Origin of the sequence: Actinocorallia populi, from assembly GCF_002995495.1 — a bacterium.
GTDB classification, from domain to species: Bacteria; Actinomycetota; Actinomycetes; order Streptosporangiales; family Streptosporangiaceae; genus Actinocorallia; species Actinocorallia populi.
In genome coordinates, this window is record NZ_PVZV01000002.1 from 450984 (window position 1) to 508234 (window position 57251).

The 57251-nt window shown below is 72.3% G+C and carries 52 protein-coding genes (2 of these 52 cut by a window edge); 24 read left to right on the plus strand and 28 right to left on the minus strand.

Annotated features, from left to right (window positions below):
- The 8 genes from C2865_RS09040 to C2865_RS09075 form a co-directional block, all read left to right on the plus strand.
- Window positions 1–154, plus strand: the 3' portion of a protein-coding gene (locus C2865_RS09040; protein ID WP_106397904.1) for a carboxyl transferase domain-containing protein. 1631 nt of this gene lie to the left of the window's left edge; 154 of the gene's 1785 nt are visible here — the last part of the coding sequence; its start codon lies off the left edge, out of view; the stop codon is at window positions 152–154.
- A 24-nt stretch (window positions 155–178) separates the two neighbouring features.
- Window positions 179–361, plus strand: coding sequence for a hypothetical protein (locus C2865_RS09045; RefSeq protein WP_106397905.1), 183 nt, complete (start codon window positions 179–181; stop codon window positions 359–361).
- Window positions 362–371: 10 nt separating this feature from the next.
- Window positions 372–827, plus strand: a complete 456-nt coding sequence (locus C2865_RS09050) for a MarR family winged helix-turn-helix transcriptional regulator (protein WP_106397906.1) — start codon at window positions 372–374, stop codon at window positions 825–827.
- Window positions 828–868: 41 nt separating this feature from the next.
- Window positions 869–1441, plus strand: a complete 573-nt coding sequence (locus C2865_RS09055; RefSeq protein WP_232835471.1) for a GNAT family N-acetyltransferase — start codon at window positions 869–871, stop codon at window positions 1439–1441.
- 73 nt (window positions 1442–1514) lie between these two features.
- Window positions 1515–1874 (plus strand): ArsR/SmtB family transcription factor, encoded by a 360-nt coding sequence (locus C2865_RS09060; RefSeq protein WP_198653116.1) that lies wholly within the window; start codon window positions 1515–1517, stop codon window positions 1872–1874.
- Window positions 1871–2356, plus strand: coding sequence for an SRPBCC family protein (locus tag C2865_RS09065; protein ID WP_106397909.1), 486 nt, complete (start codon window positions 1871–1873; stop codon window positions 2354–2356). The genes C2865_RS09060 and C2865_RS09065 overlap by 4 nt, the downstream gene beginning before the upstream one ends.
- A gap of 110 nt (window positions 2357–2466) precedes the next feature.
- Window positions 2467–3186 carry a VOC family protein gene (locus C2865_RS09070; protein ID WP_106397910.1) on the plus strand — a complete coding sequence of 240 codons (720 nt, stop codon included), beginning with the start codon at window positions 2467–2469 and terminating at the stop codon, window positions 3184–3186.
- 55 nt (window positions 3187–3241) lie between these two features.
- Window positions 3242–3688, plus strand: a complete 447-nt coding sequence (locus C2865_RS09075; RefSeq protein WP_106397911.1) for a hypothetical protein — start codon at window positions 3242–3244, stop codon at window positions 3686–3688.
- Between the two features lie 22 nt (window positions 3689–3710).
- Here C2865_RS09075 and C2865_RS09080 read toward each other — a convergent pair whose 3' ends face one another.
- A complete protein-coding gene (locus C2865_RS09080) occupies window positions 3711–4532 on the minus strand; it encodes an SAM-dependent methyltransferase (protein WP_106397912.1) in 822 nt (273 codons plus the stop codon).
- 159 nt (window positions 4533–4691) lie between these two features.
- Complete coding sequence (locus tag C2865_RS09085) at window positions 4692–5957, minus strand: YncE family protein (protein WP_106397913.1); 1266 nt, start codon at window positions 5955–5957, stop codon at window positions 4692–4694.
- Window positions 5958–6244: 287 nt separating this feature from the next.
- On the opposite strand from C2865_RS09085, the gene C2865_RS09090 reads away from it, so the two are divergent.
- A complete protein-coding gene (locus C2865_RS09090; protein ID WP_106397914.1) occupies window positions 6245–7381 on the plus strand; it encodes a S8 family peptidase in 1137 nt (378 codons plus the stop codon).
- 15 nt (window positions 7382–7396) lie between these two features.
- Here the strand turns inward: C2865_RS09090 and C2865_RS09095 are convergent, their stop codons facing one another.
- From C2865_RS09095 to C2865_RS09180, 19 genes are all read right to left on the minus strand, one after another.
- Window positions 7397–7948 (minus strand): nucleotidyltransferase family protein, encoded by a 552-nt coding sequence (locus C2865_RS09095; RefSeq protein WP_232835472.1) that lies wholly within the window; start codon window positions 7946–7948, stop codon window positions 7397–7399.
- Window positions 7949–8051: 103 nt separating this feature from the next.
- Complete coding sequence (gene pucD, locus C2865_RS09100; RefSeq protein WP_106397915.1) at window positions 8052–10334, minus strand: xanthine dehydrogenase subunit D; 2283 nt, start codon at window positions 10332–10334, stop codon at window positions 8052–8054.
- Complete coding sequence (locus C2865_RS09105) at window positions 10331–10795, minus strand: (2Fe-2S)-binding protein (protein WP_106397916.1); 465 nt, start codon at window positions 10793–10795, stop codon at window positions 10331–10333. The genes pucD and C2865_RS09105 overlap by 4 nt, the downstream gene beginning before the upstream one ends.
- On the minus strand, window positions 10786–11637 hold the full coding sequence (locus tag C2865_RS09110) for an FAD binding domain-containing protein (RefSeq protein ID WP_106397917.1): 852 nt from the start codon (window positions 11635–11637) through the stop codon (window positions 10786–10788). Before C2865_RS09110 ends, C2865_RS09105 begins: the two co-directional genes overlap by 10 nt.
- Before the next feature lie 365 nt (window positions 11638–12002).
- Entirely contained in the window at window positions 12003–12644 is a 642-nt protein-coding gene (locus C2865_RS09115) for a hypothetical protein (RefSeq protein ID WP_157963634.1), read from the minus strand.
- Window positions 12645–12743: 99 nt separating this feature from the next.
- A complete protein-coding gene (locus C2865_RS39300) occupies window positions 12744–13055 on the minus strand; it encodes a hypothetical protein (protein ID WP_157963635.1) in 312 nt (103 codons plus the stop codon).
- Entirely contained in the window at window positions 13052–13954 is a 903-nt protein-coding gene (locus C2865_RS09120; RefSeq protein WP_106397919.1) for a glycosyltransferase family 2 protein, read from the minus strand. Before C2865_RS09120 ends, C2865_RS39300 begins: the two co-directional genes overlap by 4 nt.
- A complete protein-coding gene (locus C2865_RS09125; protein WP_106397920.1) occupies window positions 13951–16161 on the minus strand; it encodes a hypothetical protein in 2211 nt (736 codons plus the stop codon). The genes C2865_RS09120 and C2865_RS09125 overlap by 4 nt, the downstream gene beginning before the upstream one ends.
- Window positions 16158–17567, minus strand: a complete 1410-nt coding sequence (locus C2865_RS09130) for a lipopolysaccharide biosynthesis protein (RefSeq protein WP_106397921.1) — start codon at window positions 17565–17567, stop codon at window positions 16158–16160. The genes C2865_RS09125 and C2865_RS09130 overlap by 4 nt, the downstream gene beginning before the upstream one ends.
- Complete coding sequence (locus C2865_RS09135) at window positions 17560–18324, minus strand: polysaccharide deacetylase family protein (protein ID WP_106397922.1); 765 nt, start codon at window positions 18322–18324, stop codon at window positions 17560–17562. Before C2865_RS09135 ends, C2865_RS09130 begins: the two co-directional genes overlap by 8 nt.
- Entirely contained in the window at window positions 18324–19373 is a 1050-nt protein-coding gene (locus tag C2865_RS09140) for a glycosyltransferase family 2 protein (protein ID WP_106397923.1), read from the minus strand. The genes C2865_RS09135 and C2865_RS09140 overlap by 1 nt, the downstream gene beginning before the upstream one ends.
- Window positions 19370–20440 carry a GNAT family N-acetyltransferase gene (locus tag C2865_RS09145; protein WP_106397924.1) on the minus strand — a complete coding sequence of 357 codons (1071 nt, stop codon included), beginning with the start codon at window positions 20438–20440 and terminating at the stop codon, window positions 19370–19372. Before C2865_RS09145 ends, C2865_RS09140 begins: the two co-directional genes overlap by 4 nt.
- Window positions 20437–21318, minus strand: a complete 882-nt coding sequence (locus C2865_RS09150; RefSeq protein ID WP_232835473.1) for a glycosyltransferase family 2 protein — start codon at window positions 21316–21318, stop codon at window positions 20437–20439. Before C2865_RS09150 ends, C2865_RS09145 begins: the two co-directional genes overlap by 4 nt.
- Before the next feature lie 174 nt (window positions 21319–21492).
- Window positions 21493–23187: a maltose alpha-D-glucosyltransferase gene (gene treS, locus C2865_RS09155; RefSeq protein WP_106397926.1), complete on the minus strand. Its 1695-nt coding sequence runs from the start codon at window positions 23185–23187 to the stop codon at window positions 21493–21495.
- A gap of 85 nt (window positions 23188–23272) precedes the next feature.
- Window positions 23273–24076 carry a hypothetical protein gene (locus tag C2865_RS09160; RefSeq protein ID WP_157963636.1) on the minus strand — a complete coding sequence of 268 codons (804 nt, stop codon included), beginning with the start codon at window positions 24074–24076 and terminating at the stop codon, window positions 23273–23275.
- 85 nt (window positions 24077–24161) lie between these two features.
- A complete protein-coding gene (locus tag C2865_RS09165) occupies window positions 24162–25400 on the minus strand; it encodes a hypothetical protein (RefSeq protein WP_106397928.1) in 1239 nt (412 codons plus the stop codon).
- A gap of 2 nt (window positions 25401–25402) precedes the next feature.
- Window positions 25403–25945, minus strand: coding sequence for a SigE family RNA polymerase sigma factor (locus C2865_RS09170; protein ID WP_106397929.1), 543 nt, complete (start codon window positions 25943–25945; stop codon window positions 25403–25405).
- Between the two features lie 104 nt (window positions 25946–26049).
- Complete coding sequence (locus tag C2865_RS09175) at window positions 26050–26859, minus strand: SWIM zinc finger family protein (RefSeq protein WP_232835474.1); 810 nt, start codon at window positions 26857–26859, stop codon at window positions 26050–26052.
- On the minus strand, window positions 26859–29987 hold the full coding sequence (locus C2865_RS09180; protein WP_106397930.1) for a DEAD/DEAH box helicase: 3129 nt from the start codon (window positions 29985–29987) through the stop codon (window positions 26859–26861). The genes C2865_RS09175 and C2865_RS09180 overlap by 1 nt, the downstream gene beginning before the upstream one ends.
- Window positions 29988–30053: 66 nt before the next feature.
- On the opposite strand from C2865_RS09180, the gene C2865_RS09185 reads away from it, so the two are divergent.
- From C2865_RS09185 to C2865_RS09205, 5 genes are all read left to right on the plus strand, one after another.
- Window positions 30054–30821, plus strand: coding sequence for an SDR family NAD(P)-dependent oxidoreductase (locus C2865_RS09185; RefSeq protein ID WP_106397931.1), 768 nt, complete (start codon window positions 30054–30056; stop codon window positions 30819–30821).
- A gap of 186 nt (window positions 30822–31007) precedes the next feature.
- On the plus strand, window positions 31008–31940 hold the full coding sequence (locus C2865_RS09190; RefSeq protein WP_106397932.1) for an acyl-ACP desaturase: 933 nt from the start codon (window positions 31008–31010) through the stop codon (window positions 31938–31940).
- A gap of 144 nt (window positions 31941–32084) precedes the next feature.
- On the plus strand, window positions 32085–33995 hold the full coding sequence (locus tag C2865_RS09195) for a serine/threonine-protein kinase (protein ID WP_157963637.1): 1911 nt from the start codon (window positions 32085–32087) through the stop codon (window positions 33993–33995).
- Between the two features lie 187 nt (window positions 33996–34182).
- Window positions 34183–34962, plus strand: a complete 780-nt coding sequence (locus C2865_RS09200; protein WP_106397934.1) for an electron transfer flavoprotein subunit beta/FixA family protein — start codon at window positions 34183–34185, stop codon at window positions 34960–34962.
- A gap of 13 nt (window positions 34963–34975) precedes the next feature.
- Window positions 34976–35920, plus strand: coding sequence for an electron transfer flavoprotein subunit alpha/FixB family protein (locus C2865_RS09205; RefSeq protein ID WP_106397935.1), 945 nt, complete (start codon window positions 34976–34978; stop codon window positions 35918–35920).
- 78 nt (window positions 35921–35998) lie between these two features.
- On the opposite strand, the gene C2865_RS09210 is transcribed toward C2865_RS09205, so the two are convergent.
- Together C2865_RS09210 and C2865_RS09215 are read right to left on the minus strand one after the other, a co-directional pair.
- Window positions 35999–37189 carry an MFS transporter gene (locus C2865_RS09210; RefSeq protein ID WP_106397936.1) on the minus strand — a complete coding sequence of 397 codons (1191 nt, stop codon included), beginning with the start codon at window positions 37187–37189 and terminating at the stop codon, window positions 35999–36001.
- 216 nt (window positions 37190–37405) lie between these two features.
- Window positions 37406–37921, minus strand: coding sequence for a TetR/AcrR family transcriptional regulator (locus C2865_RS09215; RefSeq protein ID WP_106397937.1), 516 nt, complete (start codon window positions 37919–37921; stop codon window positions 37406–37408).
- Window positions 37922–38028: 107 nt separating this feature from the next.
- Here C2865_RS09215 and C2865_RS09220 point away from each other — a divergent pair, with 107 nt between their 5' ends.
- A complete protein-coding gene (locus tag C2865_RS09220; RefSeq protein ID WP_106397938.1) occupies window positions 38029–39186 on the plus strand; it encodes a cysteine desulfurase family protein in 1158 nt (385 codons plus the stop codon).
- A gap of 5 nt (window positions 39187–39191) precedes the next feature.
- Here C2865_RS09220 and C2865_RS09225 read toward each other — a convergent pair whose 3' ends face one another.
- The 3 genes from C2865_RS09225 to C2865_RS41370 all read right to left on the minus strand — a co-directional run bounded on the left by C2865_RS09225 (window position 39192) and on the right by C2865_RS41370 (window position 42163).
- Window positions 39192–40184 carry a phospholipase D-like domain-containing protein gene (locus C2865_RS09225; RefSeq protein WP_106397939.1) on the minus strand — a complete coding sequence of 331 codons (993 nt, stop codon included), beginning with the start codon at window positions 40182–40184 and terminating at the stop codon, window positions 39192–39194.
- A 157-nt stretch (window positions 40185–40341) separates the two neighbouring features.
- Window positions 40342–41130, minus strand: a complete 789-nt coding sequence (locus C2865_RS09230) for an SCO2525 family SAM-dependent methyltransferase (protein ID WP_106397940.1) — start codon at window positions 41128–41130, stop codon at window positions 40342–40344.
- A 19-nt stretch (window positions 41131–41149) separates the two neighbouring features.
- Window positions 41150–42163 (minus strand): DUF695 domain-containing protein, encoded by a 1014-nt coding sequence (locus C2865_RS41370; RefSeq protein ID WP_106398646.1) that lies wholly within the window; start codon window positions 42161–42163, stop codon window positions 41150–41152.
- A 68-nt stretch (window positions 42164–42231) separates the two neighbouring features.
- Here C2865_RS41370 and mnmA point away from each other — a divergent pair, with 68 nt between their 5' ends.
- The gene (mnmA, locus tag C2865_RS09240; RefSeq protein WP_106397941.1) at window positions 42232–43299 is read left to right on the plus strand and encodes a tRNA 2-thiouridine(34) synthase MnmA; all 1068 of its coding nucleotides are present in this window, start codon (window positions 42232–42234) and stop codon (window positions 43297–43299) included.
- On the opposite strand, the gene C2865_RS09245 is transcribed toward mnmA, so the two are convergent.
- Both C2865_RS09245 and C2865_RS09250 read right to left on the minus strand, forming a co-directional pair.
- Entirely contained in the window at window positions 43239–43550 is a 312-nt protein-coding gene (locus C2865_RS09245) for a SemiSWEET family sugar transporter (RefSeq protein ID WP_106397942.1), read from the minus strand. The genes mnmA and C2865_RS09245 overlap by 61 nt on opposite strands.
- A 94-nt stretch (window positions 43551–43644) precedes the next feature.
- Entirely contained in the window at window positions 43645–44214 is a 570-nt protein-coding gene (locus tag C2865_RS09250) for a hypothetical protein (RefSeq protein WP_157963638.1), read from the minus strand.
- Window positions 44215–44250: 36 nt separating this feature from the next.
- Here C2865_RS09250 and C2865_RS09255 point away from each other — a divergent pair, with 36 nt between their 5' ends.
- The 8 genes from C2865_RS09255 to C2865_RS09290 form a co-directional block, all read left to right on the plus strand.
- A complete protein-coding gene (locus C2865_RS09255) occupies window positions 44251–45249 on the plus strand; it encodes a methionine synthase (protein ID WP_106397944.1) in 999 nt (332 codons plus the stop codon).
- Window positions 45250–45323: 74 nt separating this feature from the next.
- Window positions 45324–47477, plus strand: coding sequence for an NAD-dependent DNA ligase LigA (gene ligA / locus C2865_RS09260; RefSeq protein ID WP_232835475.1), 2154 nt, complete (start codon window positions 45324–45326; stop codon window positions 47475–47477).
- Between the two features lie 178 nt (window positions 47478–47655).
- A complete protein-coding gene (locus tag C2865_RS09265; RefSeq protein ID WP_106397945.1) occupies window positions 47656–49719 on the plus strand; it encodes a putative bifunctional diguanylate cyclase/phosphodiesterase in 2064 nt (687 codons plus the stop codon).
- Window positions 49720–49928: 209 nt separating this feature from the next.
- Window positions 49929–50225, plus strand: a complete 297-nt coding sequence (gene gatC, locus C2865_RS09270) for an Asp-tRNA(Asn)/Glu-tRNA(Gln) amidotransferase subunit GatC (protein WP_106397946.1) — start codon at window positions 49929–49931, stop codon at window positions 50223–50225.
- A complete protein-coding gene (gatA, locus tag C2865_RS09275; protein ID WP_106397947.1) occupies window positions 50226–51710 on the plus strand; it encodes an Asp-tRNA(Asn)/Glu-tRNA(Gln) amidotransferase subunit GatA in 1485 nt (494 codons plus the stop codon).
- Window positions 51671–53203, plus strand: a complete 1533-nt coding sequence (gene gatB / locus C2865_RS09280) for an Asp-tRNA(Asn)/Glu-tRNA(Gln) amidotransferase subunit GatB (RefSeq protein WP_198653260.1) — start codon at window positions 51671–51673, stop codon at window positions 53201–53203. Before gatA ends, gatB begins: the two co-directional genes overlap by 40 nt.
- Window positions 53204–53669: 466 nt before the next feature.
- A complete protein-coding gene (locus C2865_RS09285; RefSeq protein ID WP_106397949.1) occupies window positions 53670–56348 on the plus strand; it encodes a putative bifunctional diguanylate cyclase/phosphodiesterase in 2679 nt (892 codons plus the stop codon).
- Window positions 56349–56610: 262 nt separating this feature from the next.
- Window positions 56611–57251, plus strand: partial view of an acetolactate synthase large subunit gene (locus C2865_RS09290; protein ID WP_106397950.1) — the beginning only. Its footprint extends 1102 nt past the window's final position; only the first 641 of its 1743 coding nucleotides appear in the window; it begins with the start codon at window positions 56611–56613; its stop codon lies off the right edge, out of view.

Here is a 57251-nt window from a genome sequence, read left to right on the forward strand (position 1 = left end):
CGTCGCCTACGAGCACGGCAAGGCGCTCAACGCCGCCTCGGCCTTCGAGCTGGACGACGTCATCGACCCGGCCGAGACGCGCCGCTGGATCCTCGCCTCGGTCAAGGACCACCCGCCCCGCGCGGGCCGCCGCTCCTTCATCGACACCTGGTGAGCACTACCGAAAGGGAAGACCCCCATGACCCGCGTGCTGATCCAGGACTCCCCGCACCGGCTCGGCGGCCATCGCGGCTCGGGCGCGCTGCGCGGCCTGACCGGCCGGGCCCGGCCCGGCCGGCCCGGCCCGCCGGGCGAGGCGCCGACCTTCGGCCTGGGCGGCGGCGGCCTGGAGTTCCCGGCCGCGGCGGGCGGGAAGGGCTGAGCGCGCCGGCATGGACAAGCCCATCCACCTGATCGAGTACGAGACCATGCTGCTCGGGCGCCACCAGCAGCTGACCGCGCCGCGCCTGCGGGAGGACGGCGACCGCCTGGACCGCAGCGCCTACATCCTGCTCAGCCGGATCCGCATGCAGGGGCCGATGTCCATCGGGCAGCTCAGCGAGGCGTTCGGGCTGGACCCCTCCACCCTCAACCGCCAGACCTCCGCGATGCTCCGCTCCGGCCTGGTCGAGCGCATCCCCGACCCCGAGGCGGGCCTGGCCCGCAAGTTCCGCATCACCGAGGAGGGGGAGCGCCGCCTCGAGCGGGAGCGGCAGCGCAACATCGACGGCGTGGACCGCGTCATGGCGGACTGGACCCCCGAGGAGGTCGCCGCCTTCGCGGCCTTCCTGAAGCGCTTCAACACCGACATCGAACGCCTCGCAGGCCGCCCCTGGCCCCGTCCCTGACCTCCGTCCGTGCCGTGCGGCCGGACCATAGGGTCGGTGCCATGGGAGACGGACCGGTGATGCGGACAGAACGGCTGGTGGTACGGCGGTGGCGGGAGGAGGACCGGGGGCCGTTCGCGGCGCTCACGGCCGACCCCGAGGTCATGGAGCACTTCCCGGCGACGCTGACGCGGGAGGAGAGCGACGCGATGGTCGACCGGCTGGCGGCGCGGATCGAGGAGGACGGGTTCGGCTTCTGGGCACTGGAGGTCGCCGGGAGCGGGGAGTTCATCGGGTTCACCGGGATCTCGCGGGTGCGGTTCGACGCGCCTTTCACGCCGGCGGTGGAGATCGGCTGGCGGCTGGCCCGCGGCGCCTGGGGGCTCGGGTACGCGAGTGAGGCGGCGCGCGCCGCGCTGGAGTTCGGCTTCGGCGAGGCGGGGCTGGACGAGATCGTCTCGTTCACGGCCCGCGGGAACCTCCGCTCCCAGGCGGTGATGCGGCGGATCGGGATGATCCGCGACCCGGAGGGGGACTTCGGGCATCCGGCGGTGGCCGAGGGGAGCCCGCTGCGGCCGCACGTGCTGTACCGGCTGGCCGCAGGCCGGTGGCGGGAGGCGCTCGGGGCGGGCTGACGCCGCTTTTTCCCTCGGCTTTGTTGTGGGGCCGGTGCCGGACGCGATAACGTACAACCAAATGGTTGTACGTATGGTGGAAGAAGAGGCGGTGGACCGGCTGTTCCACGCGCTGGCCGACGCCACCCGCCGCGACATCCTGCGCCGCTCGATCCAGGGCGAGCTCTCGGTGTCGCGGCTGGCCGAGGCCTACCCGATGAGTTTCGCGGCGGTCCAGAAGCACGTCGCGGTGCTGGAGAGGGCCGGTCTGGTCAACAAGGAGCGGCGGGGCAGGGAGCAGCTCGTCCGCGCCGACCGGGAGGCCGTCCGCCGCGCGCGGGAGGCACTCGACCGGCTCGAGGCGCTCTGGCGCGGCCGGGTGGACCGCATGTCCGCTCTGCTCGCCGACGACGCCGGCCCGCAGGAGAACGACACGAGAGGACAGGACGGATGAGCATCACCAGCATCGACAAGGACCTCGACAACCTGACCTTCACCCTGGTCGCCGACTTCGACGCCCCCGTCGAACGGGTATGGCGGTTGTGGTCCGACCCGCGGCAGCTGGAGCGCTGGTGGGGCCCGCCGACCTACCCGGCGACCGTGAAGGAGCACGACCTGACCCCCGGCGGCGACGTCACCTACTTCATGACGGGCCCCGAGGGCGACCGGCACCACGGCTGGTGGCGGGTCGTCTCCGTGGACGAGCCGACCTCCCTGGAGTTCGTCGACGGCTTCGCCGACGAAAACGGCGCACCCGACGAGAGCATGCCCACCACCACCATGCGCATGCGCCTCACCGAACACGACGGCGGCACCCGCATGGAGATGCACTCGGCCTTCGACTCCCGCGACCAGATGGAGAAGATGGTCGCCATGGGCATGACCGAAGGCGTCCAGGAGGCCGTCGGCCAGATGGACGCCCTCCTGGCCTCCTGAGGCGCTTGCGGGCCGCCCGACCCACCGGCCGGGCGGCCCGGCCCGAAAAGGTGTTGCGGAGCCGTCCGGGGCTCGAAGACCATGATCCGCGGACGACAAGGAGCGGTGTCATGACGATGCGCCTCGGCGCGGTGAACGAGTTCTGCTGGATGGACCTGAAGGCCCGCGACGTCCCGGCCGCCGCGGCGTTCTTCTCCGCGGTGCTCGGCTGGCGCTTCGCGGTGGACGAGAAGGACTGGCGCCGCGCGACCAAGATCAGCGCGAGCGGTTTCCCTATCGGCTCCGTGAGCGATCTCGCGGGTCCGCTCTACCCGCCCGACATCCCCGCCCACATCGCCTACTACCTGGCGGTCGACGATGTCGACCGCCGTGCCGAGAAGGCGGCGGCGAACGGCGCGCGGCTCGTACTGGCCCCCTCGGACGCCGGGGACCAGGGCCGTATCGCGACCCTTCTCGACCCGTTCGGCGCGGCCTTCTCCCTGTGGCAGCCCCGCGGTTTCCGCGGCTGGGACCTCCCGGCCGCCCCGGTCGTCCACGGGCCGCACCGGATGGTCCTCGCCTGCGCCGATCCCCGCGAGGCCGCGCTCTTCTACCGGGAGACCCTGGACGCGACGCCCGCCTTCACGGACTTCGTCCCGCCGCACGAGTCCGACTCCGCCGCCCCCCAGTGGGAACTCGCCCTCGTCTCGGACGACCTGGCCGCGGTCGCCGCCCGCGTCCGTGAACACGGCCGGGGCTCGTTCACCTGGTCCGAGCACCGGGGGCTGCCGCTTCTCCGTGTGAGCGGGCCGGAAGGCCTGACCTTCCGGATCCGGGCCGCCGCCGGCTGAACCGGCGGCCGTCCGGCAGCGTCCGAGCGGTATGCGAGACGGACAGGTATCCGGCATGTCCCCGACGCCCCGAGGCGGATCCGCCCGGCGGCGGGTCGCCGCCGTCCTCGCCCTGCTGCTCTGCGCGGCGGGTGCCGCCGTCCTGTACCGGCAGGTCGGCGAGCTGACCGCCTGCGACGTCGGCGTCGTCACCCGGATCCCGTCCCCGGACGGGGAGCGGGTGGCGTTCGTCCACCACTACGACTGCGGTGCCACCGCCTCCGCCGCGACGCACGTGTCGGTCCTGCCGGCCGGCGAGAGCCCGCGGGACGGGGGCAACGTCCTCGTCGTCGACCACGGCCACGCCCCGACGCCCGCCTGGACCACCACCGGCCCCGACGTCACCGCGGTCTGGACGGACGCCCGCCGCCTGCGCGTGACCCGGCCGCCCCACGCCCGGGTGTTCCGGGCCGAGACCCGGACGGGCGGGGCGGAGATCGAACACCGCACCGCCTCCGGCTGAGACGCCGCCGGGGCGCGGCGGCTCAGGGCTTGCGGGCGATCCCGCCGTACATGAGCCGCTGGCCGATCGACAGGTCGTCCTCGACCGGGACGGGGCCGTCGGGGCGCCAGAGGGGGAGCGGGACGACGCCGGGTTCGAGGAGCTCCAGGCCGTCGAAGTAGGCGGTGATCTCCTCGGGGGTGCGGAACCGGCCGGTGCCCAGCAGCGCCAGGTACTGCTTCTCGGCGTCGCGGGCCTCCTCGCTGGAGGCGCAGAAGTGGGTGACGAACAGGTGGCTGCCGGACGGGACGGCGTCCAGATAGGCCTTGACGATGCCCTGCGGGTCCTCGTCGTCGTGCAGGTGGTGCAGGATCCCCACCATCATGACCGCCACCGGCCGGGTGAAGTCGATGAGCCGGTTGACGTCCGGGTCGTCCAGCACGGCACGGGTGTCGCGCAGGTCGGAGGTGACCACGGCGGTGCGCTCGTTCTCCTCCAGCAGCGCCCGCCCGTGGACCAGGACGATGGGGTCGTTGTCGACGTAGACGACGTTGGCGTCGGGCGCGACGGACCGGGCGACCTGGTGGGTGTTCTGCACCGTGGGCAGTCCGGACCCCAGGTCGAGGAACTGCCGGATGCCCTGCTCGGCCAGGAACCGCACGCCGCGTCCGAGGATGCGCCGGTTGTAGGACGCCACGTCGTAGATCTCCGGGATCACCTTGGTGATCTCGGAGACGAACGCCCGGTCGACCGCGAAGTTGTCCTTGCCGCGGAGCACCACGTCATAGGCCCGCGCGATGCTGGGCTTGGTGATGTCCACTCCGCGCGAGGCCCATTCCTGCGGATTTTCCGTCGTCCCCGTCATCGAGCACCCTTCACCGAATCCCGTTTCACGTTGAAATTGATCTTAGGCGGGAAAAGGGGGGAACATCCGGCGAACCCGTGTTCTGTCCACGCCAGGCCATCACGGGACGCGAAACCGCCGGGGCCGGGAGGGGCGCCGCCCTCCGGGCCCCGGCGGGGGTCAGCCGCCGGCCGGAGGGGTCCAGCCGGCGGGGATGCGCGCGACGCGGACGCGCTGCGGGTGGTCGCCGACGGGCACCGAGACGATCTTCTCGCCGGTGGCGAAGTCGATCGCGGTGACCTGGTCGGCGGCGCTCTCGGAGATGACGCAGGCCTTGCCGTCGCCGCTGACCGTGGCCCAGTACGGCTTGGCCGCGGGGACGAGCGGGCCCTCCTGGAGGGAGGCGCGGTCCACGACGGTGGCGTAGTCGTCCATGGTGCCGGCGATGCACAGCTTGGAGCCGTCGGGGCTCATGGACATGCCGTGGTGGCGGGAGTCGTTGACGTAGGTCTTGCGGTCGTCGCTGGTGTCCGGGTTCTTGGGCAGCGTCTTGACCCGCAGGATCTTGTCGGTGGCGACGTCGTACTCCAGGAAGCCGTTGAAGAACGACACCTGGAAGTACAGCTTGGACTCGTCGGGCGTGAACGCGACGGGACGCACCGAGTCGGACAGGTCCTTGCGCCCGAAGGCGTCCAGCCGCTGGCGCATGTCGATGGTCCGGACGACCTCGAACGTCGCGGTGTCCACGACGGTGATCTTGCGGTCGCCCTTGCGGAAGTCCTGCCACGGCGCGTCGGCGTCGTTGTTGACCTCGCCGATCGACATGTTCCACAGGTACCGGCCGCCGTCGGTGTAGACGTTCTCGTGCGGCTTGTCGCCGGTCTTGAACGAGCCGACCTGCCGTCCTGTCTCGATGTCGAGCACGTGCACGGTGTTGGAGGTGGACGCCGACACCGCCACCTGCGTCCCGTCGGGGGAGACGGCCATGTGGTCGGCGCGGAACCCGGAGACGGGGAAGCGCCACCTGACGTCCCCGGTCGCGAGGTCGATGGAGACGACGTCGGCGAAGCTCGGCCGGGAGGCGACCATCGCGGTGCCGTCCGGCGTGGAGTACATGTCGTCGACGTACTGGTCGTGCCCTTCGCCCACCGTCTCCCGGATGCCCAGGAAGAAGACGAGCTTGAGCGGGTTGCGATAGATCTCGCGGAGCCGTTCGTCCTTGTCGGGGATGACGTTGATCCGCCCGATCCCGGCGAAGTCGCCGCTCGCCTCGATGACGTCGGCGGTGCCTTCCCAGTTGTTGCCGACGAACATCACCTCGCGCAACTCGGGCGCGGACTGCGGTGCCGCGGCGGCGGGGGCGGCGGACGCGGTGAGGGCCGCCGCGGCCAGGACGGCCGCGGCCGGCAGCGATCTGCGGACTCGGGGGAGAACGGAGAAGGGCATGCTCTTCCTCCTGGGGGTGGGGGGGAGGAACGCGGACAGAGTTACTGGACGGTAGAACAGCGGGACCGGCCGCTACAAGGCCCCAATGTGAGAAAAGCTCAGGTAACTCCGGCCGGAACCGCGTTGCGCCGAGGCGTCGCGGCTGTTCGTCCCGGGCGCGCCGCCGGAGGCCGAGGTGACCGCCGCACTGTCCTCAAGGTTGGCCCAGTAAGGACATGAGGGGCATGGACGGGTTCCGTGCGGGTCGCGTAGACCGGGAGGCGTACCGAAGCGGAAGGGGCACGCGTATGGGGACGACGGTCACGATCCTGCGGAATCTCGAACGGGCCGGTATCGCGGGCGGTGCGGACGCCGTCGAGACGGCCGAGGTGGACAAGGCGGAGCTCCTGGAGCTGCGCCGCGACCCGGAGGTCCGGGCGGTCGCGCCCGTGATGCCGACGCAGCTCATCCGCCCGCTGGAAGGCGGTCCGGAGGCCGCGACGTCCGATGCGGCGTGGGGGGTCAAAGCGGTGGGCGCGGACGTCTCCGCACGCACGGGTAGAGGTGTTCCCGTCGCCGTTCTGGACACCGGAATCGATGCCTCACACCCCGCTTTCAAGGGCGTGGAACTCGTCCAGGAGGACTTCAGCGGCGACGGCCTCGGCGACAAGAACGGCCACGGGACGCACTGCGCGGGCACCGTCTTCGGCCAGGACGTCGACGGTACGCGCATCGGCGTCGCGCGCGGCGTGCGGAAGGCGTTCATCGGCAAGGTCCTCACCGACGACGGAGGCGGCGACACCGACATGCTCGTCCGCGGCCTGCAGTGGGCCGTGCTCAACGAGGCGCGGGTCATCTCGATGTCGATCGGCTACGACTTCCCGGGCTTCGTGCGGATGCTCATCGAACGCGACTACGAGCCGGACCTGGCCACGTCGATGGCGCTGGAGTCCTACCGCGCGAACCTCCGCCTGTTCGACGCGTTCATGGGGATGGTCGACGCCCGCGCCGCGTTCGGCCCCGGCGCGCTCGTCGTGGCGGCGGCCGGCAACGAGAGCCACCGCGAGAAGCGGCCCGACTACGAGCTGGGCGTCTCCCTCCCGGCGGCCTCGGAGGGGGTGCTCTCGGTGGGTGCGCTGGAGCAGGAGGACGGAGCCCTGCGCGTCGCGGACTTCTCCAACACGTTCCCGCTGGTCAGCGCCCCCGGCGTCGAGGTGCTGTCGGCCCGCACGGGCGGCGGCCTCTTCCGGCTCAGCGGCACCAGCATGGCCACCCCGCACGTCGCGGGCGTGGCGGCCCTGTGGTGGGAGCACCTCACCGAGACGGCGGCGCCCGTCAAGGCGGACCACGTACGCACCGAGATCCTGGCCGCCGCCGACACCTCCCGACTGGCCGGGGGCGTGGACGCGGCCGACCGGGGGGCGGGTCTGGCGCGCTGTCCCTGAGCGATGACTCGCCCGTCAGGGAGAGGGCACGTCCATGTCGCGGCCGTCCGCCACGTCCGCACAGGGCACCGGCTCGGGCCGGTGCGCGCGAAGGTAGGGCCGTGCTCCCACATCACCCGTGGCGAGTGCTGCGACACCCTTCCAATGCGCTTTTCCGAGGAGCACCGGGTGTCCTCTCTCCCCGTGATACGTGGCGACCCGCAACGACGAGGCGTCCGCACCGGCAGCCACCCGCCGCACGGCCTCGGCGCCCACTCCGGGCGTGTCCACGAGCAGCACCACCACCGCGTCTCCTTCCGCCTCCGCGAGTCCCACCCGCAACGAAGAGCCCATTCCGTCGGCCCATTGCGGGTTGAGGACCACCCGCGCCCCGGGAAGCTCAGGCACCCGCTCGGCCCCGGCGCCCAGCACGACCACGATGGGAGAACATCCGGCCTCCCGCAGGGTCCGCACCCCGCGCTCGACGAGCAGTTCCCCGTCGCCTCCAGGGACCGGCACGAGCGCCTTGGGCATCCCGTACCGGCGCCCGCCCCCGGCGGCCAGCAACAGGCCGCACAGGCGGGTCACGTGAGAGCCCCTGGAGACCGTGCGTCCACCGTCCGCATGGCCGTCTCCGGCTCCGCCGGACGTGCCTCGCCGGGCAGGAACACCCGTTGCGACCGCAGTACCGTCATGGCCGCTCCACCGTGAGGTGCTCCGGCCGTACGGGAACGCGGGTGAGCGCGATTCCCGTCGCGGCCCGGATCGCCGCCACGATCGCCGGGACGGAGGAGATGTTCGGCGGCTCCCCGACCCCGCGCAGCCCGTAGGGGGAGTGCGGCGCGGCGAGCTCGAGGACGTCGAGCCGCATCGGCGGCATGTCCATGATCGTCGGCAGCAGGTAGTCGGTGAAGGAGGGGTTGCGCACCAGGCCGTCCCGCACCTGGATCTCCTCCAGCAGCGCCAGCCCCAGTCCCTGCGCCGTCCCGCCGTGGATCTGCCCCTCGACGGCCTTCGGGTTGATCGCCTTGCCGACGTCCTGCGCGGTGACGATCTCCACCACCCGCACCAGGCCCAGCTCCACGTCCACGTCGACGGTCGCCCGGTGCGCGGCGAACGCGTACTGCACGTGCGCGTCGCCCTGCCCCGTCTCCGGATCGAGCGGAGACGTGGGGCGGTGCCGCCACTCGACGGTCGCCTCGACGGCCCCGTCCGCGAGCAGCTCGACCAGGCTCGCGACGGCCTCTCCACCGGCGTCCAGCACCCGTTCGCCGACGAGCCGCAGCCCCGGCCCGTCCAGCCGTGCCAGCAGCTTCTCCCGGACGGCCTCGCACGCGGCCTTCGTCGCACCGCCCGTCATGTACGTCTGCCGCGACGCCGATGTGGAGCCGGCGCTCCCGATACCGGTGTCCGCAGGCGCGATCGTCACCTGGGCGACGCCCAGCTCGGTCCGCGCGATCTGCGCGAGCACCGTCACGAGCCCCTGCCCGACCTCGGCGGCCGCAGTGCGGACGAGCACAGAAGGCCGGCCGCCGATCAGTTCCAGTCGCACCCGCGCCGTCGAGAAGTCATCGAGCCCCCCGGAGAAGCCGACGTTTTTGATCCCGATCCCGTATCCGACGCCCCGCACGACCCCTTCCCCACGGGTCGTGTTGGCCGTCCCGCCGGGCAGGAAGTCCGGCTTCGCCGGTGCGGGAGACTTGCCCTCCACCAGCCGCAGAAGCTCTGCGACCGGCGTGGGGCCTTCCACGACCTGACCCGTCGGCATCCGGTCGCCCTCTTCCATCGCGTTGCGCACGCGGATCTCCACCGGGCCGATCCCGACGGCCTCGGCGAGCTTGTCCATCTGCGACTCGTAGCCGAAGCACGCCTGCACGGCCCCGAAACCGCGCATGGCACCGCACGGAGGGTTGTTGGTGTAGACGACCTTGCTGTCCATGACGACGTTCGGCACGTTGTAAGGCCCGATCCCCAGCGTCGCGGCGTTGGTGGCGACCGCCCCGGAACTGGACGCGTACGCGCCCCCGTCCAGCAGAATCCGCGCCTTCACGTAGACGAGACGCCCGTTCTTGTCGGCCCCGTGCTCGTACCACATGCGCGCCGGATGCCGATGGACGTGACCGAAGAACGACTCCTCACGTCCGTAGACCATCTTCACCGGACGCCCGGTACGCAGCGCCAGCAGGCACGCGTGGATCTGCATCGAGAGGTCTTCCCGTCCGCCGAAGGCACCGCCCACCCCCGCCAGGGTGAAGCGCACCTTCTCCGGCGGCAGTCCGAGCGACGCGGAGACCTGCAACTGATCGACGTGCAGCCACTGCGTGGCCACGTACAGATCGACCCCGCCGTCCTCGGCGGGGATCGCCAGCCCCGACTCCGGCCCCAGGAACGCCTGGTCCTGCATCCCCACGTCATAGACGCCGCTGACGACGACCTCCGCCGCGGCCTCCGGGTCGCCCTTGCGGATCGGCACATGGCGCAGCAGGTTGGGCCGGTCCGCGTGCACCCTCGCGGAATCCGGGAGCACGGCCGCCTCCGGATCGACGAGCGGGGGCAGCACCTCGTACCCCACCCGGATCAGCGAGGCCGCCCGCGCCGCCACCTCGGGGTGGTCGGCCGCCACGACCGCGACGGGTTCGCCCTGGTAGCGGACCTCGTCGAAGGCCAGCACCGGCTGGTCGACGTGCTCCAGCCCGTACCGCCTGCTCCCCGGTACGTCCTCGTGCGTGAGGACCGCCAGCACCCCCGGCACCGCCAGCGCGGGGCCCACGTCCACCGAGACGAGCCGCGCCCGCGGGTGCGGGCTGCGCAACGTCGCCCCCCACACCATGTCGTCGGCCCACAGGTCGGAGGAGAACGCGAACTCCCCCGTCACCTTCAGCCGCCCGTCGGGCCGCGGCGGGCTCTCCCCGACCCCGCCCGCGGCGTCGACGTCGGCGGCGGCGATCGCGCCGCCCTCGTCCAGGACGCTCATCGTTCTCCCCGGGCGGCCAGCCGGACCGCTTCCATGATCTTCTCGTAGCCGGTGCACCGGCAGAGGTTGCCCGCGAGCGCCTCCCTGATCTGCGGATCGGACGGCTCGGGGGAGCGCTCCAGCAGGTCGTGGACCGCGACGACCAGGCCGGGCGTGCAGAACCCGCACTGCACGGCGCCCGCCTGAAGGAAGGCCTCCTGGACGGCGCTCAGGCCGTCCCCGGACGACAGGCCCTCGACCGTCACGACCTCCCTCCCGGCCGCCTGCCCCGCGGCCACCAGGCAGGAGCAGACGGGCGTCCCGTCCAGGTACACCGTGCAGGAGCCGCATTCGCCCTGCTCGCAGGCGTTCTTGCTGCCCGGCAGGCCCAGCCTCTCCCGCAGCATGTACAGCAGGCTCTCGCCCTCCCAGACGTCGTCCGCCGTCCGGTCCGCCCCGTTGACCTTGCATCTCACCCGCACAGTTCGCTCCAGGCCCAGGTCAGTGTGCGCCGCGCCAGGACGGCGAGGGCATGACGCCGGTAGGCCGCGCTGCCCCGGACGTCGTCGATCGGCGAGGCCGCGGCGGAGACCAGCTCCCCGAACCTGCGGGCCGTCTCCGGGTCCAGCGCGGCACGGCTCTCCCACGGCAGGTGCGCGGCGGCGAACTCCTCCGCCTCCGGTGCGCGCAGCGGCGTCGGCCCGGCCGAACCGACGCCCGTCCCCACCGCCTGCCGCGACGGGTGGAGCGCCAGCGCGAACGAGCCGACCGCGATCACCATCGCGTTCCGCGTCCCGACCTTGGCGAACTGCTCGGGCCCCTCGGCGGGCGCGACGAGCACCGCCGCGATCAGCTCGTCCACGGCCATGACGCTGCGCTTGGGGCCGGTGAAGAACTCCGCGACGGGCACCGTCCGCACCCCGCGCACCGACGCCAGCTCGACCTCGGCGCCGCCGGCCAGCAGCGGCGGATGCCCGTCTCCGGCGGGGGAGGCCGACCCCAGGTTGCCGCCGAGCGTGCCCCGGTTGCGGATCTGCGGCGACCCGACCGTCCGCGAGGCCATGGCCAGGCCCGGCAGCCGCCCGCCCAGCTCGTCCATGATCCGGCTGTAGGGCAGCCCCGCGCCGACCCGGATCCGCCCGCCCTCCAGCGACCAGGAGGCGAGCCCGGGGACGCGGGTCAGGTCCAGCAGCGCCGGCGGGCGGTGCCTGCGGAAGTTCAGCTCCACCATGACGTCGGTGCCGCCCGCGATCGGCGTCGCGTCGGGCAGGTCGGCCTTGACGGCCAGCGCCTCCGCCCAGGTGGCCGGGCTCAGGAACTGCATGCCGGGCCCTCCTCCGCCGCGTACGACCCTGCCAGGTGTCGCTCCGTCTTCCCGTAACGGTTCGCACCGAGGCCGAGCTTCATCAGGAACCCCTGTAGGTGGTGTGACCGTGGTTGCCGAGCAGCAGGGGGATGCGGAAGTGCTCATGACTCCACCGGTTTCCGCAGCCGGATCTGCTGAAGGGAGTCAATCTCCTGAACGGCGCCGATGAAACATGCGAGGCGCCGAAGTCGGCACGCGTTCCGGCCGCACGCCTCGGAAACCGGCTGCGGACGGCGGCGAGCCCCGCCGCGGAGGGGTGCGGCGGGGCTCGGGGACGGGCCGTCAGCGACGGGCCGTCGGTGTCGGGCGGTCAGCGCCCGAGGTCAGCGGCGGACCAGCTTGAAGCGCATGTCCAGCGTCTCGGTGAAGGTGTCCCACTTGCGGACGTCGGTGATGCGCAGGGTCTTCTTCTTGGGGTTGCAGACGAACTTGGCCTTCTTGACCACCGGGGTGTCGAAGTGGCCGATCTTGGCGTGGTCGGCGACCTTCCACTCGCCCCAGGAGGCCGGCTCGGGCTTGGTGGTCATCCCGGTGCCGGTCGCCGGACCGGCGGCGCGCTTGTTGTAGGAGGCGATCTGCCCCTTCAGGCCCTTCTTGTCACTGGTGATCTTGGAAGGCAGGTACAGCACCCCGGTGAGCTGCTCCCAGGCCTCCATCGGCTTGCCGTCCGCGCCGATGCCCTTGATGGTCTCCCGCTTGGAACCGGTGAAGTCGTAGACCACGCGCTTGGTCGAGATCTTGAGCTTGATCCCGGCCATGCCCTTGTAGTCGACGTCCTGGAAGTTCCCGTCCGGCGTCTCGCCGGAGATGTTGGCCGTCAGGCCCGTGGTCTTCCACAGGCCCAGGTGGCACTTGACCTGCTTCTTGGGCTTCTTGGGCGCGGCGTCGGCCGGAACGGCCACCGCCGCCGACATCCCGGCCGCCACCAGCGCGGTCATGACCACTTTCACTGTCTTCTCGAACACCATTACTCCCCGTGGGTCACGGCAGACACTCCTGCAAGACTTCTGAGGGACCCTACTAAGAAGAGCGGCCAAATGGGTCTCCGGCTACCAAAAGAGCACTTATTCATCGAAGAGCCAGTCCTCGTCCTCGGCGTCGGCGTGCTCCCGCGCCGCCGGTGCCGCCGCCGGACGCCCCCCTCCGCGCAGCAGCCGGACCGCCGCCATGACCAGGCAGAATGCGCCCACCGCGGCGGCCCCGCCCGCCGGCGACCACATCTCGAGCACGAGCATCGTCTGCGCCGTCAGCAGGAAGAGCGACAACGACCCGGCCGCACCCACCATCGCCCGGCCCAGCGGGTCGAGCCCCGGCAGCAGCCAGGCGATGCACAACGCGGGCACCGCCAGCATCAGCGGGATCAGCAGCGCGTTCACATTCCCCGTCCGATCCGGCTCAGGCCCCGCATGATGAGCGGAGCGGGCACCCCGGCCGTGACCGCCAGCGCCAGCAGCGCCCGGGCGTCCAGGGGGCGGGCGCGCATCGTGCGCCCGATCCAGCGCAGGGCCGGGCCGCGCCTGCCCTGGACGGCCTCGGCGAAGGCGACCTTGCCGCCCCAGTGCGCGTAGCCGCTGCGCGGGAAGTCGTACCTGCCGAGCAGCCACCGCACCGCCTCGGAGATGAGCGGGGCGTTCTCCAGCACCGAGAAGTACGACTCGTGGTGCCAGCGCAGGCCCAGCCCGTGCAGCGGGATCTGCCGGATCGGCGCGCGCGCCGCCGCGCGCAGCAGGAACTCGTAGTCCTCGCCGTAGCTGCCGGGGATGTCCTCGTCGAACAGCAGCCCCGCCGAGCGCCGCAGCAGCAGCGCGGACGGGTGCAGCTGCGGCTTGTGGCCGCGCAGCAGCTCCGCGTACGTCACCCGCGGCCGCGGCACCCGCCGGTCGATCTCGTCGATGCCCGGCCCGAACAGCCGCAGCCCGCAGCAGACGACCTCGGTCTCCGGCTCCTCCTCCAGCACCGCGACCTGCGCGGCGATCTTGCCCTCCAGGAAGAGGTCGGTGTCGTCGCAGAAGCCCACCAGGTCGGTGGCGGCGGCCAGCAGCCCGGTGTTGCGCGCCCCGGCCGCGCCGGGCGTACGGGTGTTGCGCAGCACCTCCACCGGGCGCAGCGGGTCGCCGGAGACCAGCGAGGGGTCGGGCTCGCTGCGGTCGAACACCACGATGCAGCGCAGCTCGCCCGGGTAGTCCTGGCCGCGGACGGAGTCCAGGGTCTGGCGGAGCAGCTCGGGCCGGTCCCGGGTGGGGACGACCACGCTCACCGAGAGCCGGTCGCTCATGTGGGTCCTTTGAGGGTGAGGAAACGTTCCACCACGATGGCCACGAAACCGATGAACAACGGCACCGCGATCACCGTGTACGGCCGGAGCCGCGCGTACTGCCCGGGGGCGAGCCTGATCCGGCGCAGCTCCCGGGCGGTGAGCACGCCGATGAGCACCGGGAGGTAGATCAGCCCGGCCGGGGTCCAGTTGCTCACGCCGATGGTGAGCCGGGCCGGCGGCGGATCGGGCGCGGGCGCGGGTCCCGGCTCGGCCAGCTTGTACACCGAGGCGTCGCCGTCGCCGAACACCCTGACGAACGCGGGTGAGGCGTCGATCTCCCGCATGAGGCGCTCGCCCCAGTCGGGCGCCAGGCCGAAGTTCAGCGTCTGGTAGGTGTCGTTGGTGCGCGACTGGTACAGGTAGGTGCCGGGCTGGCTGCGCATCTGCGCCAGCACCTCCTCGACCGTGGGCCTGCGGCCGCGCTGCTGCTCGGCGGTGAGCGGCACGGGCGGCTTCCTGCTCAGGTTGCTCGCCCACGGCTCCTGGGCGAACTCCACCCGCAGCCAGTGGAACAGCTCGAAGTACCGGTACCCCCACGGGCCCTGCGGCGTCTGGCTGGCCGCCTCGGGCACCGTGACGATCTCGCCGCTCACCCACACCAGGGTGATCGGCCTGCCCTTGGAGTCGTCGATCATGGCGTCGAACGCCTTGAGCTCGCCCGGCCTGACCTGCTCGAACGCCTCGTTGCCGTACCTGACGGTCAGGAAGCCGCCCATCAGCAGCAGCGCGAACGAACCGGCCACCACGCCCGGCAGCAGCCGGCGCAGCCGCTGGCGGCGCGGCACCGACTTGACGACCGGCACCGGCCTGGGGTCGGGGAAGAAGGCGTAGGCGGCCAGGAACACCGCGCCGGGCAGCATGAACAGGTAGGTGCGCAGCGCGATCTCGCCGCCGTAGGACTGCAGCCCGAACGAGCTGAGCGGCACGACCAGCAGCACGAACGCCACCCGGTCGTCGATGCCGCGCAGGCGGCGGCGCAGCAGCCCGATCGCGGTCAGCGCCATGAGCACCAGCACCAGCAGGATCCGCGCGGTCTGGATCTGCGCGAGCTGCTCGCTGGGCGAGATCCGGCCGGTGGTGCTCTCCAGGAACGACTGCAGCGGGTTGCCGCCCCCGGCGAACAGGGTGCCCGCCGGGTCGGGCCCCCAGTAGCCGTAGGCCATGAAGGAGATCCAGCCGAGGTAGACGACCCCGCCGATGACCGGCAGCGCGCGCAGCTCGTTGCGGCCGACCAGCGCCAGCGCCGCCGCGGAGGCGATGAGCAGGTACGGGGTCAGCTGGTGGCTGGCGGTGCCCACGACCAGCAGCACCACCAGCAGCAGGACGAGCAGGGAGCGCTCCCGGGCGCCGACCTCGCGGACCGGCTCCTCGCCGGGGGTCTTGGGCCCGAACAGGAACCGGTAGACCGGCCCCGGCTCCTGCCCGGTTCCGCGTTTGCCCGCCCTGCGGGTGCGCAGCACCTTCGGCCGGAACCAGGTGAGCAGGACCGCCAGGAAGAAGAGGTAGACCAGGTAGCCGAACGCCTGCGGCGCCAGGTAGTCCTGGCCGACCCAGTTGGCGACCGGGAAGAGCCACACCGCGAACCACTTGGCCCGCCAGTTGGCCTTCATGACCCGCACGATCATCGCCATCGGCAGCAGGTACAGCAGCTGGATCGCCAGCGGCGCCCACTTGTAGACCTGGCCGGGGTCGCGCAGCCCGACGGCCTCGGTGAGGAAGCCGACCATGCCGAAGAACGCGGCCCAGCTGAACCGGGCGTCCAGGCTGATGCCGACGGTGCCGGTGCGGGTGATGTACTCGATGAACCCGGCGTGCTGCCAGACCGTCGGGAACCGGGCGACCGGCTCCAGCACCTGGGCGAGCGTGTGCAGCGCCACCACGGTCACCACGATCTGGACGCCGAGCAGCACCGGCACCGGCCGGCGCAGCGACAGGGACGCCACGAACGACAGCGCCAGCACGCCGGCGCCCAGCAGCGTCGGCACCGGCAGCACGCTGATCAGCCCGTAGCCGTCGATGCCGTCCATGTCCACGCCGCGCAGCGGCACCCAGAAGAGCACCGCCCCGAGCGCCACGCACAGCCCGATGACGACGGCGGGCAGCCGCGCGATCGGATCCTCCGGCACCGGCTGCGCGCGCGCCGCCGGGCGCAGGGTAACGCTCACCTCTCACCCTCCTCGCCGCCGGCCCCGCGCGCCTGCGAGGGCACCGCGGGGACGGGCCTGACGATCCGCAGCAGCGCGGGCAGGACCATCAGCGCCACCACGCTCTGCACGGCCAGCACCGTCCAGCCGACCGACGCCAGGTCGTGGTCGTTCACGAACACCGCGACGCCCGTCAGCACCCCGGCGAAGCGCCCCACCTGGATCAGCGCCACCAGCCGGGTGCGCGAGCGCACCCGCAGCACCCCCACGTACAGCTCGATCAGCGCCTTGGGCAGGGTGGACAGCGCCAGCAGCGCCAGCACCAGGCCCGCGTGCCCGCGGAAGTCCGGCCCGAACAGGAACGGCAGCCCCAGCGCGTACGGTGCGACCAGCGCCATCAGCAGCGAGACCGGAACCAGCAGCATGAGGGTGCGGCGCAGCGCGTCGCGGCACGTCCGGGCGAGGTTCGCGGTGTCGAAGGCGCCCTCGACGGTCAGGGACATCGCCATGTTCAGCGCCAGCAGGTCCAGCATCAGGCCGAAGATCCAGGCCATCGCGAAGTAGCCGTTGGTCTCCTCGCTCACCTTCGCCGCCACCAGCAGCGGGATGAAGTTGATCGCCGAGTGGGAGGCGAGGGTGCCCACGAAGTCGCCGCGCAGGTACCGGCCGACCTCGCGCGGGGTCGGGGTGCGGTGCATGCGCCGGGTGAGCGCGATGTGCTCGGGCAGCAGCCGCCGGAAGACCAGCACGTCCACCGGGACGACCAGGAGCAGCACCGGCAGCATGGTGGCCAGCAGGATCCCGTCGGCGGGCGCGAAGGTCCAGGCCAGCAGGGCGAGGAAGACGAACTTCACCAGCCCGTAGACGGTGTTCTTGACCGGCACCCAGGGCGCGCGGCGCAGCCCCGTCAGCGAGGAGTCCTGCTGGGTGAAGATGTTCCAGGCGACGATGAAGACCAGGAACGGCACCGCGTGCTCGGGCCGTACGAGGTGGTCGTAGTTGGGGCTGTCCCACCAGGCCAGCGACCCGAGGAAGACCAGCCCGGCCAGCGCCGCCAGCACCGACCCGAACAGGTAGGTGGCCACGATCAACCGCTGGGAGGAGCGGCCCGCCTGCGGCAGGAACCGCATGAGCAGGTAGCTCAGCGTGGTCAGGCCGCCGATGTACATGACGGCCTGGATGACCGCGGCGTTGCGCCCGAAGTCCGCCGGGGAGTGGAAGTGCCGTGCGGCGATCCAGAAGCCCAGCCCGAGCAGGCCGGTGAGCCCGCCGTTGAGCATCAGTGCGTAGGCGTTGCGGAACAGGGGGTTGTCCAGCTCGCCGCGCAGGCGCGTGAACCTCCCCGTGCGCGCGCCGTCCCCGGTGCGCGCGCCCAGCAGCCCGGAGACGTCCTGCGGGCCCGTCCCCAGGACTTCTGGATCAGTCACGTGACATCGCCTGTCGGTAGAGGTAGCGGGATCTCCGTACGACCGCATACCCCTTGGTGAGGGCCTTCTCCCGGTAGAAGCGGTGGGAACCTTCGGCGATCCGGCCGAAGGCGGCGGCCGAGGTGGAGCGCTGGACCGTCAGCCGGGGGATGGCGTAGCCCGAGCGGTGGGAGGCGACGTCGTTGGCCACCACGTAAGCGGTGGTGTAGCCGGCGCGCGCCACGGCGCGGCGCACCCGGGCGCTGGAGTACCCGTAGGGGTAGGCCATGGTGGTGACGGGGCGCTGGAGCCTGTCCTCCAGCAGCAGGCGGCTGCGGGTCAGCTCGTCGTGCAGCGGCCCGTCCCTGAGCTGGTCGAGCTGCGGGTGGCTGTGGCTGTGCGCGCCGATCTCCACGCCCTCGGCGGCGAGTTCCCGCACGTGCCCCCAGCGCAGCATGGTGTCCAGGGGGCGCCCGGCGGCGTCCGGGCCCGCGTCGTCCAGCCAGCCCGTGGTGACGAACACCGTGGCCGGGTAGCCGAAGGAGGACAGGATCGGCAGCGCCTGCGAGTGGAAGTCGGCGTACCCGTCGTCGAACGTGATGCAGATCGGCCTGGGCACGTCCGCCGCCCGGTCGGACAGCCGCACCGGGGTGAACCCCCGCTCCTTCAGCAGGGCCATCTGGTCGGCGAACACGCCGGGGCGCACCGACAGCGCGGCGGTGTCCGGCGGCGGGTCGTCGCGGACCGAGTGGTACATGAGGATCGGGACCGCCCGCATCAGCGCTCCCCGCGGGTCGCGCGGCGGCCCACCAGGTAGCCGGCCGCGGTGTAGCCCAGGCCCGCGGTGATCGCGCAGGCGCGCCCCAGGCCGCCCGCGTCCCCGCGCAGCGACTCGCCCAGCCCGCGGAGCACCCCCCTGGGCAGGGTCCTGAGCGCGTGCGCCCGCTCGTTGGACAGGCCGTCCCTGGTGCCGACGCTGCGCGCCACCAGCGCCTTGGACAGGCCCTCGGCGTAGCAGCGGTCGCGGTAGTAGCCGAAGCGCGCGCGCTCGGCCGGGACCCGGTGCCAGATCACCGCGGCGGGCTCGAAGAGCTGCACGGTCTCGGGCATGCGCTGCCCGAGCCGGATGCAGAACTCCGTCTCCTCGCAGCCCAGCGGCCGGTCGATGGCGTGGGTGCGGCCGATGTCGCCGGAGAAGCCCCCGGCCACGGAGAACGCCTCCCGCCGGAAGGAGGCGTTGCCGCCCAGGACGTTGCGCACCGGCCCCGGCACCATGCCACGGTAGGTGCCGCCGACGGTCCATTCGAACTCCGCGGGGAACCATCGGGGGCGCCTGCCCGTTGGCACGTCGAAGGCTTCTGCGGAACCGGGGCGAGGATGGGGGTCAGCGCCCGGGCTCCGCAGGGGCCTTCCCTCTTTCATGACGGCCAGGAGCTCGGCCGAGCCCGGCGAGCCGGGCCACAACGACAGCGTCCTGCCGCCGACGCCGATCACCCGCTTGTCGCAGTAGGCCGCGGCGAACGAGGCGAGCCACTGCGGCGCGGCGACGGCGTCGTCGTCCAGGAAGGCGACCACGTCGCCGGATGCGTGGGCCACCCCGGTGTTCTTGCCCCCGGACAGGCCGCGCGGCCCGGCGTTCTCCACCACCCGCACGTCCGGCAGCGTCTCCCGCAGCCGGGCGTGCAGCCCCGGGTTGTGGTCGACCGACAGGATGATCTCGTGCGGGGCCAGGCTCTGCCGCCGCACCGACTCCACCGCGGCGTGGACGTCGTCCCAGCGCCGGTCGGTGAACGCGCAGATCACCACGGACACGGTGGTGGTGCTCATGACGTCCGCCTCCGCATCCTGGCGTAGCCCTTGAGGACCCGGTCGGCGTAGGAGTAGAGCCTGGGGTCGTCCAGCGCGGCGTCGCGCAGCCGGTTGACCGGCACGTGCCGCAGCCAGTGCCAGGCGGCGCCGGGCGCCGCGCGGGCCACCCGGCCCTCGGCGATCGGTATCTCCCGGCTCTTCAGCCACTCCTTGAACTCCTTGCCGCCGCGCCCCATCCAGATCTCGGTGACGTCGTTGTCGGCGCAGCCCCTGGCCAGCGCGAGATGGCCGATCATGCCGGGGGAGTAGCGGGAGAAGTCGGTGTCGTAGGCGGGGAACCAGCCCGCCATCGCCGGACCGGAGCGCAGCCCGAGGTGGACCGAGACGGTGCGGTCCCCGGCGCGCAGCACGCTGAGCACGCCGAAGCCCGTCTCGTGGAAGTGGCGCAGCAGCCCGACGATCCACGGCCGGGTGAAGCGGTCGGTGCGGCCGGTGCGCCGGTACTGCGCGGACTTCCACCGCATGAGCCGGGTGAGCTCGCCGGGGTCGGCGCTGGCGAACTCGTAGGAGACCTCGCCGGCCTCGCGGCCGAGCTTGCGCTCCTTGTAGCGGATGGTCTTGTGCGTCTTGGGCGCCAGCGCCCTGGCCTCGGCCTCCCAGGCGGCGAACCCCATGCCCAGGTCGATGATCGGCTCGACCCGCACGACCTGGTGGTGGGGGGCGAACATGCGCTGGCCGGCGATGAGGTGGTCGAAGTCCCAGACGCCCAGCCGGCAGGCGCGCAGGAGCTCCCGGGCGGGCAGGTCGAGGCCGGGGTCGGCCACGATGCCCTGCAGGTCGGTCAGGCCGAAGCCCACGGGGTGGCCCACCCCGCCCGGACGCCGTTCGTGGGGGAAGAAGGCGGCGATCCCCTGTCCGTCCTCGACCACGCCCACCCGCACGTCCCTGCGGAACCGGGACACGCCGAGGGTGAACTCCGGGGACAGGAAGGGGTTGCCCAGCGCCGGGTCGGACTCCTGGAGCTTGCGCCAGCGCTGGATCTCCGATTCGCCCAGATCCTCGGGACGAACGACGTATGTCCTCATTTGGCCCTCGCCGCCGCCAGGTTCCCGACCACGGGCTCGAAGGGCTGTTGCGGATGGAGGTGGCCTTCCTCCAGTTTTCCGGCGAAACGCAACCGGATCATGGTCTTCAGCACCCGCCATCCGTCACGGAAGGTGTTGAGGTTCGACTCGCCGAAACGGCGGTGCGATTCGTGGCTGGCCACTTCTGCCACCTTCAGTCCGGCGCGGACGGCGTTGACGCAGATCTCGGTCTCGATCTCGAAGCCGGTGGACTTCAGTTGCAGTTTCTCTACTACATTTCGCCGCATTGCGACATATCCATAGCAGAGATCTGTCCATTTCTGGCCATACAGGACGTTGGCCGTCCGGGTCAGCCAGAGGTTGCCCTTGTTGCGCAACCAGGTCAGGTCGTCCGAACCGCCCCCGCAGTTGTAACGCGAGCCCTTGACGAACTCGAAGCCCCGGCACAGCAGGGACAGGAAGCTGTCGAACTCCGCGGGGTCCATGGACCCGTCGGCGTCGAGCATGACGATGACCTCGCTGGTCGCCGCGGCCATGCCGGTCCGCATCGCGGTCCCCTTCCCCGTAGGGGGCTCCACGATGATGACCGCGTCCGGCCGCAGCAGCCTGACCACCTCGACCGTGCCGTCGGTCGACTCGCCGTCGACGATGACGACCTCGTCGACCGAGGACAGTCGGGGCAGGAGCCATCGGAGGTTGTCGGCTTCGTTGAGAGTGGGGATCACGGCCGTCACGGTCGGCCATTGGGTACGCCGCCTGGACAGATCCAGCCGGTTGCGGCGCGGCGTCTGGGAGAGCGTCGCCGGCCCGAGGGAATGCTGGGTGTTCATCAGGGCCCCCGTGGGATGTGGGTGTCTGCCTTCTTTGATGTAGGCCACCCGCATGATGTTCAGACATCCCTGGGAATCCTCACCCGTGGGACCGGAGCCATTCTAGGGCCAGGGCAAGGATTCGATCACTCGGGTATTGATCACCATGTGGCGCAATGGACATGAGGGATATATGAGCTGATCGGGTGTGGCCTTGTTAGGCTTTCCCGCAAGATCAGCGACTTATTCCTGCTCGGGGGAACCAGGGATGGTGAACCAGAAAAATCCATGGCCGGGAAGGGTCAGAAGGTAAGGCAACTGGCCTATTGCCGGAAATCTCACCCCACCGGTGCATTCGATGGGAGTGCGCCCTTCGAACCGGCGGAGGTCGAGCTCGACCGGCTGCGGGAACCGGGAGAGGTTGTTGACGCACAGCACCCGGTCGTCCCCGTACTCGCGCAGGAACGCCAGCACCGCCGGGTTGGACGCCGGCAGCTCGGTGTAGGAGCCGCGGCCGAACACCGGGTGCCGCTTGCGGATGCCGATCATCTGCCGGGTCCACAGCAGCAGCGAGCCGGGGTCGTCGCGCTGGGCCTCGACGTTCAGCGCCTGGTAGCCGTAGATCGGGTCCATGACGACCGGCAGGTAGAGCCGGGCCGGGTCGCAGGAGGAGAACCCCGCGTTGCGGTCCGGCGTCCACTGCATGGGCGTGCGCACACCGTCGCGGTCGCCCAGGTAGATGTTGTCGCCCATGCCGATCTCGTCGCCGTAGTACAGGACGGGGCTGCCCGGCAGGGACAGCAGCAGCGCGGTGAACAGCTCCGTCCTGTTGCGGTCGTTGTCCAGCAGCGGTGCCAGCCGCCGCCGGATCCCCACGTTGGCCTTCATCCGCGGGTCGCGCGCGTACTCGGCGTACATGTAGTCGCGCTCCTCGTCGGTGACCATCTCCAGGGTCAGCTCGTCGTGGTTGCGCAGGAAGATCCCCCACTGGCAGTTCTCGGGGATCTTGGGGGTCTGCGCCATGATCTCGGAGATGGGGTGGCGGGTCTCCCGGCGCACCGCCATGAAGATGCGCGGCATCACCGGGAAGTGGAACGCCATGTGGCACTCGTCGCCGCCCGTCGCCGGGTCGCCGAAGTACGCCACCACGTCGGCCGGCCACTGGTTGGCCTCGGCCAGCAGCACCCGGTCGGGGTAGAGCCGGTCCACCTCGGCGCGCACCCGCTTGAGGTAGGCGTGCGTCTCCGGCAGGTTCTCGCAGTTGGTGCCCTCCCGCGCGTACAGGTACGGCACGGCGTCGAGCCGGAAGCCGTCGATGCCCAGGTCCAGCCAGAACCGCAGGATCTCCAGCATCGCCTCCTGCACGGCCGGGTTGTCGTAGTTGAGGTCCGGCTGGTGGGAGAAGAAGCGGTGCCAGTAGTACTGGCCGCGCACCGGGTCGTACGTCCAGTTGGACGTCTCGGTGTCGACGAAGATGATGCGCGCGTCGGGATAGCCCTCGTCGGTGTCGGCCCACACGTAGAAGTCGCCGTACGGCCCGTCCGGATCGCGCCGCGACTCGGTGAACCAGAAGTGCTGGTCGCTGGTGTGGTTGATGACCAGGTCGGCGATGACCCTGATGCCCCGCGCGTGCGCCTCGTCGACCAGCTCCACGAAGTCGCCGAGCACGCCGAACTCCGGCAGGATCCGGGTGTACTCCTTGATGTCGTAGCCGCCGTCCTTCAGCGGCGACTCGTAGATGGGCAGCAGCCAGATGCAGTCGATGCCCAGCCACTGCAGGTAGTCCAGCTTCTCGATGAGGCCCCTGATGTCGCCGGTGCCGTCACCGTTGGAGTCGCGGAAGCCCCGCACCAGCACCTCGTAGAAGACCGCCGTCTTGTACCAGTGGGGGTCGCGGGGCTCGTCCTCGTCGAACGTGTTCGGCACGGGGGATGTCAAGCGTCACTCCTTCACGGACGGGCACGATCAGGATGTCGCTTTCACACTAACCGCTGGTGACGCCCCCGTAACGGGGTCAATGTCCTCACCTCTCGATGTTGACCTCGAGGCACTCCAGGTCCCGCTCCGGATCGGTGAGGCGCACCCCGGCGCGCAGGGAGGTGATGCCCTGGCAGGCCTTGCGGATCTTGTGGTCGTACCTGCGCTCCTCGCGCGGGAGGCAGTCCTCGAAGCGCAGCCGGAGCGGGTCGCCGGCCCTCCGGGGCTGCTCGAGGCGGGGCGTGCAGACGGTGCCGTCGGAGCGGATCCGCAGGAAGAGCTCGTCGCGGAGGCCGGTGATGCTGCGCTGCTCCGTCCAGGTGTCCGGCAGCTTCTCGTACGCGCCGACGAGGCCGTCCCGGCCCTCGAAGACCAGCGAGGCCGGCCCGGCGGGCCGGAAGCGGTCGGGGGAGCCGGGCAGGAGACCGTCGCGGGGCGTCAGCTGCAGCAGGAAGCGGGTGCCCCGGGGCACGGCCTCGCGGTAGCGCTCGACCGTGCCCCGGTTCGCCCGGCGACCGGAACCGGGCAGGTTGTCCCGGCGCCCGAGGTCGACGGCCAGCCGCCGCCCCGGGATCAGCCCGGCGCCCTTGAGCGTCTCCTCCACCCGGACGTTCATCACCACCGACCGCCGCGGCTCACGCACCAGCCGGAACCCCCGCACCGTCCCCACCAGCAGGATCCGCGACTGCCCCGCCGCCAGCAGCGCCCGCTCCGCCCGGTACCCCTTGAACGCGTCGAACATCCCGTTCCCGGCGGCGTTGCGGAACACCGACACGTCCGGCGCCCCCCGGCCCTCCGCGGGCTGCTCGGCGGCGTCGCTCACCCCGCACGCGCCCAACGAGAGGACCATCAACAGAACGGAGAACCAGCGCAGCATCCAACGGCCTCATTGCTCATCATCCAGGCGGGGAACCGGGACAACCTAACAGCCGGGCCTAGGAGAGGGTGGGAGAAGGCGTGGGCACCACGGCCGGGTCGCTCGGAGGAGCGGGGGCGGGCTCCGCAGGCGGCTCCTCCCCGGGAGGAGCGGGAGCGGGCGCCGCGGGCGGCTCCTCCCCGGGCACGCCGGGAGGAGCGGGCTCCGCCGGACGGTCCTCCCCGGGCGAGGTGGGAGCGGGCGTGGGCACCGCAGGCGGGTCGCCGGGCCTCGGCCATCCGTCGGACGGGAAGTTGATGCTGGCGCACGTCACGGGCCTCTCCGCGCCGGAATCCGTGAGCGACTCGCGGACGCTCTCCTCGTCGACTTCGCCACGGCTGTACACCCCTACCGGCGGGCATTCGTACTTGAGGCTCGGGACGAGTTCCAGCAACTCGTCGAAGGACTTCGCCTTCTGCCAGGGACTGGGCGCCTGGTCGGGGTCGGCCCTGGTGTAGGAACCTCCGGTGAGCGTGCCGTCAGCGTCCTCCAGGATGACGCTGAGGGCATTGCGGGTCTCCTCAGGGCCGGAGATCCCGGACAACCAGAGCGGATTCGCCTCGAAGGCCAGCACTCGGGTGCCCTTCGGCACCGCTTGGGCGAGAACGTCCGTCGGGTCCGAGCCGGGTGCGGTGTAGCCGACATGGACGTCGACCGTCTCGCCTTCGCGCAGGCCTCGCTTCTGGAACTCGGCCGAGTCGTCGAGCTGGGCGCCCAGCCGGATCTTCATCCGGATTCCGTGCTGCTGCTTCTTGTTTGCTCCGCCGAACATCTTGGGGAAGGCGTCCGGGTTCAAGGAGAAGCCTTCGACGGTCCCGATGATGCTGTTCCCACGCGGTTTGGTGGTCATCGCATAGTCGACTCCCCGCTCTTCGAGCGTCCCCAGCAGCAGGGAGGGCTCTCCGCTCTCCTCGGGGGAGGCGGTCTCCACCCCCATGGAGGTGGTGAAGGCGAACGCGACCGAGTCCTTCTTCAGCTTCTTCAGCAGCGACAGGTCGACGTCGGGGCGGGCGGCCGGAGAGGTCGCCGAGGTGGAGGCGAGCACCTCCGTGCCGGGGGAGTCGTCGGCGCCCAGGGAGGGGACGACGGTGAAGCCGAGGGCGACGAGGGCGGCGGCGGCGATCGTGCCGGCGGCCTGACGGCGGCGGCGGACGCGGCGGCCGCGGGCCTGGACGGTGGCGGTGAGGTCGTCGGCCGGGGGAGGGTTGGAGCTGTTGTCTTCGAGCATGGCCCGCAGGTCCTTTTCCGTGAAAGTCATGGTCAGACCCCCTGGTTCTGGAACGCGGCCGGGGCCGGGAGGCAGTCGCGGAGCGTCGGGTCGACGCGGAGTTTGGCCAGCGCCCTGCTGATCTGGCTGCGGACGGTGACCGGCGAGCAGCCGAGGATCCGGGCGATCACGGCATGTTCCAGGTCGCAGAAATACCGGAGCACGATCGCGGCGCGCTCGCGCCGGCCGAGCCCGCCGAGGGCCTTCCACAGCACATCCCTGTCCTCGATCCCCTGGCCTTCGGGAAGCGGCAGCTCGGGCAGCTCGCCGGTGGGCACCTCGCCCCGCCAGCGCCGCCGCCACCAGGAATGGTGGGTGTTGACCAGGATCCGGTACACGTACGGGTCCGGGTCGTCGCCCACCCTCGACCAGGCCAGCCACGCCTTGGTCAGCGCGGTCTGCACCAGGTCCTCGGCGGTGCCCCAGTCACGGCACAGCAGGAACGCGGTGCGCAGCAGTCGCGGTGACCGCTCCGCCACGTACGTCCCGAACTCGGGGCGGTCGCATCCGCCCGCGGGTTCCGGCGGCTTCGCCATCGGCTGGTCTCCCTCGTTCCGAGCCCGGCTCCGGGGGTTGCGGCCGGGCTCCGCCGACGACTACCCGCCGGACCGTCCCGGACGTTGCGTGCCGGCCGGAGAAATCACTCCGGAGGCTCCCCGTCCCCTCCGGCCAGGGCGCGGTAGGCGGGTTCCAGCACGTCCACCAGGGCACGGCGCCTGATCTTCACGGCGGGCGGGTCGAGCAGGCGCAGCAGCAGGCCGGGCGGCGCGGGCGGGTGCCCCGTGCGGTCCTTCAGGGCGGCGAGCCCGTCCGGGGGCGCCCAGAAGTCCGCGGCCCGCAGCGGGCTCTCCACCACCGGGGGGAGCTCGGACTCCACGGGGCGGCGGCGCAGCGCGGTGAGCAGCTCGTCGCGGGTGCGCCCGTTCCAGGCCAGGACGAGGAACGGGTCGTCGTCGAACGCGCGGGCCAGGAAGTGCAGCGCGGCCGCGGCGTGGAGGCACGGGTCGATCCAGTCGGCGCAGCCGCACATCAGGTGCAGCTCCTCGGCGGCCTCGGGGAACAGGCCCACCCCGCAGTCGGCGAAGACGCGCTCGACGTCCGGGGGCAGCTCACCGGCGAGCAGCCGGGCCCGGAACACCGCGCGGCGCGCCAGCTCGCCCTCGATCTCCTCCCAGCCCTCGATCGCGGTGAGTCCCAGCGTCACCTCGTACGGCTCGTCCGCGGCGTTGGCGACGAACGCCGTCACCTCGTAGGGGCGGACGTCCAGCCGCAGCACCTGCCCGCGCTCGGCGGACGCGCGGCCCCGGTGCAGCCGCTCGACGTCGAGGAAGGACTCCAGCGCGCCGACGAACCGGCGCGCCCACCTGCCCGGAGGCTCCCGCAGCAGCGCGGACCCCGGCCCGCCCCGCACCCGCAGGGGTCTGGCCGCCGCGAAGTAGTCGCCGCCCATCAGGCGCTCACCGCGTCCGGGGACAGCCGCAGCACGTCGCGCAGCTCGGCCACCGACAGGCCGGTCAGCCACTCCTCGCCCGTGCCGACGATCGACTCCGCGAGCGCCTTCTTGCGCTCGATCATCTCGTCCACCCGCTCCTCCATGGTGCCGACGCAGACGAACTTGCGGACCTGCACGTCGCGGGTCTGCCCGATGCGGAACGCCCGGTCGGTGGCCTGGTCCTCCACGGCCGGGTTCCACCAGCGGTCGAAGTGCACGACGTGGTTGGCCGCGGTCAGCGTCAGCCCGGTGCCCGCGGCCTTGAGCGACAGCAGGAACACCGAGGGCGTCTCCTCGGTCTGGAACCGCTGCACGAGCTCGTCCCGCTGCTCCTTGGTAGTGCCGCCGTGCAGCCACAGGACGGGGCGGTCGAGCCGCGCGGCCAGGTAGGGCTGGAGCATCGAGCCGAAGGAGGCGTACTGGGTGAACACCAGCACCTTCTCGCCGCGGTCGAGGATCTCGGCGCACAGGCGTTCCAGCTCCTCGAGCTTGCCCGAGCGGCCCTGCAGCCGGGAGCCGTCCTTCAGCAGCAGCGCCGGGTGGTCGCAGACCTGCTTCAGCTTCGCCATGGCCGCCAGGACGAGGCCGCGCCGCTGCCGGGCGTCGGCCTCGGCGATCTGCTCCAGCATGTCCTCGACCGTCGCCTGGTACAGCGACGCCTGCTCCACGGTGAGGTTGCAGTAGACCTTCATCTCCTGCTTGTCGGGCAGGTCGGTGATGATGCTCCGGTCGGTCTTGAGCCGCCGCAGGATGAACGGCCGCGTGGCGCGCTTGAGGTCGGCCGCCGCCCGCTCGTCCCCCTCGGCCTCGATCGGCACGGCGAACCGCTCGCGGAAGGACTCCCGCGGCCCCAGCAGCCCCGGATTGGCGAACTCCATGATCGACCACAGTTCGGTGAGGTGGTTCTCCACCGGCGTCCCCGTCAGCGCGATCCGGCTCCGCGCCGGGATGGACCGCACCGCCCTGGCCTGCCTCGTCCCGCTGTTCTTCAGCGCCTGCGCCTCGTCGCAGACGAGGCGGGCCCACGCGACCTTCGACAGCTGCCCCGCGTCCCGCGCGGCGGTCCCGTAGGTGGTGAGCACCAGGTCGGCCGCCTCCGCCGCGCGGACGAGGTCCTCCTCGCGGTGGCGCTTGGCGCCGTGGTGGACGTACAGCCGCAGCTTGGGCGCGAACCGGGCGGCCTCCCGCTGCCAGTTGCCCACCAGGGACATCGGCACGACGGCCAGTGTCGGCCCGCCCGCGCCGTTCGCGCCGGCGTGGACGAGGTGGGACAGCACGGTCAGCGTCTTGCCGAGGCCCATGTCGTCGGCGAGCAGGGCGCCCAGGCCGAGCCCCTCCATGAAGGACAGCCAGGCCAGGCCGCGCTCCTGGTAGGGGCGCAGGACGGCCTCGATGCCCGCGGGCGTGGCGACGGGGGTGAGGCGGCGGTCGGCCTCGCCCGACAGCAGGTCGCCCAGGGGCCCGTGCGCCTCCACCGCGACCAGCGGCAGCGACCGCTCGCCCGCGTGGATGACGGCGCGGATCGCCTGGCCCGCGGTCATCGTCCCGGCCCGGCCCGAGCGCAGGAACTCCAGGGCGGACTCCAGCTGCTCCTCGCCGAGCTCCACCCACTGGCCGCGCAGCCGGACCAGGGGGGCCTTGAGGCGGGCCAGCTCGGCCAGGTCGTCCTCGTCGAGGGACTCCTCGCCGACGGCCAGCTCCCAGCGGAACTCCACCAGGTCGCCCAGGCCGAAACCCGAGCTTCTGGCCGCGCCGCCCTCTTCGGCGCCGTCCGCCTCGGCGGTCCTGAGCTTCAGGCCGAGCCGGGAGCGGCCCGCCCACGTGGGCAGCAGCACCCCGAAGTCGGCGGCGGCCAGCAGCGGCGCGGCGGTCCGCAGGAAGCGGAACGCGCCTGCGGTGTCCAGGACCAGTTCGGCGGGGACGGCGGTGTCCAGGGCGCGGCTCAGCTCGGGGAAGAGCCGCAGCGCCCGGCCGAGTCCGGCCAGCAGCGTCTCCTCCGCCCCCTCCAGCAGGGCGTCGCCGCTCCAGATCCGGGCGGCGGGCACCAGCAGGCTCGGATCGTCGGTGCCCTGCAGCAGGAACTCCACCCGCCACGGCTGCTCGGCGGACGGGCCCGGCGGACGGGCCGGCGGTTCCGCTTCCGGCAGGGCCCACGGGTCCCGCGGGGCCTCCAGGCCCGGTGCGTCCTGCGGGACCGGCGGACTCCGGCGGGGCTCCGGGCCTCGCGGGGAGGCGAGGGACTCCGGTTCGCCGGGCTCCGGTTCGGGCGCCCTGGGTTCGACCAGCCGGAAGGTCAGCCGCAGCGGGCCGTGGGCGGGCCGCGCGGCCCGGTACCAGGCGTCGAGTTCGGCGCGCAGCTCCGCCGGGTCGTCGCCGGGTTCGCGGGCGACCAGCGGGTCCGGGCCGGTGAGCGCCTCCAGCCAGCGCTCGGCCAGCGGGACGTGCTCGGGTGTCCTGCCGGTGCGCGGCGGCAGCAGGGGGTGCGGCACCGCGCCCCGCACCGCGGTGTCGGCGAGCCCGTCCAGCGCCTCGGCGAGCACCTCGGCCGCGGGCCGTCCGGGCGCCACGGCGCGGCAGGCCGGGGGCATCGCCGCGGCGAGCCGCGCGAACCTGGCGGGGTCGAGCACCGGACGCCAGCAGGCCAGCAGGTCGCCGTCCTCCTCGCGCAGCGCGGGCAGCACCCGGCCGGAAGCGGCCAGCGCCGCGGCGTCGGCGGCGACCAGCCCGAGGAAGCGCAGGTCGGTGCCGGGGACCACGTCCGCCCTGTCCTCGGCGGTGCGCAGCAGCTCCATCGCCGGGAACGGCTCCAGCACCAGCGCCGGCACCCGCCACGGGGCGAGCACGGGCTCGCCGTCGAACGGCTCGGGACCCAGCTCGCCCGACGGCAGCGGGCGCCCGCCGGTGCCGGGCAGCAGCAGCTCCAGGGTGATCCGGGCGGCACCGCGCAGCAGCGGCTCGTACGACGTCCCGGTGAAGTCCCGGGTGGCGAAGGGGTGGACGCCGGCCCCGCCGTCCGCACGCGGCCCGTCGTGCTCGGCCCACAGGCACAGCGCGCCTCCGTGCCAGGTGGCGTGGGCGACGAGCATTCCCCGAAGCTACCAGCAGCGTCCGACACTCCCGGGCCGCTCCTTTTCGGCCTAGTGTGCAGGGCCATGTGGCGTGATGCGGTGGTGACGGGCGCGTCCAGCGGGATCGGCGAGAGCATCGCGCGCTCCCTGGCGGCCCAGGGGACGGATCTCGTGCTGGTCGCGCGGCGCGGGGACCTGCTGGAGCGGCTCGCGGCGGAGCTGTCCGGGCGGTTCGGGGTGCGGGCGGAGGCGCTGGCGGCCGACCTCACCTCGGCGGACGGCCTGGAGCGGGTGGCCGGGCGCGTCCCCGGAACGGACCTGCTGGTCAACAACGCCGGGTACGGGGCGTTCGGCGCCTTCCACACGCTCTCGTACGCCGACCGGGCCAGGGAGGTGGGCCTCAACGTGACGGCGCTGACGCGGTTGACGCACGCGGCGGTGCCGTCCATGGCCGAGCGGGGGAGGGGCGGGGTGCTGAACGTCGCGTCCGTGGCGGCTTACGCGCCTTCGCCGGGAAGCGCCGTCTACGGGGCGACCAAGGCGTTCGTCCTGTCCTTCACCGAGAGCCTGCACGCCGAGCTGAAGCCCGCGGGCGTGCACGTGACGGCGTTGTGCCCCGGTTTCACCCGCACCGAGGACGACCAGCCGACGAACCTCATGTGGATGGCCCGCGACACCGTCGCGCGGGCCGGCCTGGAGGCCGTCCGGCGGAACCACGCCCTGTGCGTCCCCGGTGTTCGGTACAGGCTTCTGCTGCCCGCGATGAAGATCGCGCCAAGGGGTGTGCTGCGCACGGTCTCGACGGCGGTGTGGAACACGGCCGTTCGCACCCATGGAAGTGCCGATGCATAAAGAGGCGGCCCGCTTCTTGTGAGCTCTCCCCAAAGCATGCTCGGATCACTTGTAGCACTTGCGCATATCTGTACTTGGCGTCCGCATCTAGCATGGGTACAGGCGTCACAGGGGACACGGCATGGTGTCCCTCGCAGCGGAGTCCCCTCGGCCGCGCCGATCCCATAAATCCGGAAAGGTCTTGGTATGCCGGAAGCTATTGACATCAAGGTGCTGCACGAACTCGACGGAGTCGTCGAGAAGGAACTCAACCGGCATCTGTCGATGGCCAAGGAGTGGTTCCCCCACGAGTACGTCCCGTGGGGCCAGGGCCGCGACTTCGCCTTCCTGGGCGGTGAGGACTGGTCGCCCGAGGACTCCAAGGTCTCCCCGGAGTCGCGCGAGGCGCTGCTGGTCAACCTGCTGACCGAGGACAACCTGCCCGGCTACCACGCCGCCATCGCCCGCATCATGGGCAAGGAGGGCGCCTGGGGCCAGTGGGTGCACCGCTGGACCGCCGAGGAGAACCGGCACGGCATCGTCATCCGCGACTTCCTCACCGTCACCCGGGCCATCGACCCGGTGGTGCTGGAGCGCGCGCGCATGCAGCACATGGAGATCGGCTACGAGCCCGACCACGGCGACAAGATGCTGCACGGCCTGGCCTACGTCTCCTTCCAGGAGCTGGCGACCCGCGTCTCGCACCGCAACACCGGCAAGGCCTCGGGCGACGCGCTGTGCGAGCAGATGATGCAGCGCGTGGCGGCCGACGAGAACCTGCACATGATCTTCTACCGGAACCTCATCGGCGCCGCCTTCGAGGTCGTCCCGAACGAGGCGATGAAGGCGGTCCTCGAGGTGGTCAAGGGCTTCCAGATGCCCGGCTACACGATCGACGGATTCCTGCGCAAGTCCGTGGCCATCGCCAACGCCGGCATCTACGACCTGCGCCTGCACCACGACGACGTGCTCATGCCGGTGCTGCGCAAGTGGAAGGTCTTCGAGATGGAGGGCCTGGACGGCGAGGGCGAGAAGGCCCGCACCGAGCTGTCGGAGTTCCTGGCGACCCTGGACGCCGCCGCCAAGAAGTTCGAGGAGCGCCGCGAGGCGCGCCGCGCCCGGATCGCCGCCCGCGCCTGATCGGGATGATCTTCTTCGACGTTTCCCACAATTCGCGATAATTCGCTCACGTTGAAACCAACGGCCCCGGTTCCCGCGTCTTACTGAAGACGGGATCGGGGCCGAAGGTCTGCGCCACGCCCCGCATACGGTTCGGGGGTAGGGTTGGCCGCGACGAAATATCAGGATTGGGGTAGTGCCACGTCCGGGGAGAGCATCGGCCCGTACCGGCTCGCCGAGGTGCTCGGCGAGGGCGGCATGGGCGTCGTGCGCCGCGGCACCGACCCGATGGGGCGGTCCGTGGCTGTCAAACTGCTGCGCGGCGGCACCGGCGACGCCATCGCGCTGCGGCGGCTGGCCCGCGAGGTCGACACCATGCGCCGGGTGCGCAGTCCCTTCGTCGCGCAGATCGTCGACGCCGACGTCACCGCCGACCCGCCCTACATCGTCACCCAGTACGTGCCGGGACCGACGCTGGAGAAGCAGGTCACCGAGCAGGGTCCGCTGGGCGGCGACGCGCTCAAGCGGCTGGCCGAGGGCCTCGCCGAGGCGCTCGCGGCCATCCACGCGGCCGGCATCGTGCACCGCGACCTCAAGCCCGGCAACGTCATGTTCGCCGAGAACGGCGACCCCGTCCTCATCGACTTCGGCATCGCCCAGTCGGTGGACGCCACCCGGCTGACCTCGGCCGGCATGGTCATCGGCACGCCCGGCTACCTGTCGCCGGAGATCCTCAGCGGCGAGGACTTCCGCGCGCCCGCCGACGTGCACGCCTGGGCGGGCACCATCATCTACGCGGCCACCGGGCGGCCCCCGTTCGGCGGCGGCACCTTCGAGCAGATCTTCTCCAAGATCCTCCAGGGGCAGCCGGACCTCACCGGGGTGCCCGCGCCGCTGCTGCCCGTGCTGCGGGCGGCGATGGCCCAGCACCCGGCCGAGCGGCCCACCGCCAGGGACCTGGCGCACCTGTGCGGGCGGCTCGACCTCGAGATGACGATGATCGACCACGGCACGATCGCCGACGACCCCCCGACGCGCGCCTTCCCGCCCGTCTCCCCGCCGCAGGACGTGCGCGAGATGCGGGGCGTGCCGGGAACGTCGGGCAGGTCGCCGCTGCCGCAGCCGAGCGACTTCATGGGGATGCTCCCCCCGGTGGCCCCGCCGCCCGACCCGTACCAGGACCTCTACCAGCCGGGACGCGGCTCGGGCGCCCAGCCGCACGCCACGGTGAACGACCCGCCCCGGCGCCCGCCCTACGGCCCTTCGGGCGGCGCCCTGTACGCGGGCGCGCCCTCGGACGTCCCGACGGTGAACGACGGGCGGCGGCCGTCCGGGCCGCTGCCGTGGTCGCAGCCCCACCAGCCCCAGCCGCGTCACCCGCAGCCCCACCACCCGCAGCCCCACCACCCGCGGCCGCAGGACGCGCAGGGCGACGGGCGCGAGAACGAGCGCTCCACCCGCGCGGACGACCGGCCCAAGCCCTACGGCCTGTACAAGGTGCTGAGCCTCCTGCTGCTGGCCGCCGCGCTGGGACTCACCTGGGCCACCCCGGTCGTCGGGCTGTGCGTCGTGCTCGTCACGGTGCTCGTGCTGCGCGCGGGGGACAAGGCCGCCCGCGGCCTGGAGTCGCGCCGGGTCCGGCGCGGCGAGCGGGCGAGCGACTTCGTGGGGACGCTGCTGCGCTCCCCGCTGCAACTGCCGGGCGCGCTGATGACCAGCGCGATGGTCGTCCCGATCAGCCTGGGCGCCGGCCTGGTGCTGGCGCTCGCGCTCGTCGGCGGCGGGCGTCCGGCGGCCCAGGCGCTGACCTTCGGCGCGCTGCTGGCGGTCGTCCTGCAGATCTTCGGTCCGGGCGGCACCGCGCCCCGGCGGCAGACCGCCCGGATCTGGGGCGCTTTCCTGCCGCGGCAGGAAGCTGCGATGATCGCGGTACTGTGCCTGGGCGCGGGTGTCGCCGTCCTGCTGCTCCTCGTCCTCGGCCAGGACCCCGACCTGGGCGCGTTGGAGGGGTTCGCTCGCTGGCTGGACGACGCGCGCAGCACGGTGAAGGGATGGATCGTCCGCTTCGGCGGGTGATCCGTGTCACCGCGGGTACCGAAACAGCCGGGTGGCCCACCCCTGGGTTCAGGGCTGGTGCTACCGGTGAGTAACATGCGGGGTAAGGCTTGACCCGGACCCGGGTCAGAACCGGTTTCGGCTATTTGGCAGGCTGTGATCCAGCATCAGCCTGATGAGATGAGTGCAGGGAGGTCGGCCAGCGGCCATGAACATCGTCGTATGCGTGAAGCAGGTTCCCGACACGGAGAGCCCGCGTAAGTTGAAGTCCGATGACAACACCCTCGACCGCGCTGCGGCGGACGGCGTCATCAACGAACTGGACGAGTACGCCATCGAGGAGGCGCTGCTCATCAAGGAGGCGCACGGCGGTGAGGTGACCGTCCTGACCATGGGTCCGGACAAGGCCACCGAGTCGATCCGCAAGGCCCTCGCCATGGGCGCGGACAAGGCGGTCCACCTGGTCGACGACGCGCTCGTCGGCTCGGACGCCCTGCAGACCTCCTACGCGCTGCAGCAGCTCGTCACCCGGATCGGCGCCGACCTGGTCATCCTCGGTTCGGAGTCCACCGACGCCCGCACCGGCGTGATGGCCGCGATGCTGTCGGAGCGCCTGGGCTGGCCGCAGGTCACCATGGCCAACAAGGTCGAGATCAACGGCACCGCGATCGCCGCGCAGCGCCAGACCGACACCGGTTTCGACAAGATCGAGGCCTCGCTGCCCGCCGTCGTCTCCGTGGTCGAGAAGATCAACGAGCCGCGCTACCCGTCCTTCAAGGGCATCATGGCGGCCAAGAAGAAGCCGGTCGAGTCCCTGTCCATCGCGGACGCCGGGATCGAGGCCGACAAGGTGGGCGTCGCCAACGCCTACTCGTCCGTGGTCGACCACGCCGACGCCCCGGCGCGCGCCAAGGGCCAGATCGTCACCGACGAGGGTGACGGCGGCGTGAAGATCGCCGACTTCCTCGCCAGCAAGAAGTTCGTGTAAGGGGGATAGGGACATGGCAGAGATTCTCGTCCTCATCGACCACGCCGAAGGCGAGGTCAAGAAGGTATCGTTCGAGCTGCTCACCCTGGCGCGCAGCCTGGGTGAGGCCTCCGCCGTCTGGATCGGCCCCGGCTACGAGGCCGTCGCCGACAAGATCGCCGAGTACGGCCCGGCCAAGGTCTACGTCGCCGCCGACTCCGAGCTCACCGAGTACGTGGTGGCTCCCAAGGTCGAGGTGCTCCAGCAGCTCGCCGCCGGCGCCGGCGCCGTCCTGGTCGCCGCCACCGGCGAGGGCAAGGAGATCGCGGGCCGCCTGGCGGTGCGCCTGGACTCCGGTGTGCTGACCGACGTCGTGGGCGTGACCCCCGACCTGGTCGCCGAGCACTCCGTCTTCGGCGGCTCGGTCATCGCGCACGCCAAGGTCGTCAAGGGCACCCCGGTCATCGCGGTCCGCCCGAACGCGATCGCGCTGGAGGCCGCTCCCGGCTCCCCGGCCGTCGAGCAGGTCTCGGTGGCGCTGTCCGACGCCGCCAAGGGCGCGAAGATCACCGAGCGCGTCGTGCAGGAGAAGGGCGAGCGCCCCGACCTGACCGAGGCCTCGATCGTCGTCTCCGGCGGCCGCGGCGTGGGCGGCGCGGAGAACTTCAAGGTCATCGAGGGCCTGGCCGACACCCTCGGCGCGGCCGTCGGCGCCTCCCGCGCCGCGACCGACGCCGGCTGGTACCCGCACCAGTTCCAGGTCGGCCAGACCGGCAAGACGGTCTCCCCGCAGCTGTACGTCGCCGCCGGCATCTCCGGCGCGATCCAGCACCGGGCCGGCATGCAGACCTCGAAGACCATCGTGGCCGTCAACAAGGACCCCGAGGCCCCGATCTTCGAGCTCGTCGACTTCGGCGTCGTGGGCGACCTCTTCCAGGTCGTCCCGCAGCTGACCGAGGAGATCACCAAGCGCAAGTGACGCCTGCCGATCCGTCCGGACGCCCCCGAGCCCTGCTCGGGGGCGTCCGTCGTCTCCGGTGGAGCGCTCCGCGGGCGGTCAGGCCGCGAGGGGCTCGGGGCGGCGCTCGGGGGCGGGGGCCGCGGCGAGGTCGGCGCCCTCGCGCAGGGGGAGGAAGCGGGCGGAGACCGCGATGACGGCGGACAGGGCGACGACCGGCCACAGGCCCGCGCGGACGGAGGACGCCTCGGCGACGGCGCTGACGGCGACGGGGCCGAGCAGCAGGCCGCCGTAGCCCATCGCGCCGACCTGGGCGACGGACGCGGCGGAGCGGCCGGGGGCGGCGGTGCCGGCCAGCGACAACATCGTCGGGACGATCGTGCAGACCGCCAGGCCGGTGAGGAAGAAGCCGGCCAGCGCCACGGGGAGGCCGGGCGCCAGCAGCACCACCGCCATGCCCGCGGCGGTGCCCGTGCCCGCCCAGGTGAGGAGGGCGCGGGTGCCCAGCAGGACGCGCAGGCGGTCGCCGAAGAGGCGGCCGCAGAGCATGGCGGCCTCGAACAGCGGGTAGCCCAGGGCGGCCAGGGCCTGGCTCGCGTGCAGGTCGTCGTGCAGGAACAGGCCGCTCCAGTCGGCGATGGCGCCTTCGGTCATGAACGCCAGGAACGTCAGGGCGCCCAGCAGGTAGACCAGCAGCGGCAGGCGCCTCCGGCGGCCGCCGGAGGCGTCCTGGAGGGCCGGGGGGTCGGGCAGGTAGGTGCGGCCCAGCAGCGCCATCAGCGGCAGCGCCGCCAGCCCGGCGAGCAGCAGCGACGCGGTGAACGACCAGCCGAGCGCGGCGGTGCCCGAACCCAGCAGCCCGCCGGTCATGGCGCCCGCGCACCAGCCCGCGTGCATCCCGCTCATCAGCGGGCGGCCGTGCGCCCGTTCGACCACCGACGCCTGGGCGTTCATCGCGACGTCCGTCACGCCGAAGGCCATGCCGAACAGGGCGACGCCCGCCAGCAGGAGCGGGTGGGACGGGGCGAGGGCCACCAGCGCGACCGAGAGCGCGGTCAGCGGGGCGGCGACCCGCAGGGCGGGGCGGCTCCCGAACCGGGAGATGACCACGCGCAGGCCCTGCATGGCGACGACGGCGGCGACGCCCCACACCAGCAGGACGACGCCGACGCCGCCCGCGTCCAGGGCGAACCGCTCCTTCAGCGCGGGCATCCGCACGACCCACACGCCGGTCATCAGACCGGCCGCGGCGAAGGTCAGGAACGTGCCCGTACGGGCGCGGAACAGCATGATCGAACACTCCTTGCACACAGACGCGTCCGGCGGCGCACGCCCGCCGGGCGAAAGAAGAGGACAGGTGGTGGGTGGAGAGGCGTCCGGGGACCGGCCCGGCGTCCGGGGCCGCTGGATCCGCCGTCCGCGAAGGGGCGCGGGGCGGCCGGGGTTCGGAGGGGCCGGATCGAGCGGCCGGTCCACGGCCTCCGGGGCCGGGATCAGGCCGGAGGGTCAGTCGAGCAGGTCGAGGAGGCGTCGTCGCAGCGCGGTGTACTGCTCGGGGGAGAACCGGCCCGAGCCGTGGGCGACGACCTCCCACAGGCCCTCCGCGGCCAGGCGGACGACCATCGCGGTCAGCGGGTCGGCGTCCTCGGCGTCATCCCTGCGGTGCCAGCGGTCCATGGCCGCGCGCAGCGGCGCGGCCAGTTCGGGCGTCGCGGCGGCGGCGGTGATCGCCGCCCAGCGGCGTTCGCTGCGCTCCCCCTCGGGGGCCGCGATGATGGCGAAGGTGGCCTCGACGAAGGCGCGGGTGAACGAACCCTGGTCGTACTGCTCGACCAGGGCGTCGAACTCGGCGATCACCCGGTCGACCAGGGCCGTGACCAGCGCCTCCTTGGTGGGGAAGTGGTACAGCAGCCCGCCCTTGCTGACCCCGGCGCGCTCGGCGACGGCGTTCAGCGTCAACGCCTGGGTGCCGTGCTCCAGCAGCACGGACTCGGCGGCGTCGAGGAGGGCGTCACGTTTCATGGCGACTCGACTGTACCGTCCGGACGGTACAGTCGCAAACCGGCTCCTCCGCAGCCGGCCCGGGCAGCGAGTAGGATTGGACGACTCTGGAGGAGGAGGGAAGCGCCGTGCCGTATCTCGACCATGCGGCGACGACGCCGATGCTCCCCGAGGCCGTCGCCGCGATGACCGGGCAGCTCGGCAGGGTGGGCAACCCCTCGTCGCTGCACGCCCCCGGCCGCCGGGCCCGCCAGGTCGTCGAGGAGTCCCGCGAGATCATCGCCGCGGCGTTCGGCGCCCGCCCCTCCGAGGTGGTCTTCACCAGCGGCGGCACCGAGTCCGACAACCTGGCGGTCAAGGGCCTGTACTGGAAGGGCCGCGCCGAGGGGCGCCGCCGCGTCATCGCCGGTGCCGTCGAGCACCACGCGGTGCTGGACGCCGTGCACTGGCTGGCCGAGCACGAGGGCGCCGAGGTGGTGCTGCTGCCGCCCGACGGCCGCGGCCGCATCCTGCCCGAGACCCTCGCCGAGGCGCTCACCGACGACACCGCCCTGGTCACCGTGATGTGGGCGAACAACGAGGTCGGCACCGTCCAGCCCGTCGCCGAGCTCGCCGGGCTCGCCCGCGCCCGCGGTGTTCCGTTCCACTCCGACGCGGTGCAGGCGGCCGGCGTCCTGGACGTGCGCCTGGACGGCGGCGGGGGGCCGGCCCCCGACGCGCTGACGATCAGCGCGCACAAGCTCGGCGGCCCGCTGGGCGTGGGCGCCCTCCTGCTGGCCAGGGGCGTGGACCCCATCCCCGTCCTGCACGGCGGCGGCCAGGAGCGCGACGTGCGCTCCGGCACCCTCGACACCCCCGCCATCGCCGGTTTCGCCGCCGCGGTGGAGGCCGCCGTGTCCCGCCGCGAGGAGTCCGCCCGCCGCCTGTCGGCCCTGCGCGACGAGCTGATCGCCCGCGTCCGCGCCGCCGTTCCCGACGCGGTCCTCAACGGCGACCCGGTCGACCGCCTGCCCGGCAACGCCCACTTCTCCTTCCCCGGCTGCGAGGGCGACGCGCTCCTGATGCTCCTGGACGCCCAGGGCATCGCCTGCTCGACCGGCTCGGCGTGCTCGGCCGGGGTCGCCCAGCCCAGCCACGTCCTGCTCGCCATGGGCCTGTCCTCCGAGCAGGCGCGCGGCAGCCTGCGCTTCTCCCTCGGCCACACCTCCACCTCCGCCGACCTCGCCCCCCTGACCGAGGCCCTGCCCGCGGCCGTCGAGCGCGCCCGCCGCGCCGGCCTCACCTGAGCGCCTCAGGGGTCGACCGGCCGGGCCGAGTCCCACAGCGCGTTGAAGCCGCGCACCCGCTCCCTGACCCGGTCCGCCTGGAGCACCAGGCGGGTGTTGACGATGACGGGCCGCTCGTCCTCGGAGAGGCGGGAGGTGGGGGTCGACTCGTAGCTGATGTCGCCGTCGAAGACGACGAAGTCGAACATCGTGCTGCGGGGGATGCCCACGGCCGTGGTCGGGTCGAACAGCCTGACCTCGATGCCGGCCTCCCGCTGCAGCCGGCACATCCGCAGGAAGAGCGGGTCGTCGGCCAGGTCGCTGCGGTCGATGATGAAGACCCGCCGGATGTGGACCCCGCGCTTCTGCACGGCCTCCCGCTGCAGGTCCAGATAGCGCTGGCCCAGATCGGTGTGCCAGAAGCCGCGGTCGAAGCCGCGGCCGCCCGCGTCGACCGTGCCGAGGCTGGTGGCGTCCAGGCCGCGCTGGACGTTCTGGGTCAGCGCCAGCAGCCAGTCCCGGTCCTCGCCCTCGTAGGACACGCTGCCGCCGTCGCTGAGCTCCTTGAGGAAGAGCGACAGGCGGTTGATCTCCGTCTCGGCGAACCGGTGCACGATCGGCACGGTCGTCTCCTTGATCTCGGTGGAGTAGCGCACCAGCCGGATGACCTGGTCGGTGCGCAGCGCCGAGGCCTCCACCAGCCCGAACAGCTCGGTCGCCTCGTTGATCTGGGAGAACCCCTGCCGCATCCGCTCGTCGAGCCGGGCGTGGTGGTCGCTCTGCCGCGCGTCCATGGTGCGCACCCGCAGGTCGAAGTCCATCATGAACTGGACGACCAGCGTGACCCCGCCGATGAACACCGAGATGAGCAGTTCCCACAGCAGCCCGCCGGAGCCGTCCCCCTCGGTGGCCACCGAGGTGAGCGCGAAGGCGACACCACCGCTGAACACGGCGACCAGGATCTTCAGCAGGATCCCGGGCGGCTGGAAACGCGGCGCGTCGGGAGGCGGAGCGTTCACGTCTGCCGACCCCCTTTTCCGGGGTAAGCCGGTCATGTCTCCGGCTCGTGGATATTCTCCACTGTCGTTAAATCCAAAACACCTGTCAATATCGCGGCGATATGGCCGTGCTTTCTGGGGAAACAGACCCTGCACTTTGTGTCTTTCGCCACAAGACTCAGGACCGGCCGCCGGGCCGCCGTCCGTCCGGGGCCTCGCGTTTGCGGCCGCAGGCCAGGATCATGCCGGTGTACCCCTGGCGGAGGGGGGCCTCGCCGGGGCTCTCGCGGGTGAGGACCAGGTCGTCCTCCACGAGACCGGCGAGGCAGGCGCGCAGGTCGGCCTCGGTGACGGGGACGGCGGGGAAGAACAGGTCGCCGACGAGGTACCCCTGGGAGTTCTCCATGAAGGCCGCCGCGAACGGGGCGCCGGGGACGAGGCCGGCGAGGAAGCGGAGCAGGGCGGCGCGGAAGTCCGCCTCGTCGGCGGAGATGGATTCGGCGACGAAGAACATCGTGCCCAGCTCCCACCGCTCGCGGGGCAGCTCGAAGACGCTGCCGGACTCGACCCGCGCGCGTGCGGCCAGCAGCCGGGCGGGATCGGCGATCTCGCGGTAGCCGTCCTTGGGGCGCAGCTCCGCCCAGAAGGGGTCCCAGACCGGGGAGTAGCCGGGGACCTCCGCTTCCAGCCACCTGCGGTTGGCCGCGGAGTACTCGACGAGGGCGATCTCCGCGCAGAAGGGCAGCATGGTCAGCGCCGGGTAGAGGTTGGTGCCGGACCCGACGTCGACGCCGCGCAGCCCGGTGCGCCCGCGCAGCCGCGCCAGGAAGAAGTCCCCCGCGGCGGAGGCGAAGCGGAGGTCGTCCTTCCTGGCCTCGGCGTAGTTGTGCCGGAGGTAGAACGCGGAGTCGAAGCGGTCCCAGTCGGCGGCCGGATCACCGTCCGGGGCGGGTGAGGACGTGGGCATCGCCGGACCCCGCGGGACGTCAGCGGCGGTAGGGGGCGAGGGACTGCCAGGCGGGATCGGGGCGGGACTCGACCCTGGCGCGGCCCTCGGGCCAGGCGGCGGCGAACTGGTCGAGGGCGGGCAGGGCGCCGGAGTCGGGGTCGGCGTAGAAGTGCAGGACGCGGCGCCCGTCGCCGGTCTCGCGCAGGGCGAGGACGGCGCCGGCCAGGGACTCCAGGTCCGCTTCGGCGCGGCGGAGAGCCGAGGCGGAGGGTTCGACCGGCAGGAGGTCGGGGTTGCTGTGCGCGTACGGCAGGGAGACGGCGACGTGGACGTCGCACAGCGGGTGGTCCTGGCGGTGCAGCGGGAAGCGGACCGCCAGGTGGGCGGGGTGGCCTCGGGGGGTGCGGCCTTCGCCCGTGAGCCACGCCCCCTGCTTAAAAGGCTCTGCTATCTGCTCCACGACCGAGGCCAGGAGGTTGGGGGGCAGGGAGTCGATGGGCGGCTCGACGGCGATGGAGACCGCGCCGATCCAGCGGGCCACGTCGTCCTCGCCCAGGGCGAGGTCCAGCACCCGGAAGGCGACCTGCAGCCGGACGTCCTCGTCCACGAACAGGAAGTCGGGGTGGTAGGCGGAGATGTCGACGCGGGCGCGGGCGGAGTCGACGCGCATGCCGAGCTTGACGTAGGAGAGGTCGAACTCGTGGTCGCCGAACGCGAGCCGGCCGGTGAGCCGGTCGAGGTCGGCCTGGCGGGCGGCGTGGAACGTCCACGGGTCGCGCTTGGGCCGCTTCTTGCGCCAGCGCTCGGCCGCGCCGCGGGGCTCGGCCAGGCCGCCCCCGGTGAGGGTGAGGACGCGCCGCTCGGCGTCGAGTTCCCACGCCAGCTCCGGATGGATGGCCCTGACCAGCCCGTCGAGCCGCTCCCGCAGCTCGTCGGGAACGGTCTCGCCCGCGTTCTCGAGCCGCTCCCGCAGGTCCGGCCACTGCTCCCAGAACGCGCTGATGGCGGCGGACGCGGAGGCGCCGCCGCGCGATCGCTTGAAGATGCCCATATCGCCGACCATGCTACGGCCTCCGGGCGGCACCGAGGGGAGGCGCCGCCGGATATCCTGGCGGGACCATGACTCTTCGCGTGCTCGCCGCCATGTCCGGCGGCGTCGACTCCGCAGTGGCCGCCGCCCGGGTGGCCGAAGCCGGGCACGACGTCACCGGCGTGCACATGGCCCTGTCCGCCAATCCGAAGTCCTACCGGACGGGCGCGCGCGGCTGCTGCACCGTCGAGGACTCCCGGGACGCCCGCCGCGCCGCCGACGTGATCGGCATCCCCTTCTACGTGTGGGACCTGGCCGAGCGCTTCGACCAGGACGTGGTCGAGGACTTCGTCGCCGAGTACGCGGCGGGCCGCACGCCCAACCCGTGCCTGCGCTGCAACGAGAAGATCAAGTTCGCCGCGCTGCTCGACCGGGCGCTGGCCCTGGGCTTCGACGCGGTCTGCACCGGCCACTACGCCCAGGTGGCGGACGGCGTGCTGCGGCGCGGCGTGGACGGGGGCAAGGACCAGTCGTACGTGCTGGCGGTGTGCACCCGCGAGCAGCTGCGGCACGCGATCTTCCCGCTGGGCGGCACCACCAAGGCCGACATCCGGCTGGAGGCGGCGCGGCGCGGGCTGCAGGTGGCCGACAAGCCCGACAGCCACGACATCTGCTTCATCGCCGACGGCGACACCCGGGCGTTCCTGGCCGGGCGGCTGGGCGCCGAGAAGGGCCCGATCGTCGACGAGACGGGACGGACCGTGGGCGAGCACGAGGGCGCGTACGGCTTCACCGTCGGCCAGCGCAAGGGACTGCGGATCGGCACCCCGGCGCCGGACGGCAGGCCGCGCTACGTGCTCGACATCTCACCGGTCACCAACACGGTGCGGGTCGGGCCGCGCGAGGCGCTGGACGTCGGGGAGATCCTGGGGGAGCGGCTGGTCGGCCTGGACGGGCCGCTGCCCGCGCGCTGCCAGGTGCAGTTGCGGGCCCACGGCGCCGTCCACGACTGCGAGCCGGCCGTCGAGGACGGCGTGCTGCGGCTGCGGCTGCTGACCCCCGCCCAGGGCGTGGCGCCCGGCCAGGCGGCGGTGCTCTACGACGGCGACACCGTGCTGGGATCGGCGACGATCTCGTCCGCGGCGCCGGTGGCCTGAGCCCGCGCCGGGGACCACGTCTTGAAGGCCGCGATGGCCAGCAGGGCGAGCAGGGTCAGGGCGTTGGCCACGGCGATCGCGGCGTCGCCGCGCGCCAGCCCGTAGGCCAGCCACAGGCCGACCCCGCAGGTCAGCAGGGCCAGGTAGACCCAGGAGAAGTCGTCGGTGGACCGGGTCCGCCAGGTCCGCAGCAGCTGCGGAAGCCAGCAGCCGGTGGTGAGCGCGCCCGCGACCAGACCGAGGATGGTCATCACTCTTGAGGAACCCCTTCGCAACGCCTGCGGGACCGTTCCAGGAGAGTAACCCACGTCACATTCTCTTGTCCGGAGAAACTCCGGAAAACCGCTAAGAACCGGGACGAGGGCTGAAAGGGGCTTCCGGCGGCGCGGTCGCGCCGACCGCCTCCTCGCCCAGGTCGAGCGCCGCCTCCAGGACGGGCAGCAGCCGGTCGGGGAGCCCCTCCCGCGGGATCTTCACGGCCGACTGGACGCCCACCGTGACGAGCAGGTGCTCGGAGACGGCCAGCACGGTGGCCGCGACGGGGTCGAAGAGGGCGCCTTCGCCCACGCCGATGAGCAGGGTCTTCTCGCCTTCGACGAAGCCGTGGACCTCCCACAGGTCCAGGCCCGTCTTCGGCGCGTACCGCCGCTGGTAGGAGACGACGAGAGCCGCGGGCCTCCTCTTCGGGGAGACCTGGAAGCGCACCCCGTGCGTCTCCTCCTGGGCGTCGGCGGTGCACTTCCCGACCGGGCCGTCCAGCGCCTTCTCGACGGCCGCGCGGGGGAGCTCCCCGCACGCGTCGGGGCGCGGCAGCACGCGGAGCGAGCGGGAACCGGGAGGGGAGTACCCTCCGCAGGCCGCCGTCAGGGCGAGGCAGGCCGCGACCAACGGACGGACCAACGGACGCGCGGGCATGCCGCGCAGGATAGGGCACTGCCCGCACCCGGCAGAATGGGCCCTGTGAGTTTTCCCTGGCCTGAGGCGAGCGCGACGGGGGTGGGGTCGTATCCGGGGACGGACGCGGCCGAGACCGCCGGCGTCGTGTTCGGCGAGCTGTCCCTGCCCCATCTGCCCGAACTGCCCGCGCGCGGCCCCGGAGCCGACCTGGTCGGCCGCGGCGCGGCGTTCCTGGTGGAGCTCCCGGTGCACCTGCAGCCGTCCGGCTGGCGCTTCGGCGACCGGCCCGGCATCGATCTGCGGCGTGCCCTGGACCACCTGCGCCGGGACCTGGACCTGCTGGAGGAGCAGGCACCCGAGGGGCCGGTCAAACTCCAGGTCTGCGGACCGTGGACGCTGGCCGCCTCGATCGAGCTGCCCGGCGGGGAGCGGGCGCTGCGCGACGCCGGGGCCGTCCGCGACATCATCGAGTCGCTGGCCGAGGGCGTCCGGGAGCACGTGGCCGAGGTGCGAAGGCGGCTGCCGCGGGCGGAGATCCTGCTGCAGGTGGACGAGCCCTCGCTGCCGGCCGTCCTCGCCGGGAGGGTGCCGACGGCCAGCGGCTTTCGCACCCTGCGCTCGGTGGCCGCGCCGGTCGTGCAGGAGGGCCTGCGCAAGGTCCTGGCGGCGACGGACGCCTTCCCGATCGTGCACTGCTGCGCCCGGGACGTCCCGTTCCGGGTGCTGCTGGGGGCGGGCGCGCGGGGCCTGTCGGTGGAGACCTCGGCGATCCCCGTCAGGGGCGACGAGGTCATCGGCGAGGCGATCGAGGACGGCGTGGCGTTCTTCTTCGGGGTGGTGCCCGGCGTGGACGCCCCGCTGCCGGAGCCCGCGAGGTCCGTCCGATCCGTCCGGGAACTGTGGCGGCGGCTGGGGTTCGCCCCGGGCGGCATGGCCGGGCAGGTCGTGGTCACGCCCGCCTGCGGGCTGGCGGGGGCTTCGCCCGGGTACGTCCGGCAAGTGCTCGCCCACTGCGCCAAGGCGGCCCGGACACTGGCCGAAACCCCGGAGTGAGGGGCTCGGAAAGTGTCGGTGCCAGGCGGGAAGATGGGGGTGTCGGTCCGGAGCGAATCGGGAGGTCGGGAGAGTTGAGCAGCGTGGAGCGGCATGCCGAGCTGGTGCGCGAGCTGCGGGACGCCAACTACCGCTACTACGTCCTGGACGAGCCGGTGCTCAGCGACATCGAGTACGACCTGAGGCTGCGCGAGCTGCAGGAGCTGGAGGAGACCTACCCCGAGCTGGTCACCCCCGACTCGCCGACCCGGACGGTCGGCAGCGCGATCATCACGGACTTCACGACGGTGCGGCATCTGGAGCGGATGCAGAGCCTGGACAACGCGATGGACTTCGCGGAGCTCGACGTCTGGGCCGAGCGCCTGGAGGCGGGGATCGGCGGCGTCCCGGCCGGCGGCTACCTGTGCGAGCTGAAGATCGACGGGCTGGCGATCGCGCTGACCTACGAGAAGGGCGAGCTGGTGCGCGGGGTGACCCGCGGGGACGGCGTCCAGGGCGAGGACGTCACCAACAACATCAAGACGATCGCCTCGATCCCCACCAGGCTCGCCGGCGACGACGTGCCCGACCTGGTGGAGATCCGCGGCGAGGTCTTCATGACGGTCGAGACCTTCAAGAAGCTCAACGAGCGGCTGGCGGCCGAGGGGGAGACGCCCTTTCGCAACCCGCGCAACACCGCCTCGGGCGCGCTGCGCCAGAAGGACCCCAGGGTCACCAGGCAGCGCCCGCTGGACATGATCGTCCACGGTTACGGCGCCTGGGAGGGCGGCCCGCGGGTACCGGCGAGCCAGAGCGAGACCTACGAGCTGTTCCAGGCCTGGGGGCTGCCGGTCAGCGGCCTGTACCGGGTGGTCCCCGACGTGGCGGGCGTCAAGGAGTACATCGCCCACTACGGCGAGCACCGGCACGACCCGGCGTACGAGATCGACGGCGTGGTCGTGAAGGTCAACGACCGGGCCACCCAGCGGCGGCTGGGCTCCACCAGCCGCGCCCCGCGCTGGGCGATCGCCTTCAAGTACCCGCCGGAGGAGGTGCGCACCAGGCTGCTCGACATCAAGGTCGGGGTCGGCCGCACCGGCCGGATCACCCCGTGGGGCCTGATGGAGCCGGCCTGGGTGGGCGGGTCCGAGGTGGAGCGGGCCACCCTGCACAACGCGTTCGAGGTGGTGCGCAAGGGGGTGATGATCGGCGACACCGTGGTGCTGCGCAAGGCCGGCGACGTCATCCCGGAGATCGTCGGCCCGGTCGTGGAGCTGCGGGACGGCGGTGAGCGCGAGTTCCAGATGCCCGTGCACTGCCCGGAGTGCCACACCGAGCTGGCCTACGCCAAGGAGGGCGACAAGGACATCCGCTGCCCCAACACCCGGTTCTGCCCGGGGCAGCTGCGCGAGCGCATCTACTTCATGGCCAGCCGCAGGGTGCTGGACATCAGGGCGCTGGGCTACGTGGGCGCGACCGCGCTCACCCAGCCGCTGGAGCCGCTGGACGCCCCGGTCAAGGACGAGGGCGACCTGTTCCACCTGACCGTCGAGCAGCTCCTGCCGATCCGCAGCATGGTGCTGGACGCCGAGTCCGGCACCCCGAAGATCGACCCCAGGACGGGCGAGGAGAAGGTGGTCACCTTCTTCGCCAATGCCAACGGCAGCCCCAAGAAGGTGGTCGAGAGCCTCATGGCCCAGCTGGAGGAGATCAAGACCAAGCCGCTGTGGCGGTGGCTGGTGGCGCTGTCCATCCGGCACGTGGGGCCGCGCGCCGCCCAGGACCTCGCCCGGGAGATGCGCTCCTTCGACCGGATCTTCAGCGCCACCGAGGAGGAGCTGACGGCCGTCGACGGCGTCGGCCCGACCATCGCCAGGTCGATCATCGACTGGTGGCAGGTGGACTGGCACCGCGAGATCGTGCGCAAGTGGCGGGAGGCGGGCGTCCGGCTGGAGGACGCCGACGCCGAGGACAGCCCCCGGCCGCTGGCGGGCCTGAGCATCGTGGTGACGGGTTCGCTGGAGGGCTTCAGCCGCGACTCGGCCAAGGAGGCGATCCAGAGCCTCGGCGGGCGCGCGGCGGGCTCGGTGTCGAAGAAGACATCGTTCGTGGTGGTGGGCGAGAATGCCGGTTCCAAGCACGACAAGGCGGTCGAGCTGGGCGTTCCGGTCCTGGACGAGGCGGGGTTCCGGGTCCTGCTGGAGCAGGGGCCGGATGTGGCCAGGGGCGTAACGCTGAACGGGGAGTGAACGAGATCGCTCTGGGAAGTGTAGGAAGCGGTGTCGATATCCCCCAAAAGGTGATATCGCTAACGGTCAATCTGTAACAGAACGTACGCATCCGGTTTCGTAAAGCTGAGTTCAAGCCTTACCCTCCTCATGAGCACCTGTTTGAACCCTCAATCCGGTGTGCCCCTGAGGAAGCTGAATGAAGGACCCGAACAACACCCGGGACACTCGGCCCCGGACCGGTTCGCCCCTGTGGATCTACCTGAGCGCGGTCACCGCGGTCGGGGCCGTCGTGCTGGCCGCGGCGCTGACCGGGCTGACCACCTGCGATCTCGAGGCGGGCCTGGCCAACCCGGTGTTCTGGCTGCTGGGCGCCTTCATCGTCTTCGGCGAGCTGAAGCCGATCATCACCCCCGGCGCGACCGAGGACAACAGCGCCACCACCTCCACCACGTTCACCTTCGCCGCGCTGCTGTACGCGGGGCTGCCGCTCTCCATCGCGCTGCAGGCCGTCGCGCTGGTGATCCGCGGCGTCTTCCGGCGCCAGTCCCCGCACCGCACCGCCTTCAACGTGGCGCAGTTCGCGCTGGCGCAGAGCGCCGCGGGCGCCGTCCTGTGGGGGTTCGGCCTCTCGGCCGCCCCCGACGACCTCTGGGTGCCCACCGGCGCCGACCTGGGCCCGGTGATGCTGGCCGGGATGGCGTACTTCGCCGTCAACGACGTCCTGGTCGGCGGGGCGGTGGCGCTGCACGAGCGGGTGTCCCTGCCGCGGGTGCTGCGCTGGGACCTGGGCTACCAGGTGCTGGCCCACCTGGCGCTGCTCGGCCTGGCGCCGATCGTGGTGGTGGCGATGGACCGCTCGCCGGCGTTCGTCCCGCTGATCGTGCTGCCGTTCACCGCCGTCTACCTCACCGCCTCGGCCTCGGTCCGGCGGGAGTACCAGGCGCTGCACGACGGGCTCACCGGCCTGCCCAACCGCAAACTGCTCATCGCCCGCTCCGCGGAGGCGCTGGCCGCCGCCCGCCAGCGCGGCGACCGCGGGGACCGCAGCCGCAAGGTGGGCCTCTTCCTCATCGACCTGGACCGTTTCAAAGAGGTCAACGACACCCTGGGCCACGCCACCGGCGACCGGCTGCTGCAGATCATCGCCCACCGCCTGACGCACAGCGTCCGCCCCGGCGACCTGGTGGCGCGGCTGGGCGGCGACGAGTTCGCCGTGCTGCTGCCGTCCGTGCGGGACGTGCCCGCCGCCCGCGAGGTGGCGGTGCGGCTGCGCGCCGCGCTCAGCGAGCCGGTGCGCCTGGACGGCATGACCTTCGACCTGGAGGGCAGCGTCGGGATCGCGCTCTGCCCCGACCACGCCCCCGACTTCGAGCTGCTGCTGCAGCGCGCCGACGTCGCCATGTACGTGGCCAAGGAGAGCCGCTCGGGCGTGGAGACCTACAGCCCGGCCAGCGACCGCAACTCGCCCGCCCGGCTGGGCCTGCTCGGCGACCTGCGCCGCGGCATCGACCGGCGGGAGCTGGAGCTGCACTACCAGCCCAAGATCGGGCTGCGCGACGGGCGGCTGGCCGGGATGGAGGGCCTGCTGCGCTGGCGCCACCCCGACCGGGGGCTGATCGGGCCCGAGGAGTTCCTGCCGCTGGCCGAGCAGACCTACCTCATGAAGTCGATCACCCTCTACGTGGTGCGCGAGGCCCTGGCCCAGTCGCACGCCTGGTGGCGGGCCGGGCTGCGCGCCCCGGTGACCGTCAACGTCTCCGGGCGCGACCTGCTGGACGGCCAGCTCGCCGAGACGATCACCGCCGAACTGCTCGCCCGCGACCTGCCGCCCGAGGCCTTCGGGCTGGAGATCACCGAGCGGATCCTGATGAACGAGTCGGCGTACGCCTCCGAGACCGTGCGCACCCTGGCCGACCTGGGCATCCCGCTCAGCCTCGACGACTTCGGCACCGGCTACTCCTCGCTGGTCAGGCTCAAGCGCCTGCCGGTGCGGGAGGTCAAGATCGACGCCTCGTTCATCCGGCGGCTGACCGAGTCGGCGGAGGACGCGGTGATCGTCCGCTCGATCGTGGAGCTGGTGCGCACCCTGGGGCTGCGCTCGGTGGCCGAGGGAGTGGAGAACGCCGAGATCGCCGCGAGCCTGCGCGAGATGGGCTGCGACACCGGCCAGGGCTGGCACTTCGGCCGCCCCATGGAGAGCTCCGCGGCCACCGAGTGGCTGCGCGGCAGGCTGCGCCGCGCCCCCGAACCGGTGACCTGAAGCACCCGCCCCCGCGGGCCGTCCGGCGCGCCGGACCGCCGCCGAGGAGCGTCGCGCCAGCGGATCATCCGGCGGGTGTGGTGCGCGTCAGTCATTGGATGGCGTGCCGCCGGGCGGGCGCCGTGCCTGTGGACGGAGGTCGGGCGGAAGACGCGTTGGCCATAGGATGGAGGAGCATCCCAGTCGATCTCTTTGGAAACGGCTCTCCTATGTCCATCACCCGTGACGAGGTCGCGCACCTCGCCCGGCTCTCCCGGCTGGCCCTCGGCGAGGAGGAACTCGACAACCTCGCCGTCCAGCTGGACGCGATCGTCTCCGCGGTCGCGCGGGTGCAGGAGGTGGCGGCCGAGGACATCCCGCCGACCACCCACGCCCTGCCGATCACCAACGTCTTCCGGCCCGACGAGGTCCGGCCGTCGCTGAGCAGCGCCGAGGCGCTCTCGGGGGCTCCGGCCGCCGAGGAAGAGCGCTTCCGGGTCCCGCGGATCCTGGAGGAGGAGGACTAGATGATCCACAAGACAGCAGCCGAGCTCGGCGCGCTGATCGCCGCCGGCGAGACCACCGCCGTCGAGGTCGCCCGAGCCCACCTGGAGCGCATCGAGCAGGTCGAGGGCAAGGTCAACGCCTTCCTGCACGTGGCCGCCGAGAGCGCGCTGGAGCAGGCGCGGGCCGTGGACGCCCGGCGCGCCGCCGGCGAGGAGCTCGGGCCGCTGGCCGGGGTGCCGGTCGCGCACAAGGACGTGTTCACCACCCGGGACATGCCCACCACCTGCGCCTCGAAGATCCTCGAGGGCTGGGTGCCGCCGTACGACGCCACCATCACCACCCGGCTGCGCGAGGCCGGCCTGGTGATCCTGGGCAAGACCAACATGGACGAGTTCGCGATGGGCTCCTCCACCGAGAACAGCGCCTACGGGCCCACCAGCAACCCGTGGGACCTCTCCCGCATCCCCGGCGGCTCGTCCGGCGGCTCCTCGGCGGCGGTCGCCGCCTACGAGGCGCCCCTGGCCACCGGCACCGACACCGGCGGCTCGATCCGCCAGCCCGCCGCCGTCACCGGCCTGGTCGGCATGAAGCCCACCTACGGCGGTTCCTCCCGCTACGGCGTGGTGGCGTTCGCCTCCTCGCTGGACACCCCCGGCCCGTTCGCCCGCAACGTGCTGGACGCGGCGCTGCTGCACGAGGCGTTCTCCGGCCACGACCCGCGCGACTCCACCTCGGTCCGCGAGCCGGTCCCGCCGGTCGTCGAGGCCGCCCGCCAGGCCGACGTGGCAGGGCTGCGCGTGGGCGTCGTCAAGGAGTTCGCCGGCGACGGCTACCAGCAGGGCGTGCTGAACCGCTTCAACGAGACGGTCGAGCTGCTGGAGTCGCTGGGCGCCAAGGTCGTCGAGGTCTCCTGCCCGGCGTTCACCTACGCGCTGTCCTCCTACTACCTCATCGCCCCGTCCGAGGCCTCCTCCAACCTGGCCCGGTTCGACGCGATGCGCTACGGCCTGCGCGTCGGCGACGACGGCACCCGCTCGGCCGAGGAGGTCATGGCCCTCACCCGCGCCGCCGGCTTCGGACCGGAGGTCAAGCGCCGCATCATCCTGGGCACCTACGCGCTGTCCTCGGGCTACTACGACGCCTACTACGGCAAGGCCCAGCAGGTGCGCACGCTGATCTCCCGCGACTTCGAGGCGGCCTTCGGGCAGGTCGACGTGCTCGTCTCGCCGACCACCCCGACCACGGCCTTCCCGATCGGCGAGCGCGCCGACGACCCGATGGCCATGTACCTGGCCGACCTGTGCACCATCCCGTCGAACATGGCGGGCAACGCGGCCATCTCCGTCCCGTGCGGCCTGGCCGACGAGGACGGCCTGCCGGTCGGCCTGCAGATCATGGCCCCGGTCCTGGCCGACGACCGCTGCTACCGGGTCGGCGCCGCCGTGGAGCAGGCCCTGGAGGCCCGCTGGGGCGGCCCGCTGCTTGGAAAGGCTCCCGCGCTGTGACGACGCTTGTTCCCTTTGACGAGGCCCTGGCCAGATACGCGCCGGTGCTGGGCATCGAGACCCACATCGAGCTGGGCACCGCCTCCAAGATGTTCTGCGGCTGCCCGACGGAGTTCGGCGGCGCGCCCAACACGCACGTGTGCCCGGTCTGCCTGGGCATGCCCGGTTCGCTGCCGGTCGTGAACGAGAAGGCCATCGAGTACGCGATCCGGATCGGGCTCGCGCTGAACTGCTCGATCGCCGACTGGTGCCGCTTCGCCCGGAAGAACTACTTCTACCCGGACATGCCGAAGGACTTCCAGATCTCCCAGTACGACGAGCCGATCTGCTTCGACGGGTACCTGGACGTCGAGGTCGAGGGCGAGACGTACCGCATCGGCATCGAGCGCGCCCACCTGGAGGAGGACACCGGCAAGTCCACGCACGTGGGCGGCGCGACCGGCCGCATCCACGGCGCCTCGCACTCGCTGGTGGACTACAACAGGGCCGGCATCCCCCTGATCGAGATCGTCACCAAGCCGATCGAGGCCACCGGGGAGATGGCGCCGCTGGTCGCCCGCGCCTACGCCACCGAGCTGCGCGAGCTCGTGCGCGCGCTGGGCGCCTCGGACGTGCGCATGGAGGAGGGCTCCATGCGCTGCGACGTCAACGTCTCGCTCATGCCGAAGGACGCCTCCGAGTGGGGCACCCGCACCGAGACCAAGAACGTCAACTCGCTGCGCAGCGTCGAGCGCTCGGTCCGCCACGAGATCGAGCGGCAGGCCGCCGTGCTGGACGCCGGGCAGGCGGTCCTGCAGGAGACCCGCCACTTCCACGAGAACACCGGCACGACCAGCCCGGGCCGGTCCAAGTCGGACGCGCAGGACTACCGCTACTTCCCCGAGCCCGACCTCGTTCCGGTCGCCCCGGCCCGCGCGTGGGTCGAGGAGATCCGGGCGGCGCTGCCCGAGCTCCCGGCCGCGCGCCGCGTCCGCGTCAAGGCCGCCTGGTCGCTCAGCGACGAGGAGCTGCGCGACGTGATCAACGCCGGCGCGCTCGACCTCATCGAGGAGACGATCACCGCGGGCGCCTCGCCCGCCGCCGCCCGCAAGTGGTGGATGAACGAGCTGTCGCGCACCGCCACCGCCCAGGGCGTCGAGCTGTCCGCGCTGCCGGTCACCGCCGGGCAGGTCGCCCGCATCCAGGCGCTCGTCGACGCCGGCGAGCTCAACGACAAGCTCGCCCGCAAGGTGTTCGAGGGCGTGCTGGCCGGGGAGGGCACCCCCGACGAGGTCGTCGCCGCCCGCGGCCTCAAGGTCGTCTCCGACGAGGGCGAGCTGGTCGCCATCGTCGACAAGGTGATCGCCGACAACGCCGACGCCGCCCAGAAGGTCCGCGACGGCAAGGTCGCCGCCGCCGGCGCCCTGGTGGGCGCCGTCATGAAGGCCAGCCGCGGCCAGGCCGACGCCGCCCGCGCCCGGGAGATCATCCTCGAGCGCCTCGGCCAGTCCTGACCCGCCCCGGCCGCCCCTTCGCGGGGCGGCCGGATCCGCTCCGCGGTCACCCCGCCCGTTCCGCGGGGCGGTCCGCTCCGCAGTCGTCCCGCCCCCTCGGCACGCCCGTGCCGCAGGGGGTTTTCGGGGTCGGGGAGGCGTGCGGGAGGGGCGGGGAGGCGGAGACTGCGGACAGTGATCGTGTGCTGTCCCTTCGGCTGTACCGGGGTGTCTGTCGGATCACAGATCGGCAATCCGGCGTACGCGTTGCCCAGCGGTGATTACTGGCCGTGAGAGTTTGTCGCCGGATGGGGGCTGACCCTCAATCGCTCCGTGACCTACGGAACGTACATTGAGGAGCACGACGAGATCCCCGACCTCATGGTGCCCGGACGCGGTCCGGGCGCGGACGCAGCCAGCCGTCGAGCCCGAGGGTGGGGGCCGGATCCTCGCCGACAGGCTCAGTGAACCAGGAGCACGAGCGAAGATGACAGGCGAGAAGGAGCGGCACCGGCCTCCGGCGCAGGCCGTGCCGCTGGGCCTGGTGTCACTGCTGGGCGTCCTGTACGCCGTGTGCGCACTGCTGGGCTGGACCAGCGACTGGTTCGTCGCCGGGGCGGGCGCCGCCACCTGCGCGAGCCTGCTGTACGCCTCCCGGATCAGGCCCGGCGCCGAGTCCTGGCGCTGGTTCGCGGCCGCTGCCGCCTGCTGGAGCGTGGGCGCGGCGACCAGCGCGATCTCCCGCATCGTCCTGGACGTCACGATGGTGACGTCCCTGGGCGACCTGTTCTACCTCGCGGCGTTCCTGCCCATGGCCATGGGCTTCATCGCGCCGACGAGGATGCCGCGCACCGCCCGTAAATGGCTCATGTACGCCGCCGACACCTACGTGTGCGGCGCCGCGCTGTTCGTGATCGGCTGGGACTCCATCTTCGGGCGGCTGTTCCGCGAGACCGGCGACTCCCCGGCCCACTTCCTCCTCGAACTGCGCTACCCGCTGCTGGACATCGGGCTGCTCTGCGCGCTGCTGCCGTTCGTGCTGGGCGCCGCGCGCGGGCGCAGGCCCACCGCCGTCACCGCCTACCTGGCGCTGCTGGTGCTGACCGCGGGCGACGTGACGAGCACCGCGGTGCGGATGGACGGCGGCGAGGCGAGCGGCCTGGGCGAGGCCCTGCGCTTCGGCGGCGTGCTGCTGCTGGGCGCGGCCCCCTGGCTGGGCGGAGGATCCCGCCGGGGCGAGCTGCGCGGGCGCATGGTCGGCCCCGGTTTCGCCCCCGCGCTGCTGGCCGGGGCCGCGGCGATGTTCGTGGCCGGGCACACCCTCACCGGCGGCGAGCCGATCGAGCCGGTCGTGCTCGTGGTCACCGGGTCGGCGCTGCTCGTCCTCATCGCCCGCCTCACCGACCTGCTGCGCGAGAACGACAGGCTGCGCGGCGAGGTGCGCGCCGCCGAGGAACACTTCCGCGCCCTGGCCGAGAGCGTCGACGACCTCGTCCTGATCTGCGACGAGACCGGCGCCGTGCACTACATGAGCGCGGGCGACCAGTGGAGCTCCTCGCACGCCCTGGACGGGCTGCTGGGCCACCCGCTGCAGGACTTCCTGCACCCCGAGGACCGCCCCGCCGTCGAGGAGGCGCTGGGCGAGTGCTTCGCCACCCGCGGGGGGCCGCTGCGGCTGCGCTGCCGGCTGCGCACCACCGACGGCACCTGGCTGCCGACCGAGTCGACGTTCTCCCGCTACGCCCCCGGCAGCCTGCTGGTCACCACCCGCGACCTGTCGGAGGAGGCGGCGCTCAAGCGCCAGGTCACCCACCTGACCTTCCACGACGGCCTGACCGGCCTGCCCAACCGCGCCTACCTGGAGGAGCGCACCCGCCAGGTGCTCTCCCGCCGCAACCCCGTCACCGCCGTGGTCTTCGTCGACCTGGACGGCTTCACCGCGGTGAACGACTCGGCCGGGCACGCCGCGGGCGACCAGGTGCTGGCCCAGGCCGCGCGGCGGTTGCGGGCCGGAGTGCCGGCCGACGACACGGTGGCGCGCTGGGGCGGCGACGAGTTCGCGGTCCTGGTGGAGACCGCCGCCGACGCCCAGACCGTGGTGGACCTGGCCGAACGGCTGCTGCGCGCGCTCTCCGACGACCCCTACCGGGTGGGCGAGCGCGGCATCGTGCTCAGCGCCAGCGTCGGGGTGGCCTTCGCCGACGAGGCGCTGGCCTCCACCGCCGAGGTGCACGCCCTGGACGAGACGGGTTCGGCCTCCCTGATCCGCAACGGCGACCTGGCCATGACCCGGGCCAAGGAGCTCGGCGGCGGCCGGGTCGAGGTGTTCGCCACCCAGATGCACGCGGCCGTGGTCCGCCGCCTGGAGCTCGGCAGCGACCTGCAGCGGGCGCTGGCCGAGCGGGAGTTCACCGTGGAGTTCCAGCCGGTGGTGGAGCTGGAGGGCGGCCGGGTCACCGGCGTGGAGGCCCTGCTGCGCTGGCGGCGCGAGGACGTGGCGGTGCCGCCGGAGGAGTTCATCGGCGCGGCCGAGGAGTCCGGCCTGATCGTCCCGCTGGGCGCCTGGATGCTGGGGGAGGCCTGCCGGGAGGCGGCCCGCTGGCGCACGGAGGGCTGGCAGATCGGCCTGTCGGTCAACCTCACCGCCCGGCAGATCGCCGCGCCCAAGTTCGCCGAGACGGTCTCCGAGGCGCTCGCCGAGAGCGGCCTGCCGCCGCACGCCCTCACCCTGGAGGTGAAGGAGGAGGTGCTGGTCGAGCACTTCCAGGGCGACGAGCAGCACCTGGCGCGGCTGTCGGCGCTGCGCGACCTCGGGGTCCGGCTGGCCATCGACGACTTCGGCACCGGCTACGCCTCGCTGGCCTATCTGGGCCAGCTCCCGGTGGACGTGCTGAAGATCGACCCGTCCTTCGTCTCGGGGGTGGGCCGGGACGAGACCCTCACCCTGCTCACCCGCACGATCGTGCGGCTCGGCGCGGAGCTGGGGCTGACCGTGGTGGCCGAGGGCATCGAGTGCCCCGACCAGCTGGAGCGGCTGCGCGAGATGGGCTGCGCGCGCGGCCAGGGCTTCCTGGTGGCCAGGCCCATGCCGGCCGACCGGATCGACGCCGAGATCAGGCCCCGCGCCGGCAACGAGAACGTGCCCGTGCGGGCGCAGGCGGGCTGAACAGGCCATATCTCAGACTGTGAGACATCGGCAACGAGGATTTGACCTGAGGGCGGGTCATCGGGGACAGTAGTGGCGTGCAGAACGGCAACCTTCTTCTCGTAGTACTCGGCAGGCGCGCGGCCTGACCGAGTTCTGAGGCTTGCGCGCTCCCCTCGATCGCCCCATTGGTGGCGCGAGGGGTTTTTTGTTGGCCTCATCACGGTGGGCTCAGGCGAGAACCATCCGTGACCCTCTCCCTCCCTTCCAAGGAAGTAGCAAGATGACCGAGCAGATGACCGGGGCCCAGGCGCTGGTCCGGGCCCTGGAGAACGTCGGCGTCGACACGGTGTTCGGGATTCCGGGAGGGGCGATCCTTCCGGCCTACGACCCCCTGTACGACTCGCAGAAGCTGCGTCACATCCTGGTGCGCCACGAGCAGGGCGCCGGGCACGCCGCGCAGGGGTACGCCCAGGCGACGGGCCGGGTGGGCGTCTGCATGGCGACCTCGGGGCCGGGCGCGACCAACCTGGTGACGCCGATCGCGGACGCCTACATGGACTCCGTGCCGATGGTCGCGATCACCGGGCAGGTGGCCTCCCGCTTCATCGGGACGGACGCGTTCCAGGAGGCCGACATCTCCGGGATCACGCTGCCGATCACCAAGCACAACTTCCTGGTGACCGACCCCCGCGACATCGGCCGCACCATCCTGGAGGCCTTCCACATCGCCGGCACCGGCCGTCCGGGACCGGTCCTGGTCGACGTGGCCAAGGACGCGATGCAGGCCACGTTCGACTTCGCCTGGCCCGAGGAGATGCGCCTGCCGGGCTACCGTCCGGTCACCCGCCCGCACTCCAAGCAGGTCCGCGAGGCGGCCCGGATGATCGTCGGCGCCAAGCGGCCCGTGCTGTACGTCGGCGG

What these genes read in the sequence shown, in the direction of transcription:
- C2865_RS09045 (WP_106397905.1), top strand. Translation starts at nt 179, where the DNA reads ATGACCCGCGTGCTGATCCAGGACTCCCCGCACCGGCTCGGCGGCCAT.
- C2865_RS09050 (WP_106397906.1), top strand. Translation starts at nt 372, where the DNA reads ATGGACAAGCCCATCCACCTGATCGAGTACGAGACCATGCTGCTCGGG.
- C2865_RS09055 (WP_232835471.1), top strand. Translation starts at nt 869, where the DNA reads ATGGGAGACGGACCGGTGATGCGGACAGAACGGCTGGTGGTACGGCGG.
- C2865_RS09060 (WP_198653116.1), top strand. Translation starts at nt 1,515, where the DNA reads ATGGTGGAAGAAGAGGCGGTGGACCGGCTGTTCCACGCGCTGGCCGAC.
- C2865_RS09065 (WP_106397909.1), top strand. Translation starts at nt 1,871, where the DNA reads ATGAGCATCACCAGCATCGACAAGGACCTCGACAACCTGACCTTCACC.
- C2865_RS09070 (WP_106397910.1), top strand. Translation starts at nt 2,467, where the DNA reads ATGACGATGCGCCTCGGCGCGGTGAACGAGTTCTGCTGGATGGACCTG.
- C2865_RS09075 (WP_106397911.1), top strand. Translation starts at nt 3,242, where the DNA reads ATGTCCCCGACGCCCCGAGGCGGATCCGCCCGGCGGCGGGTCGCCGCC.
- C2865_RS09080 (WP_106397912.1), bottom strand. Translation starts at nt 4,532, where the DNA reads ATGACGGGGACGACGGAAAATCCGCAGGAATGGGCCTCGCGCGGAGTG.
- C2865_RS09085 (WP_106397913.1), bottom strand. Translation starts at nt 5,957, where the DNA reads ATGCCCTTCTCCGTTCTCCCCCGAGTCCGCAGATCGCTGCCGGCCGCG.
- C2865_RS09090 (WP_106397914.1), top strand. Translation starts at nt 6,245, where the DNA reads ATGGGGACGACGGTCACGATCCTGCGGAATCTCGAACGGGCCGGTATC.
- pucD (WP_106397915.1), bottom strand. Translation starts at nt 10,334, where the DNA reads ATGAGCGTCCTGGACGAGGGCGGCGCGATCGCCGCCGCCGACGTCGAC.
- C2865_RS09110 (WP_106397917.1), bottom strand. Translation starts at nt 11,637, where the DNA reads ATGCAGTTCCTGAGCCCGGCCACCTGGGCGGAGGCGCTGGCCGTCAAG.
- C2865_RS09120 (WP_106397919.1), bottom strand. Translation starts at nt 13,954, where the DNA reads ATGAGCGACCGGCTCTCGGTGAGCGTGGTCGTCCCCACCCGGGACCGG.
- C2865_RS09135 (WP_106397922.1), bottom strand. Translation starts at nt 18,324, where the DNA reads ATGCGGGCGGTCCCGATCCTCATGTACCACTCGGTCCGCGACGACCCG.
- C2865_RS09140 (WP_106397923.1), bottom strand. Translation starts at nt 19,373, where the DNA reads ATGAGCACCACCACCGTGTCCGTGGTGATCTGCGCGTTCACCGACCGG.
- C2865_RS09145 (WP_106397924.1), bottom strand. Translation starts at nt 20,440, where the DNA reads ATGAGGACATACGTCGTTCGTCCCGAGGATCTGGGCGAATCGGAGATC.
- C2865_RS09160 (WP_157963636.1), bottom strand. Translation starts at nt 24,076, where the DNA reads ATGGTCCTCTCGTTGGGCGCGTGCGGGGTGAGCGACGCCGCCGAGCAG.
- C2865_RS09165 (WP_106397928.1), bottom strand. Translation starts at nt 25,400, where the DNA reads ATGACTTTCACGGAAAAGGACCTGCGGGCCATGCTCGAAGACAACAGC.
- C2865_RS09170 (WP_106397929.1), bottom strand. Translation starts at nt 25,945, where the DNA reads ATGGCGAAGCCGCCGGAACCCGCGGGCGGATGCGACCGCCCCGAGTTC.
- C2865_RS09175 (WP_232835474.1), bottom strand. Translation starts at nt 26,859, where the DNA reads ATGGGCGGCGACTACTTCGCGGCGGCCAGACCCCTGCGGGTGCGGGGC.
- C2865_RS09180 (WP_106397930.1), bottom strand. Translation starts at nt 29,987, where the DNA reads ATGCTCGTCGCCCACGCCACCTGGCACGGAGGCGCGCTGTGCCTGTGG.
- C2865_RS09185 (WP_106397931.1), top strand. Translation starts at nt 30,054, where the DNA reads ATGTGGCGTGATGCGGTGGTGACGGGCGCGTCCAGCGGGATCGGCGAG.
- C2865_RS09190 (WP_106397932.1), top strand. Translation starts at nt 31,008, where the DNA reads ATGCCGGAAGCTATTGACATCAAGGTGCTGCACGAACTCGACGGAGTC.
- C2865_RS09200 (WP_106397934.1), top strand. Translation starts at nt 34,183, where the DNA reads ATGAACATCGTCGTATGCGTGAAGCAGGTTCCCGACACGGAGAGCCCG.
- C2865_RS09205 (WP_106397935.1), top strand. Translation starts at nt 34,976, where the DNA reads ATGGCAGAGATTCTCGTCCTCATCGACCACGCCGAAGGCGAGGTCAAG.
- C2865_RS09210 (WP_106397936.1), bottom strand. Translation starts at nt 37,189, where the DNA reads ATGCTGTTCCGCGCCCGTACGGGCACGTTCCTGACCTTCGCCGCGGCC.
- C2865_RS09215 (WP_106397937.1), bottom strand. Translation starts at nt 37,921, where the DNA reads ATGAAACGTGACGCCCTCCTCGACGCCGCCGAGTCCGTGCTGCTGGAG.
- C2865_RS09230 (WP_106397940.1), bottom strand. Translation starts at nt 41,130, where the DNA reads ATGCCCACGTCCTCACCCGCCCCGGACGGTGATCCGGCCGCCGACTGG.
- C2865_RS41370 (WP_106398646.1), bottom strand. Translation starts at nt 42,163, where the DNA reads ATGGGCATCTTCAAGCGATCGCGCGGCGGCGCCTCCGCGTCCGCCGCC.
- mnmA (WP_106397941.1), top strand. Translation starts at nt 42,232, where the DNA reads ATGACTCTTCGCGTGCTCGCCGCCATGTCCGGCGGCGTCGACTCCGCA.
- C2865_RS09245 (WP_106397942.1), bottom strand. Translation starts at nt 43,550, where the DNA reads ATGACCATCCTCGGTCTGGTCGCGGGCGCGCTCACCACCGGCTGCTGG.
- C2865_RS09250 (WP_157963638.1), bottom strand. Translation starts at nt 44,214, where the DNA reads ATGCCCGCGCGTCCGTTGGTCCGTCCGTTGGTCGCGGCCTGCCTCGCC.
- C2865_RS09255 (WP_106397944.1), top strand. Translation starts at nt 44,251, where the DNA reads ATGGGCCCTGTGAGTTTTCCCTGGCCTGAGGCGAGCGCGACGGGGGTG.
- C2865_RS09265 (WP_106397945.1), top strand. Translation starts at nt 47,656, where the DNA reads ATGAAGGACCCGAACAACACCCGGGACACTCGGCCCCGGACCGGTTCG.
- gatC (WP_106397946.1), top strand. Translation starts at nt 49,929, where the DNA reads ATGTCCATCACCCGTGACGAGGTCGCGCACCTCGCCCGGCTCTCCCGG.
- gatA (WP_106397947.1), top strand. Translation starts at nt 50,226, where the DNA reads ATGATCCACAAGACAGCAGCCGAGCTCGGCGCGCTGATCGCCGCCGGC.
- C2865_RS09285 (WP_106397949.1), top strand. Translation starts at nt 53,670, where the DNA reads ATGACAGGCGAGAAGGAGCGGCACCGGCCTCCGGCGCAGGCCGTGCCG.